The 55,583-nt window shown below is 57.5% G+C and carries 57 protein-coding genes, 1 tRNA gene, 2 pseudogenes and 1 riboswitch (1 of these 61 running past the window's edge); of the genes and pseudogenes, 40 read left to right on the top strand and 20 right to left on the bottom strand.

The features are described 5' to 3' along the window. From lnt to DWA01_RS14330, 8 genes are all read left to right on the top strand, one after another. A protein-coding gene (lnt, locus tag DWA01_RS14370) for an apolipoprotein N-acyltransferase (RefSeq protein ID WP_114286501.1) crosses the window boundary here: on the top strand, positions 1–1,414 show its 3' portion. Its footprint begins 164 nt before the window's first position; 1,414 of the gene's 1,578 nt are visible here — the last part of the coding sequence; its start codon lies off the left edge, out of view; the stop codon is at positions 1,412–1,414. Between the two features lie 26 nt (positions 1,415–1,440). Further along, positions 1,441–1,488, top strand: a riboswitch (SAM-SAH riboswitch). Positions 1,489–1,495: 7 nt separating this feature from the next. Further along, on the top strand, positions 1,496–2,677 hold the full coding sequence (gene metK, locus DWA01_RS14365) for a methionine adenosyltransferase (protein ID WP_114286500.1): 1,182 nt from the start codon (positions 1,496–1,498) through the stop codon (positions 2,675–2,677). Between the two features lie 320 nt (positions 2,678–2,997). Beyond that, entirely contained in the window at positions 2,998–3,729 is a 732-nt protein-coding gene (gene trmB / locus DWA01_RS14355; protein WP_114286498.1) for a tRNA (guanosine(46)-N7)-methyltransferase TrmB, read from the top strand. A gap of 143 nt (positions 3,730–3,872) precedes the next feature. Next, complete coding sequence (gene aroA / locus DWA01_RS14350) at positions 3,873–5,222, top strand: 3-phosphoshikimate 1-carboxyvinyltransferase (protein WP_114286497.1); 1,350 nt, start codon at positions 3,873–3,875, stop codon at positions 5,220–5,222. Positions 5,223–5,287: 65 nt separating this feature from the next. After that, positions 5,288–5,803: a hypothetical protein gene (locus DWA01_RS14345; RefSeq protein WP_114286496.1), complete on the top strand. Its 516-nt coding sequence runs from the start codon at positions 5,288–5,290 to the stop codon at positions 5,801–5,803. Positions 5,804–5,957: 154 nt separating this feature from the next. Continuing rightward, a complete protein-coding gene (locus DWA01_RS14340; protein ID WP_114286495.1) occupies positions 5,958–6,473 on the top strand; it encodes a hypothetical protein in 516 nt (171 codons plus the stop codon). Continuing rightward, entirely contained in the window at positions 6,470–7,078 is a 609-nt protein-coding gene (locus DWA01_RS14335; RefSeq protein WP_114286494.1) for a (d)CMP kinase, read from the top strand. The genes DWA01_RS14340 and DWA01_RS14335 overlap by 4 nt, the downstream gene beginning before the upstream one ends. Before the next feature lie 310 nt (positions 7,079–7,388). Further along, positions 7,389–7,619: a hypothetical protein gene (locus tag DWA01_RS14330; protein ID WP_114286493.1), complete on the top strand. Its 231-nt coding sequence runs from the start codon at positions 7,389–7,391 to the stop codon at positions 7,617–7,619. A gap of 131 nt (positions 7,620–7,750) precedes the next feature. On the opposite strand, the gene DWA01_RS14325 is transcribed toward DWA01_RS14330, so the two are convergent. The 5 genes from DWA01_RS14325 to DWA01_RS14305 are packed head-to-tail and all read right to left on the bottom strand — an operon-like array spanning position 7,751 to position 9,608. Beyond that, entirely contained in the window at positions 7,751–8,155 is a 405-nt protein-coding gene (locus tag DWA01_RS14325) for a GNAT family N-acetyltransferase (protein WP_114286492.1), read from the bottom strand. A 23-nt stretch (positions 8,156–8,178) separates the two neighbouring features. Next, complete coding sequence (locus tag DWA01_RS14320) at positions 8,179–8,571, bottom strand: hypothetical protein (RefSeq protein WP_114286491.1); 393 nt, start codon at positions 8,569–8,571, stop codon at positions 8,179–8,181. 32 nt (positions 8,572–8,603) lie between these two features. Next, on the bottom strand, positions 8,604–8,858 hold the full coding sequence (locus DWA01_RS14315; RefSeq protein ID WP_114286490.1) for a hypothetical protein: 255 nt from the start codon (positions 8,856–8,858) through the stop codon (positions 8,604–8,606). Beyond that, on the bottom strand, positions 8,855–9,304 hold the full coding sequence (locus DWA01_RS14310) for an SRPBCC domain-containing protein (protein ID WP_114286489.1): 450 nt from the start codon (positions 9,302–9,304) through the stop codon (positions 8,855–8,857). The genes DWA01_RS14315 and DWA01_RS14310 overlap by 4 nt, the downstream gene beginning before the upstream one ends. Continuing rightward, positions 9,297–9,608: an ArsR/SmtB family transcription factor gene (locus DWA01_RS14305; protein ID WP_114286488.1), complete on the bottom strand. Its 312-nt coding sequence runs from the start codon at positions 9,606–9,608 to the stop codon at positions 9,297–9,299. Before DWA01_RS14305 ends, DWA01_RS14310 begins: the two co-directional genes overlap by 8 nt. Positions 9,609–10,021: 413 nt before the next feature. Between DWA01_RS14305 and rpsA the strand changes: the two genes are divergently transcribed. The 8 genes from rpsA to DWA01_RS14265 all read left to right on the top strand — a co-directional run bounded on the left by rpsA (position 10,022) and on the right by DWA01_RS14265 (position 17,110). Continuing rightward, positions 10,022–11,698, top strand: a complete 1,677-nt coding sequence (rpsA, locus tag DWA01_RS14300) for a 30S ribosomal protein S1 (RefSeq protein WP_114286487.1) — start codon at positions 10,022–10,024, stop codon at positions 11,696–11,698. 290 nt (positions 11,699–11,988) lie between these two features. Then, complete coding sequence (gene ihfB / locus DWA01_RS14295) at positions 11,989–12,270, top strand: integration host factor subunit beta (protein WP_114286486.1); 282 nt, start codon at positions 11,989–11,991, stop codon at positions 12,268–12,270. Positions 12,271–12,286: 16 nt separating this feature from the next. Then, positions 12,287–12,649 (top strand): LapA family protein, encoded by a 363-nt coding sequence (locus DWA01_RS14290; RefSeq protein ID WP_114286485.1) that lies wholly within the window; start codon positions 12,287–12,289, stop codon positions 12,647–12,649. A 9-nt stretch (positions 12,650–12,658) separates the two neighbouring features. Further along, positions 12,659–13,303 carry a phosphoribosylanthranilate isomerase gene (locus DWA01_RS14285; protein ID WP_114286484.1) on the top strand — a complete coding sequence of 215 codons (645 nt, stop codon included), beginning with the start codon at positions 12,659–12,661 and terminating at the stop codon, positions 13,301–13,303. A gap of 383 nt (positions 13,304–13,686) precedes the next feature. Next, a complete protein-coding gene (gene trpB / locus DWA01_RS14280) occupies positions 13,687–14,922 on the top strand; it encodes a tryptophan synthase subunit beta (RefSeq protein WP_114286483.1) in 1,236 nt (411 codons plus the stop codon). A 401-nt stretch (positions 14,923–15,323) separates the two neighbouring features. Further along, complete coding sequence (locus tag DWA01_RS23330) at positions 15,324–15,869, top strand: hypothetical protein (protein WP_200832587.1); 546 nt, start codon at positions 15,324–15,326, stop codon at positions 15,867–15,869. 98 nt (positions 15,870–15,967) lie between these two features. Continuing rightward, positions 15,968–16,549: a hypothetical protein gene (locus tag DWA01_RS14270; RefSeq protein WP_114286482.1), complete on the top strand. Its 582-nt coding sequence runs from the start codon at positions 15,968–15,970 to the stop codon at positions 16,547–16,549. A 27-nt stretch (positions 16,550–16,576) separates the two neighbouring features. Further along, the gene (locus DWA01_RS14265) at positions 16,577–17,110 is read left to right on the top strand and encodes a helix-turn-helix transcriptional regulator (RefSeq protein WP_114286481.1); all 534 of its coding nucleotides are present in this window, start codon (positions 16,577–16,579) and stop codon (positions 17,108–17,110) included. 101 nt (positions 17,111–17,211) lie between these two features. Here DWA01_RS14265 and DWA01_RS14260 read toward each other — a convergent pair whose 3' ends face one another. The 4 genes from DWA01_RS14260 to DWA01_RS14245 all read right to left on the bottom strand — a co-directional run bounded on the left by DWA01_RS14260 (position 17,212) and on the right by DWA01_RS14245 (position 20,200). Further along, on the bottom strand, positions 17,212–17,589 hold the full coding sequence (locus tag DWA01_RS14260) for a DUF2237 family protein (RefSeq protein ID WP_114286480.1): 378 nt from the start codon (positions 17,587–17,589) through the stop codon (positions 17,212–17,214). Next, positions 17,586–18,635: a DUF2332 domain-containing protein gene (locus DWA01_RS14255; protein WP_114286479.1), complete on the bottom strand. Its 1,050-nt coding sequence runs from the start codon at positions 18,633–18,635 to the stop codon at positions 17,586–17,588. The genes DWA01_RS14260 and DWA01_RS14255 overlap by 4 nt, the downstream gene beginning before the upstream one ends. Continuing rightward, complete coding sequence (pth, locus tag DWA01_RS14250) at positions 18,632–19,375, bottom strand: aminoacyl-tRNA hydrolase (RefSeq protein ID WP_114286478.1); 744 nt, start codon at positions 19,373–19,375, stop codon at positions 18,632–18,634. Before pth ends, DWA01_RS14255 begins: the two co-directional genes overlap by 4 nt. Positions 19,376–19,564: 189 nt before the next feature. Continuing rightward, on the bottom strand, positions 19,565–20,200 hold the full coding sequence (locus DWA01_RS14245) for a 50S ribosomal protein L25/general stress protein Ctc (protein WP_114286477.1): 636 nt from the start codon (positions 20,198–20,200) through the stop codon (positions 19,565–19,567). 164 nt (positions 20,201–20,364) lie between these two features. Here DWA01_RS14245 and DWA01_RS14240 point away from each other — a divergent pair, with 164 nt between their 5' ends. Then, on the top strand, positions 20,365–21,510 hold the full coding sequence (locus DWA01_RS14240) for an MFS transporter (protein ID WP_160116056.1): 1,146 nt from the start codon (positions 20,365–20,367) through the stop codon (positions 21,508–21,510). Here DWA01_RS14240 and DWA01_RS14235 read toward each other — a convergent pair. Then, positions 21,507–22,670: an alpha-hydroxy acid oxidase gene (locus DWA01_RS14235; RefSeq protein ID WP_114286565.1), complete on the bottom strand. Its 1,164-nt coding sequence runs from the start codon at positions 22,668–22,670 to the stop codon at positions 21,507–21,509. The genes DWA01_RS14240 and DWA01_RS14235 overlap by 4 nt on opposite strands. 93 nt (positions 22,671–22,763) lie before the next feature. After that, the gene (locus DWA01_RS14230) at positions 22,764–23,246 is read right to left on the bottom strand and encodes an Lrp/AsnC family transcriptional regulator (RefSeq protein ID WP_114286475.1); all 483 of its coding nucleotides are present in this window, start codon (positions 23,244–23,246) and stop codon (positions 22,764–22,766) included. A 128-nt stretch (positions 23,247–23,374) separates the two neighbouring features. Here DWA01_RS14230 and phhA point away from each other — a divergent pair, with 128 nt between their 5' ends. Both phhA and DWA01_RS14220 read left to right on the top strand, forming a co-directional pair. Then, positions 23,375–24,175, top strand: coding sequence for a phenylalanine 4-monooxygenase (gene phhA, locus DWA01_RS14225; protein ID WP_114286474.1), 801 nt, complete (start codon positions 23,375–23,377; stop codon positions 24,173–24,175). A 12-nt stretch (positions 24,176–24,187) separates the two neighbouring features. Continuing rightward, a complete protein-coding gene (locus tag DWA01_RS14220; protein WP_114286564.1) occupies positions 24,188–24,535 on the top strand; it encodes a 4a-hydroxytetrahydrobiopterin dehydratase in 348 nt (115 codons plus the stop codon). A 36-nt stretch (positions 24,536–24,571) separates the two neighbouring features. Here the strand turns inward: DWA01_RS14220 and trpA are convergent, their stop codons facing one another. After that, positions 24,572–25,363: a tryptophan synthase subunit alpha gene (gene trpA, locus DWA01_RS14215; protein ID WP_114286473.1), complete on the bottom strand. Its 792-nt coding sequence runs from the start codon at positions 25,361–25,363 to the stop codon at positions 24,572–24,574. 313 nt (positions 25,364–25,676) lie between these two features. Here trpA and DWA01_RS14210 point away from each other — a divergent pair, with 313 nt between their 5' ends. The 4 genes from DWA01_RS14210 to DWA01_RS14195 all read left to right on the top strand — a co-directional run bounded on the left by DWA01_RS14210 (position 25,677) and on the right by DWA01_RS14195 (position 29,207). Next, the gene (locus DWA01_RS14210) at positions 25,677–26,285 is read left to right on the top strand and encodes a glutathione S-transferase (protein ID WP_114286563.1); all 609 of its coding nucleotides are present in this window, start codon (positions 25,677–25,679) and stop codon (positions 26,283–26,285) included. A gap of 80 nt (positions 26,286–26,365) precedes the next feature. Further along, entirely contained in the window at positions 26,366–27,463 is a 1,098-nt protein-coding gene (gene ychF, locus DWA01_RS14205; protein WP_114286472.1) for a redox-regulated ATPase YchF, read from the top strand. A 125-nt stretch (positions 27,464–27,588) separates the two neighbouring features. After that, entirely contained in the window at positions 27,589–28,509 is a 921-nt protein-coding gene (locus DWA01_RS14200) for a nucleoside hydrolase (protein ID WP_114286562.1), read from the top strand. A gap of 245 nt (positions 28,510–28,754) precedes the next feature. Further along, positions 28,755–29,207: a MarR family winged helix-turn-helix transcriptional regulator gene (locus DWA01_RS14195; RefSeq protein WP_160116055.1), complete on the top strand. Its 453-nt coding sequence runs from the start codon at positions 28,755–28,757 to the stop codon at positions 29,205–29,207. A gap of 246 nt (positions 29,208–29,453) precedes the next feature. Here the strand turns inward: DWA01_RS14195 and DWA01_RS14190 are convergent, their stop codons facing one another. The 4 genes from DWA01_RS14190 to DWA01_RS22980 all read right to left on the bottom strand — a co-directional run bounded on the left by DWA01_RS14190 (position 29,454) and on the right by DWA01_RS22980 (position 32,045). After that, positions 29,454–29,759 (bottom strand): DUF4387 family protein, encoded by a 306-nt coding sequence (locus DWA01_RS14190; RefSeq protein ID WP_114286470.1) that lies wholly within the window; start codon positions 29,757–29,759, stop codon positions 29,454–29,456. Next, complete coding sequence (locus DWA01_RS14185; protein ID WP_114286469.1) at positions 29,752–31,110, bottom strand: acyclic terpene utilization AtuA family protein; 1,359 nt, start codon at positions 31,108–31,110, stop codon at positions 29,752–29,754. The genes DWA01_RS14190 and DWA01_RS14185 overlap by 8 nt, the downstream gene beginning before the upstream one ends. Before the next feature lie 220 nt (positions 31,111–31,330). Then, the gene (locus DWA01_RS14180; RefSeq protein WP_114286468.1) at positions 31,331–31,642 is read right to left on the bottom strand and encodes a hypothetical protein; all 312 of its coding nucleotides are present in this window, start codon (positions 31,640–31,642) and stop codon (positions 31,331–31,333) included. After that, complete coding sequence (locus DWA01_RS22980; protein WP_136057758.1) at positions 31,611–32,045, bottom strand: hypothetical protein; 435 nt, start codon at positions 32,043–32,045, stop codon at positions 31,611–31,613. The genes DWA01_RS14180 and DWA01_RS22980 overlap by 32 nt, the downstream gene beginning before the upstream one ends. A 418-nt stretch (positions 32,046–32,463) precedes the next feature. Here DWA01_RS22980 and DWA01_RS14170 point away from each other — a divergent pair. From DWA01_RS14170 to DWA01_RS14135, 7 genes are all read left to right on the top strand, one after another. Continuing rightward, positions 32,464–32,553, top strand: a tRNA-Ser gene (locus DWA01_RS14170). Positions 32,554–32,688: 135 nt separating this feature from the next. After that, the gene (locus tag DWA01_RS14165; RefSeq protein ID WP_235008558.1) at positions 32,689–33,891 is read left to right on the top strand and encodes a tyrosine-type recombinase/integrase; all 1,203 of its coding nucleotides are present in this window, start codon (positions 32,689–32,691) and stop codon (positions 33,889–33,891) included. Continuing rightward, the gene (locus DWA01_RS14160) at positions 33,891–34,553 is read left to right on the top strand and encodes a hypothetical protein (protein WP_114286465.1); all 663 of its coding nucleotides are present in this window, start codon (positions 33,891–33,893) and stop codon (positions 34,551–34,553) included. The genes DWA01_RS14165 and DWA01_RS14160 overlap by 1 nt, the downstream gene beginning before the upstream one ends. Positions 34,554–34,645: 92 nt before the next feature. Then, positions 34,646–34,858 (top strand): MerR family transcriptional regulator, encoded by a 213-nt coding sequence (locus tag DWA01_RS14155; protein ID WP_114286464.1) that lies wholly within the window; start codon positions 34,646–34,648, stop codon positions 34,856–34,858. A 147-nt stretch (positions 34,859–35,005) separates the two neighbouring features. Then, complete coding sequence (locus DWA01_RS14150; RefSeq protein ID WP_114286463.1) at positions 35,006–35,392, top strand: helix-turn-helix transcriptional regulator; 387 nt, start codon at positions 35,006–35,008, stop codon at positions 35,390–35,392. Next, positions 35,389–37,002 (top strand): tyrosine-type recombinase/integrase, encoded by a 1,614-nt coding sequence (locus tag DWA01_RS14145; protein ID WP_114286462.1) that lies wholly within the window; start codon positions 35,389–35,391, stop codon positions 37,000–37,002. The genes DWA01_RS14150 and DWA01_RS14145 overlap by 4 nt, the downstream gene beginning before the upstream one ends. A gap of 1,051 nt (positions 37,003–38,053) precedes the next feature. Further along, complete coding sequence (locus DWA01_RS14135) at positions 38,054–38,395, top strand: arsenate reductase family protein (RefSeq protein ID WP_114286460.1); 342 nt, start codon at positions 38,054–38,056, stop codon at positions 38,393–38,395. A gap of 160 nt (positions 38,396–38,555) precedes the next feature. On the opposite strand, the gene istB is transcribed toward DWA01_RS14135, so the two are convergent. The 3 genes from istB to DWA01_RS14115 all read right to left on the bottom strand — a co-directional run bounded on the left by istB (position 38,556) and on the right by DWA01_RS14115 (position 41,331). After that, positions 38,556–39,320, bottom strand: a complete 765-nt coding sequence (gene istB, locus DWA01_RS14130) for an IS21-like element helper ATPase IstB (RefSeq protein ID WP_114286459.1) — start codon at positions 39,318–39,320, stop codon at positions 38,556–38,558. A 424-nt stretch (positions 39,321–39,744) separates the two neighbouring features. Then, positions 39,745–40,410: a HEPN domain-containing protein gene (locus DWA01_RS14120; protein ID WP_200832586.1), complete on the bottom strand. Its 666-nt coding sequence runs from the start codon at positions 40,408–40,410 to the stop codon at positions 39,745–39,747. 60 nt (positions 40,411–40,470) lie between these two features. Next, the gene (locus DWA01_RS14115; RefSeq protein ID WP_235008557.1) at positions 40,471–41,331 is read right to left on the bottom strand and encodes a helix-turn-helix transcriptional regulator; all 861 of its coding nucleotides are present in this window, start codon (positions 41,329–41,331) and stop codon (positions 40,471–40,473) included. A gap of 242 nt (positions 41,332–41,573) precedes the next feature. On the opposite strand from DWA01_RS14115, the gene DWA01_RS14110 reads away from it, so the two are divergent. From DWA01_RS14110 to DWA01_RS14075, 8 genes are all read left to right on the top strand, one after another. Continuing rightward, positions 41,574–44,906 (top strand): TM0106 family RecB-like putative nuclease, encoded by a 3,333-nt coding sequence (locus DWA01_RS14110; protein ID WP_114286457.1) that lies wholly within the window; start codon positions 41,574–41,576, stop codon positions 44,904–44,906. Next, a complete protein-coding gene (locus DWA01_RS14105) occupies positions 44,893–45,309 on the top strand; it encodes a hypothetical protein (RefSeq protein ID WP_136057757.1) in 417 nt (138 codons plus the stop codon). The genes DWA01_RS14110 and DWA01_RS14105 overlap by 14 nt, the downstream gene beginning before the upstream one ends. Beyond that, positions 45,306–46,436: a metallophosphoesterase family protein gene (locus tag DWA01_RS14100; protein WP_114286455.1), complete on the top strand. Its 1,131-nt coding sequence runs from the start codon at positions 45,306–45,308 to the stop codon at positions 46,434–46,436. Before DWA01_RS14105 ends, DWA01_RS14100 begins: the two co-directional genes overlap by 4 nt. Next, positions 46,433–49,048: an AAA family ATPase gene (locus DWA01_RS14095; protein ID WP_114286454.1), complete on the top strand. Its 2,616-nt coding sequence runs from the start codon at positions 46,433–46,435 to the stop codon at positions 49,046–49,048. The genes DWA01_RS14100 and DWA01_RS14095 overlap by 4 nt, the downstream gene beginning before the upstream one ends. A gap of 628 nt (positions 49,049–49,676) precedes the next feature. Beyond that, positions 49,677–49,904: a hypothetical protein gene (locus tag DWA01_RS14090; protein ID WP_136057756.1), complete on the top strand. Its 228-nt coding sequence runs from the start codon at positions 49,677–49,679 to the stop codon at positions 49,902–49,904. A gap of 13 nt (positions 49,905–49,917) precedes the next feature. Continuing rightward, complete coding sequence (locus DWA01_RS14085; RefSeq protein WP_114286452.1) at positions 49,918–51,567, top strand: hypothetical protein; 1,650 nt, start codon at positions 49,918–49,920, stop codon at positions 51,565–51,567. Positions 51,568–51,570: 3 nt separating this feature from the next. Next, a complete protein-coding gene (locus DWA01_RS14080) occupies positions 51,571–52,536 on the top strand; it encodes a hypothetical protein (RefSeq protein WP_114286451.1) in 966 nt (321 codons plus the stop codon). A 237-nt stretch (positions 52,537–52,773) separates the two neighbouring features. Next, a complete protein-coding gene (locus tag DWA01_RS14075; protein ID WP_114286450.1) occupies positions 52,774–53,154 on the top strand; it encodes a hypothetical protein in 381 nt (126 codons plus the stop codon). Between the two features lie 1,585 nt (positions 53,155–54,739). Here DWA01_RS14075 and DWA01_RS14065 read toward each other — a convergent pair. Next, a pseudogene (locus tag DWA01_RS14065) lies at positions 54,740–55,054 on the bottom strand (YaeQ family protein); the annotation flags it as partial. A gap of 216 nt (positions 55,055–55,270) precedes the next feature. Here DWA01_RS14065 and DWA01_RS23895 point away from each other — a divergent pair. Both DWA01_RS23895 and DWA01_RS23650 read left to right on the top strand, forming a co-directional pair. Further along, the gene (locus DWA01_RS23895) at positions 55,271–55,396 is read left to right on the top strand and encodes a hypothetical protein (protein WP_268807742.1); all 126 of its coding nucleotides are present in this window, start codon (positions 55,271–55,273) and stop codon (positions 55,394–55,396) included. Next, positions 55,393–55,583, top strand: a pseudogene (locus DWA01_RS23650) (IS3 family transposase); the annotation flags it as partial. The gene DWA01_RS23895 and the pseudogene DWA01_RS23650, both read left to right, overlap by 4 nt.

Genomic DNA, 55,583 nt, shown 5'->3' with positions numbered 1-55,583 from the left:
TGGCGGTCTCGGCTATTTTGTGGTCTCGCTCAACTGGATTATTGAGCCCTTTCTCGTGGATGCGGCCAGCACCGGCTGGATGGCACCCTTTGCGCTCGTCGGGCTGGCAGGTGGCCTGGCGCTGTTCTGGGCGCTGGCGGCGTATCTGGCGCGGCGCAGCGGCGCCGGGCTCTGGCGCTGGGCGCTGCTGATGGGGCTTGCCGGTCTGGCGCGTTCTTATCTGTTTACCGGTTTTCCCTGGGCACTGCCCGGCTATGCCTGGACTGAAACCCCGGTGGCGCAAAGCGTGGCCTGGATCGGGCCGCACGGGCTGAACACGCTGACCATGGTGTTTGCGGCCGCTCTTGCCACGGCTGCACTGCTGTTTCAGACCTCTGCCAGCGCGCGCCGGCGCGCAGCGCTTATGCTGGCCGCACCGCTGGCCGGTATAGCGCTGCTCTGGGGCTTTGGCCTGCAACGCCTCGCGCAGCCCCTGCCCGAAGCAACCGGGGTGACTGTACGTCTGCTGCAGCCCAACGCCGCCCAGGAGCAAAAATGGGATCCGGACTATATGCCGGTGTTTTTTAACCGGCTGCTCGACTTCACCGCCGCACCGGCGCTGGACGGCGCGCCGCGCCCCGATCTGATCATCTGGCCGGAAACTTCGGTGCCGGCCTATCTGGAGTTCCCCGGTGAGACGCTGAACCGGGTCGAGGCGGCCGCCGCCGGAGTGCCGGTGGTGCTGGGCATTCAGCGCTATGACGAAGGGCGTGCCTATAATTCGATGGCGGTGCTCGGTGGCAATCAGGATGGCAGTGCGGACGGCAGTAACGGTTCCATTGCTGACACCGGCAGCATTGGCATCAATGCCAGCCCGGTCACGGATGTCTATGACAAAGCCCACCTGGTGCCTTTTGGCGAATATCTGCCCTTCCCGGAACTGCTGGCGCGCATTGGTCTCAGCGCTTTTACCGCGCAGAAAGGCTATGGGTTCACCCCGGGTCCCGGGCCGCGCCTGCTGGATCTCGGCGCGGCTGGCAAGGTGATGCCGCTGATCTGTTATGAGGCGATCTTCCCGCAGGACCTGCGCGGCACAGAGCGGCCGGACTGGATCCTGCAAATCACCAATGACGCCTGGTTTGGCAATGGCGCCGGTCCGCTGCAGCATGTGGCCCAGGCTAAAATGCGCGCGATAGAGCAGGGGCTGCCCTTCCTGCGCGCTGCCAATACCGGGGTCTCGACGGTGATTGATGCGCGTGGGCAGAGCCTGGTCGCGCTGCCGCTCAATACGCAGGGCTGGGTGGATGCGACGCTGCCCGGCGCGCTGCCGGTCACGCTTTATTCACGCACAGGTGATATGCCGCTCACAGCCCTGCTTTTGCTGCTGGCGCTGATCTCGCTGCGCTGGCGCCGGCAAAAGACCGTTGACGCCTGAACCCATGACCGCTATCGCATGAAACATACCCGTCACAACGGCTTCCTGGCGTGACGGTGTCATTAAATGGAGCACTACCCCATGAATCGTCAAAACTACATTTTCACCTCGGAGTCGGTTTCTGAAGGCCATCCGGACAAGCTGTGCGACCGCATTTCTGATGCGGTGCTGGATGCGTTTCTCACCGAGGAACCCGAAGCGCGGGTCGCCTGCGAAACCTTTGCCACCAGCAACCGGGTGGTGATCGGCGGCGAAGTCGGCCTGTCCAACAAGGCCCGTCTGGAAGAATACCTGGAAAAAGTCGACGGTATTGCGCGCGAATGCGTGCGGGACATCGGCTATGAGCAAGATGAGTTCCACTGGAATACGCTGAAGGTGCAGAACTATCTGCACCCGCAGTCGGCCCATATCGCCCAGGGTGTTGATGCCGCTGAAGGCAAAGAAGAAGGTGCTGGCGATCAGGGCATCATGTTTGGTTATGCGGTGGATGAAACGCCCGAGCTGATGCCAGCGCCGATCCATTATGCCCACGCCATTCTGCGCCGTCTTGCAGAAGTGCGCAAAGACGGCACCGAGCCGTCGCTGCGCCCGGATGCCAAATCTCAGCTGTCGCTGCGCTATGTCGATGGCAAGCCAGTGGGGGTGAGCTCGATCGTGCTCTCCACCCAACACGCGTCCGAAAGCCAGACCAGCGGCGACATCCGCGCCATCGTGGAGCCTTATATCCGCGAAGTTCTGCCAGAGGGCTGGATTGACGAGAGCACCGAATGGTGGGTCAACCCGACCGGCACATTTGTCATTGGCGGCCCCGACGGCGACGCAGGTCTGACCGGGCGCAAGATCATCGTCGATACCTATGGCGGCGCTGCGCCCCATGGTGGTGGTGCGTTTTCCGGCAAAGATCCGACCAAAGTGGACCGTTCGGCAGCCTATGCGGCGCGCTATCTGGCCAAAAACGTGGTGGCGGCAGGTCTGGCGAAAAAATGCCTGATCCAGTTGTCCTATGCCATCGGTGTCGCCAAACCTTTGTCGATCTATGCCGATACGTTTGACACCGGCGACGTTGCGCCCGAGGCGATTGAGCGCGCCATCAATGCGGCGATGGATCTGAGCCCGCGCGGCATCCGCGAACATCTCGGGCTGAACCGGCCGATCTATGCGCGCACGTCTGCCTATGGTCATTTTGGCCGCGCGCCCGAGGCCGATGGCGGCTTCAGCTGGGAGCGCACCGATCTGATTGAGGCGCTGCAAAAGGCGGTCTGATCCGTTTCAGCACTGAGTTTCAACTATAAGATCAAAAGGGGCAGGCCGCCGGGCCGGCCCCTTTTTGTATTTGGTGCGCTGACCGCCGATGGTCCCTGACCACAACAAGCGGGCCAGAATACGTGACCAGGCGGAGCGCGGGCCGGGCCCGCGCGCTGGTTTGTTGAAACAGAGCTGTGGCCCGCTGACGCGCAATTCCCAGCGGTATTTCAGGCGGAAGCGGCGAAAAACCCCGTTATTGCGGCCCTTGCTCTTGACCTGCGCCGTCAAATTGGCGACGAGACCGGCTGTTACCAGCCAGCAAGCAGACGGGGCAGACCATGTCAGACGAAGTTCAGGATCCACACGGCAAACACCCGTCAGGCGCGCCCTGGCGCAATTTTTATGGTCGTTTCCGCGGCAAGACCCTGCGCGACAGTCAAAAGACCTTTCTGGAGGAAGATCTGACGGCATTGTCACCCGGTGCGGTGAGTTGGGAAGAGAACCCCGACCGCGTGGATCTGGACCTGGCCGCCCGTTTTGACAGCAAGCCGGTCTGGCTTGAGATCGGCTTTGGCGGGGGTGAACATCTGGTGCATCAGGCGGTGCAAAATCCGGATGTGGCGATCATCGGCGCCGAGCCCTTTATCAACGGCGTGGCGATGCTTTTGGGCAAGATCCGTCAGGCCAAAGCGGATAATATCGCGATCTACCCCGGCGATGCGCGCCACCTGTTTGATGTGCTGCCCGAGGCCAGCATTGATCGTGCCTTTCTGCTGTACCCGGACCCATGGCCGAAAAAACGCCATCACCGGCGCCGTTTTGTCACCCAGGAGCATCTGCAGCCCTTGAACCGGGTGTTGAAACCCGGGGCGATATTCCGCGTTGCCACCGATATTGAAGATTATGTGCGCCAGACGCTGGAAGAGGTGCCGCGCGCCGGGTTTGAATGGCTGGCCGAAGGGCCTGGCGACTGGCAGCAGCCCTGGGGCGACTGGATATCCACCCGCTATGAGCAAAAAGCGCTGCGCGAAGAGCGCACACCGCATTATCTGACCTTTCGCAAGCTGTAGCGGCAGGCGCCAAAGCGCAGGCCGCTGAAAAAGTAAGAGCCTCCGGCGGGGATATTGTTGCCAAAAAGAAGCCGGGATATGCATTTACCGGGCCGCGTGGCTGCGCTATCACCACGGGATAAAGTTACAAAAAGGAAGCGCCCATGTCTGGTCACGGTGACCCAATCCCGATGAGCTCCCGCGCCTGCGGTCCCCTGAGCGGAGTGGCCGAGGTGCCGGGCGACAAGTCGATCTCCCACCGGGCGTTGATTTTTGGCGCGATGGCGGTGGGCGAGACCCGTATCACCGGATTGCTTGAGGGCGACGATGTGCTGGACACCGCCAAGGCGATGCGGGCGCTCGGCGCCACCTGCACCCGCACCGGCGAGGGCGAATGGTCGGTGCACGGGGTTGGTGTTGGTGGCTTTTCCGAACCGGACCAGGTGATCGACTGCGGCAATTCCGGCACCGGCGTGCGCCTGATCATGGGGCTGGTGGCGACGTCGCCGTTTGCGGTGACCTTCACCGGCGACGGCTCGCTGCGCAAACGTCCGATGGGACGCATTACCGATCCGGTGGCGCTGTTTGGCGCGACATCTTATGGCCGCTCCGGCGGCCGTCTGCCGCTGACGCTGGTTGGCGCGGAAGATCCGGTGCCGGTGGAATATACCACGCCGATGCCCTCGGCCCAGGTGAAATCTGCAGTGCTGCTGGCGGGGCTGAACGCGCCGGGCAAAACCGTGGTGGTCGAGAAAGAAAAGACCCGTGACCATACTGAACGTATGCTGGCGGGCTTTGGCGCTGAAATCACCACCGAGGACACGCCGGAAGGCCACAAGATTACCCTGACCGGTCAGCCCGAGCTGACACCTCAGGACGTGGCAGTGCCGCGCGATCCAAGTTCGGCTGCGTTTCCGACCTGTGCGGCGCTGATCGTGCCGGGCTCTGATATTCTGGTGCCTGGTGTCAGCCAGAACACCACCCGCAATGGCATCTACACCACGCTGGTGGAAATGGGCGCCGATATCACTTTTGAAAATGCGCGCATTGAGGGCGGTGAACCTGTGGCTGATTTGCGGGTGCGCTTTAGCGAACTTAAAGGCGTTGAAGTGCCCCCGGAACGCGCCAGTTCGATGATTGACGAATTCCCGGTGCTCTCTGTGGTGGCCGCCAATGCCACCGGCAAAACCGTGATGCGCGGCGTCAAAGAACTGAGGGTGAAAGAAAGCGACCGGATTGACGCGATGGCGCGCGGTCTTGAGGCCTGTGGTGTCACCATTGAGGAAGATGAAGACACGCTGATCGTGCATGGTATGGGCGCCGGCAATGTGCCGGGCGGCGGCACCTGTGCCACCCATCTGGACCACCGCATCGCGATGTCTTTCATGGTGCTGGGCATGTCGGCGCAAAAGCCGGTGCGGATCGATGACGGCACCCCGATCGCCACGTCTTTCCCGGTGTTTGAACCCCTGATGGGTGGTTTGGGTGCAAAGCTGACACGCGACAACAGCTGATATGGTGCGGGGCGTCGGGCGCGCCCCTTTACCGTTTGTTGATATTTTGCCGCCAGACCTGATCTATGGCCGGTAAAATCCTCCTCTATGTGCTGCTGGCATCGCTCACAGCCACCGCGCTGGCGGTGGTGGTGTTCCTCTATGTGCCGGGTTTTGCGGCAATGAGCGGTGGTCTGACGCTGCCTGAAGCGCGGCCAATGGGGTACGACGCGGCCGATATCACAGCCTGGCGCGCCGCTCTGGGGCCGGAGGGGCTGGCAAAATACGCCACATTTCAACGCAGCGTCGATGCGGTGACAGCGCTGCTGCTGGCGGCAACCCTGGCCTTGCCGCTGTATCAACTGGCGCGGCGGCGCGCGGAAACCCTGCTCTGGTCTCTGGCGCCCGCCTACCTGGTCACGGACTGGTGGGAAAACGCAATGTTGCTGCGGCTCACGGACCCGCAACTGGGCCAGGTGCCCGCAACACTCGCCACCCGTGCCGGCACCGCAACCAGCGTCAAATTTCTGCTGCTCGCCCTGTGTTTTGCGGTGCTGCTTGCTTTGTGGCGCGGGCGCAAACGCCGCCTGACACGTCACTGACCCTCTCTTGCCCGGCGCTGATACCGCCCGGCCTGAGGCGACGATCCGGGGGCCGGAATGCGAATTATATTTGGACGGGACGCTGGCTGATGCTAAGAAAACGCACCCCTTAGAGGGAGCCACCATTTGCCCGAACCCGCCACCCGGAGGCCCCATGCGCAGCCTGTTCTGGACCCTGCTGACCCTGTCCTTCACGCTCTATCTGGTGATGGTGCTGTGGTCGCTGCCCAAAATCGCGGCGGGGGCAGGCGGGCTGATGCCTTTTGACATGCGCCCGGGTGGGTATGACCTGCCGCAGGCGCAGGCGTTTCTCGCCGCGCTTACCAATCCGGCACGGGGTTTTTACCTGACAGTGCAGCACCGGCTGGACACAGTTTATCCGGCGCTGATGGGGCTGACGCTGGCACTGGGCTTGTGGCTGCTGTTCACCGGCTGGCTGCGCCTTGGCCTGATCGCCGTAGTGGTGACCGGCAAGTCTGCCGACTACCTGGAAAACGCCGCTGTTGCCCGGTTGCTGCTGGCAGATGCTGTGGACGCGGAACTGGTCGCGGCCGCAAGCCGCTGGACAATCCTCAAATCTGTCTGCGATATGGGGGCAATGAGCGCCCTTATTCTGGGCGCGCTTTGGGTGCTGTGGCGCCGGTACAGGATCAAAAAGGCAGGCGCATGAAGTTTACCATCGCAATCGACGGCCCCGCAGCGGCGGGCAAGGGCACAATTTCCAAAGCGGTGGCGGCGCATTTTACCTTTGCCCATCTGGACACCGGCCTGCTGTACCGCGCCACCGGGCGCAAAGTGATGGCTGGCATGGAGCCACTTCAGGCCGCCCGGGCGCTGCAGCCTGAAGACCTGGAACGCGAAGATCTGCGCAGCGCCGAAGTGGCCGAGGCTGCCTCCAAAGTGGCGGTGATCCCGGAAGTGCGCGCAGCACTGGTGGCGTTTCAGCACGCATTTGCCCGCCGCGACGGTGGCGCGGTGCTGGACGGGCGTGACATCGGCACTGTCATCTGCCCGGATGCGGAGGTGAAACTCTTTGTCACCGCCTCCGCCGAAGTCCGCGCCAGACGCCGCTTTCTGGAACTCACGGCCAGCGGCGATGCGACCCGTTTTGAAACCGTGCTCGCCGATGTTATGGCGCGGGACAAGCGCGACGCGGAGCGCGACACCGCACCGATGAAAGCCGCCGATGACGCGGTGCTGATCGATACATCGGAGTTGAGCATTGAGGCCGCAGTGGCCAAAGCCATCGAAGTGATTGGGGCGCGTCTGGCCTGATCCGGCACAGCGTGTGCTTCGGGGCGCAACGGATGCACTGAGGGTTGAGCGCCCGGCATTGAGCACCCGGCACTGAGCGCCGGGCTCGGACGCCAGACTGGGCAGCTGGCAGCGCGCCGCTGCGCCAGGTAAGCCGACGGGGCAGGATGCTGGAACGCGACGATGTGCCGGGCGAATAATGGGTGCCGGGAACGACACTCCGCAGCGGCGTGAGCAATGACCTGCCACCTTCTGCCCCTGGCCGGGCTTGTATGTGACAAATCCGCCACCAGCCGCTATGTTGGCCCATGTCCCCAGCCCGGGAGCGGTCATGAACACGGTTTTTATCATTCAGACGACAGTGGAGTTCTGGAAGTCGCAATACGCGGCGGACATTCAGGACTGGAGCCAGGATCAGCTTAAATCCCGGGCCACAGCGGTGGCGGAAGAGGCGCAGCAGGAAATGGAAGCGCTGGCGAAAGTCGGGTTGGATCATGAGGCCGCCTGGCATGAGGTCAGATGCTCCATGGTGTGCAAAGCGCCGCCGGTGATGGCGGATTAATACCAAAGCCGCGCAATTCCAGACCCGGGTTAAGCCGGGCCAGCGTTAACAATAGTCCCGCACAAAATCCCGCCGCACAAAACCCGGCCGGGCGAACTTTCGCCTGACGAACACGCGGCCTGGGCCTGCGCTCAACACAGCTGCAGCTGCATCCGGTGATAGGGGCGGCCACGTTTTTCAAATGCGCTGCCAGTTGAGGTGAACCCCAGCCGTGCATAGAATCCCATCGCGTCCAGCCGTGAATCACACCACAGCAGACCGGCGCCGGACCCGCGACACTCCGCCACCATATGTGTCAGCAAAGCGGTGCCAATGCCCTGGCCCTGAACCTCGGGCAGAGCGGCGAATTTGCGCAGCTGCACAGAGGGGCCGTCCTGAAAAAGAGACCCCACCGCAATCAGGTCAGCAGCGTCAAACCAGCCGAAATGGCGGGCCGCTTCATCCCCCGGCACCCGGGCATGATCGAGCGGATGACCGGGCCAGAGTACCGACTGGCGCACGGGCAGAGCCTCAGCAATGGAAATGGGGCGGATCATGGCGGACTTCCTGTGGGGGCGGTTCAGAACGGCGCGCGGTTGCCCGCGAGGTACCGCAGCAGATCGACATAATCAAATGCCAGCGAAATGGCGACAACGGAGATTACCAACCGGGTGATCCACAGTGGCAGCACCGGGAAATCGCCCACGCCTGTGCGCCGCCAGAGCCAGATCAGCAGCGGCGTCCAGAACACAATATGACCCAGCCCCAGCAGCCGCACATAGCCAAACAAATCGTAAAGCCAGAAGGTGGCAAGACCGGCCAGGATGCTGGACAGCAGGGTAATCACGCCGCTGATCCGGCTCACCCGCCAGATCAACAGGCTCAGCGGCAGTACAAAAGCGCCGGCAAACAGAATGTTCAGCCAGATCTGAACCCATTGAGGCTGCAGGGCGATGGCTTCGTTGAATGTCATGTCACTCTTTCCCTCAATCCGCGCTGATATTGTTATCCTGCCATAATATTAGCATATATTGCCTTTTTTCGGATTCTGGCCTTGCGGCGCTGCGGAACTCCGTCACCCACATCCTCGACATCCTCGACATCCTCGACATCCTCGACATCCTCGACATCCTCGACATCCTCGACATCCTCGACATCCTCGACATCCTCGACAACCTCCGCATCCTCCACAGCCAGCCAGTTAACAACCGGAATGTGATCATCAGGCCGCCACGGCCGCAGCGGCTCTGCGTGGATCACACCGCCGCGCCGGCGAAACACTCGATCAGCACAACGTCCCAGCCAGACTGATATTGTTCGCGTGCCGCGGCCGCTTCCGCCCCCATATTGTCCCAGTCTGAGTGGACCAGCCGCAGAAGGGTGCCGGACCCGGAGGCTGAAAACTCGACACTGACATGGGTCTGTTGAGCCTCCGGGCGGCGCAAATGCCAGCTGAAGGCCAGCTTCCGGCCCGGTTGCCACTCGGTGATCACGCCCCAGCTGGCCCGGCTGCCGTCATACAGCTCCTCTTCAATGCAACCGCCGACGCCGGGGGTCATGGTGATGTTTCTGGGCAATTTGCCGTCGCTTGCCGACAGCGAATGACTGGCACCCGGCCACCACTGCGCGATCTGGCGGGTGAAAATGTCAAAGGCACGCTCCGGGGCAACCGGCACCGTCAGTTCTTTCACAATGGGATCAATCATCTTTCACCTCCTGTTCAACATACTCCTGAAACCCCTGCAGCGCATCTCCCCACAGCTGATCCAGCCAGGCCCGCAATTCGTCGCTGCCCTCTGGTTTGAGCCGGTAAATCCGGCTGGCCCCCCTGGGCGTGACCTCCAGCAGACCGGCATCACAGAGGATTTTCAGATGTTGGGACACCGCCGGCCGGCTGACGGGCAACCGGGCGGCAATATCGGCAACCCGCTGCGGCCTGGCGCGCAGGAGTTCAAGGATCTGACGGCGGGTGGGGTCGGCGAGCGCAGAAATTGCTAATTGGTAAGTCATTTCTTACCGTAAGCTTATGCTTACCATCCGGTCAACTATTTTCCCCATATTGCGCGGTCGTTCTTGCCCTGTGGGGGCGGGGAGAGGCGGGGCTTTGGCACCGGGAGAGGCGGAGGTTGTGCCGCCAAATAATGACTGACAAAGACCAGACTCAAACGGGCAGTCCCGGGCCGGAAATCCGCGTGTCGGTCCCGGCTCAAATCCTGGCCCATGCCCTTGCTTTGCAGCACCATTCGCACTATAAGCCGCCCTGTCGAAGAGGCCGCCAGAGTCGCAGACATGAATGAGCAGGGTCGGGATATTTGCCGGCCATTATTGTTTATGAGCGCAGAAGGCGGGAGCAGACCAACCCCAAAGACCGGCGGAGACAACCGCACGGCCAGAAAAATCGTTGTAAAGGAAACTGAGACCACATGGCTCAAAACATCTCTATGGAGGACTTCGAAGCCCTTCTGAACGAAAGCTTCGAAATTGATACACCGGCTGAAGGCTCGGTTGTCAAAGGGACTGTCATTGCTATTGAAGCAGGTCAGGCCATCATCGACGTTGGCTATAAAATGGAAGGCCGCGTTGACGTTAAAGAATTCGCAAATCCTGGCGAAGAACCCGATATCGCTGTTGGCGACGAAGTTGAGGTTTACCTCGACCGCGTAGAAAACGCCCGTGGCGAAGCTGTTATTTCGCGCGACAAAGCCCGCCGCGAAGAAGCCTGGGATCGTCTGGAAAAAGCATATGCAGACGAAGAGCGTGTCGAAGGCGCGATCTTTGGTCGTGTCAAAGGCGGCTTCACGGTTGACCTCGGCGGCGCCGTGGCCTTCCTGCCCGGCTCCCAGGTTGACGTGCGCCCCGTGCGCGATGCCGGCCCTCTGATGGGTCTGAAGCAGCCGTTCCAGATTCTGAAAATGGACCGTCGTCGTGGCAACATCGTTGTTTCGCGTCGCGCTATCCTCGAAGAATCACGTGCGGAACAGCGCGCTGAAATCATCGGCAAACTGACCGAAGGTGACGCAGTTGACGGTGTTGTTAAAAACATCACCGAATATGGTGCGTTTGTTGACCTCGGCGGCGTTGACGGCCTGCTGCACGTCACCGACATGGCATGGCGTCGTGTAAACGACCCACGTGAGATCCTGAGCATCGGCGAAACCATCAAGGTTCAGGTGATCAAGATCAACAAAGAGACCCACCGTATCTCCCTCGGCCTGAAACAGCTGCAGGACGATCCGTGGACTCTGGTCGAAGGCAAATACCCGCTGGAAACCACCCACACCGGTCGTGTGACCAACATCACCGATTACGGTGCATTTGTTGAGCTCGAGCCCGGCGTCGAAGGTCTGGTTCACGTCTCTGAAATGTCCTGGACTAAAAAGAACGTGCACCCTGGCAAAATCGTTTCCACCTCGCAGCAGGTAGAAGTGATGGTTCTGGAAATCGATCCGGCCAAACGTCGTGTGTCTCTTGGTCTGAAACAGACCATGCGCAACCCATGGGAAGTGTTCGCTGAAACACATCCTGAGAACACCGAAGTTGAAGGTGAAGTTAAAAACATCACCGAATTCGGTCTGTTCATCGGTCTGCCCGGCGAAATCGACGGCATGGTTCACCTCTCCGACCTGTCATGGGACGAGCGCGGCGAAGATGCGATCCAGAACTACCGCAAAGGCGATCTGGTCAAAGCCCAGGTTACCGAAGTGGACATCGACAAAGAGCGTATCTCGCTCTCGATCAAAGCCATGGATGACAGCTTCTCCGGTGCAACCGACGGCGTGAAACGCGGTTCGATCATCACCGTTCAGGTGACTGCAATCGAAGAAGGCGGCGTTGAAGTTGACTATGAAGGCGCAAAATCCTTCATCCGTCGCTCCGACCTGTCGCGTGACCGTGCTGACCAGCGCCCTGAGCGTTTCCAGGTTGGTGACAAGGTCGACGTGCGCGTCACCAATGTTGATCAGAAAACCCGTCGTCTGGGCCTGTCGGTCAAAGCCCGCGAGATTGCAGAAGAAAAAGAAGCAGTCGCTCAGTACGGCTCTTCCGCTTCCGGCGCTTCGCTCGGCGATATCCTCGGCGCGGCTCTGAGCTCCGACGACTGATCGTCGCAGAAATCGCCTCAGGCGGTAACTTGAAATTGAACGGCCCCATTCCGGTGGGGCCGTTTTTTTGTCGCGAATCACAGGGTTACAGCGGGTGCAAAACCGGTGCTGTACCGCCGGCACCGGTGTCTGGCGGTGAAATTTGCGCCCGAAACCGCCGGAGAGCGAGAAAATCAGGCGAAATTAGCTCCAAAGAGATGCTTGTTGTTTGCGAGGGTGCCTTCTACGGTATAGTTGAACCTGTTGAGAATACGAAGATTTACGCTAGCCAGAACCCAGGGGGGAACAGAATGATCCGATCAGAACTGATCCAGAAAATCGCAGATGAAAACCCGCATCTCTACCAGCGTGACGTGGAACGTATCGTCAATACTATTTTTGAAGAAGTCATCGAGACCATGGCGCGTGGCGACCGGGTCGAGCTGCGCGGCTTTGGTGCTTTTTCCGTGAAAAAACGTGACTCGCGTGTGGGTCGGAATCCGCGTACAGGTGAGGCGGTTGATGTCGAAGAGAAACACGTGCCGTTTTTCAAAACCGGCAAGCTTCTGCGCGACCGGCTGAACGAGGACTGAGAACGAAGGCCCCTTTATGCGCTATATCCGCTATGCTGTCCTGGCCGCGATTGCGGTCACCCTGATCACCGTGGCGCTGGCCAACCGCGCCACAGTGACCCTGAACCTGCTGCCACGGGAACTTGCCGATCTGAGCGGTTATAGTTTTTCGGTCACGCTGCCACTGTTCCTGGTCATCTTTGCCGGCATCGTTGCCGGCCTGCTGATCGGTTTTGTCTGGGAATGGATGCGCGAGCACAAACACCGGGCGGCGGCCTCGTCCGGGCGGCGCGAAACCAAAAAACTTCAGCGCGAAGTCAGCCGGCTGAAAGACAATGCCAGTAAGTCGCCTGCCGATGAGGTGCTGGCCTTGCTTGAAGATACCAGCCACACACGCTAGGCGGTTGTTATGAACAAAGATATCAAAGTCAAAATCTGCGGCTTGCGCACAGTCGCCGACGTTGCAGCCGCTGCGGCTGCCGGGGCGAATTACGTGGGTTTTGTGTTTTTCGCCAGGTCGCCGCGCAATGTGTCCATTACAGAAGCGCGCGCGCTGGCGCTTGAAGTGCCGGTGGGCATCGCCAAGGTGGCGCTGGTGGTCAATGCCAGTGACGCCGAGCTGGACGCCATCACCGATGCGGTGCCGCTGGATATGCTGCAGCTTCACGGGCAGGAGACACCGGAACGCGTGGCCGAGGTCAAAGCCCGCTATGGCTTGCCGGTGATGAAGGCGATCGGCATTCGTGACGAGGCGGATCTGGCGCAGATCGCGCTTTATAGTGACGTGGCGGATCAGATCTTGATTGACGCCAAAGTCTCCAAAGATGGGGCGCTGCCCGGAGGCAACGGGCTGGCGTTTGACTGGAAACTTATCAGCCGCAAGTACTGGACCGTACCCTGGATGCTGGCCGGCGGACTTACCCCTGAAAATGCAGCGCTGGCGGTGCAGATGACTGGTGCGCGCCAGCTCGATCTCAGCTCCGGGGTGGAAAGCGCCCCCGGCGTGAAAGATGCCGCCAAAATCGCCGCTTTTACTGTGGCCGCCCGCAGCTGACACCCGCACCGCTGTCCGCAGTTGACGCCGCACGGCTTCCCGCAGTTGACCCCAGCGCTTCGGCCCGCAGCTGACACCCGCACCGCTGCCCGCGTCGGGCGCCCCATTGCCGCCCACAGCTGACATCCGCACGCCCGCGTGCGCCTTTACCGCCGCCGCCCGCAGCTGACACCCGCGTCTGAGACCCACACAAATGCCCGCTCTCTACCTTGTGCGCCCCTGCGGCAGCACTTTGGCCGATGATCATCGCTGAGGCCCTTTTGGACGCGCAGAGCGCCGCGGGGCAGGGCGTCGCCGGGTCTTTTGCACCCGGAGATAACAGCCGGGCTTTACCGTGCCGCCCCGGTTCTGTAAACGCGATGTAACCCAACAGGAGCGGCGCGATGAACGATCTTTTTAACAGCTTCATGAACGGCCCCGATGAAAATGGCCGTTTTGGCAAATTCGGTGGCCGCTTTGTTTCAGAAACCCTGATGCCGCTGATCCTGTCGCTGGAAGAAGAATACGAGCGCGCCAAGACCGACGACAGTTTCTGGGCCGAAATGGACGACCTGTGGAAACATTATGTCGGCCGTCCCAGCCCGCTGTATTTTGCCGAACGCATGACCGAAGAACTGGGCGGCGCCAAAATCTATCTGAAGCGCGACGAGCTCAACCACACCGGCGCCCATAAAATTAACAACGTGCTGGGCCAGATCTTGCTGGCGCGCCGCATGGGCAAAACCCGCATCATCGCCGAAACCGGCGCCGGGCAGCACGGGGTGGCCACCGCCACTGTCTGTGCCCGCTTTGGCCTGGAATGTGTGGTGTTTATGGGGGCCCATGACGTGGAGCGCCAGGCGCCCAACGTGTTCCGCATGCGCCTGCTGGGCGCAAAAGTGATCTCGGTCACTTCGGGCCGTGGCACGCTGAAAGACGCGATGAATGATGCGCTGCGCGACTGGGTGACCAATGTCGAGAACACCTTCTACTGTATCGGCACCGTCGCCGGGCCGCACCCTTATCCTGCGATGGTGCGCGACTTTCAGTCGATCATCGGCAAAGAGGTGCGCGAGCAGTTTCAGGAACACGAAGGCGAAGGCAAGCTGCCCGACACGCTGATCGCTGCGATCGGTGGTGGCTCCAACGCCATGGGGCTGTTCTTTCCGTTCCTTGACGATGAAAGTGTCAATCTGATCGGCGTGGAAGCCGGCGGCAAAGGTGTGAACGACAAGATGGAGCACTGCGCCTCGCTCACCGGCGGCCGTCCGGGTGTTTTGCACGGCAACCGCACCTATCTGCTGCAGGATGACGACGGTCAGATCCTGGAGGGCTTTTCGATCTCCGCCGGGCTGGACTATCCTGGTATCGGCCCGGAACATTCCTGGCTGCACGACACCGGCCGGGCGCAATATGTCGCGATCACCGACAAAGAGGCGCTGGAGGCGTTCCAGTTCTGCTGTTTGCAGGAAGGCATCATCCCGGCGCTCGAGCCCTCCCATGCGCTGGCCCATGTGATGAAAATCGCGCCTGATCTGCCCAAAGACCACATCATCGTGATGAACATGTGCGGTCGCGGTGACAAAGACATTTTTGCCGTCGCCAAACATCTTGGTTTTGACATGGAACAGGGCGACTGAAGCCGGGCGCCATCCTGCAACGGGCGCGGCCCCCCACCGGGCCGCGCAATACAGCCGCGTCCTGCGCGGCTGCGATCCTGCCAGGTGATCCCTTCTTTTCCTCTATGGTCTTGCCCTGGCGACAGCTGCGCCTGTGATCTGGCGCCACGTGCAGCGCCCTGACGCTGGCATCGCCCGACGCCTGCGCATCCGCAGATGCCGTGGACAGAACCCCGGTTTCCAGGTGGGGTGTCCGCACTGTGTTTATGCTGTGTCAAAGATGTGGCGCCGGACGCAACAGCGCATAAACCTGAGTTTATGCGCCAGAATCTAAACCTTCAGCATATAGATTTTTCGTTCATTCCCGGTCCGAATGAGGCTGCGCCACCCTCTGGCGTGAGCAGCACGTATAGGAAAGCACAATGAAAACCAATATGATCGCCACACTCAGTGTCGTCGCCACTTTGATGGGCAGTACAGCCCGGGCGCAAGAGAGCACGGATCCGTTTGTCACCGATCTGGTCAACGAACTTTCGACAGCAGGTTACAGCAAGCTTGAAATCAAACGGGGCCTGTTCCGCATCCGCATCGAAGCCAGCGGCGACGCTGGTGAGCTTGAGCGCGTCTATGATCTCGACGGCAACCTTCTGCGGGAAGAAAGCGACGATGGCGAGCGTGAGATTGAGCGGGTCTATGATAAAGACGGCACGCTGATTTCCGAGGAGATCGAAGAGTCTGACGACGATGACGACGATGACGATGATGATGACGACGATGACGACGATGATGACGATGATGATGACGATGATGATGATGACGACGACGATGATGACGATGACGACGACGACGACGATGGTGATGACGACGACGACGACGACGATGATGATGACGACGATGACGACGATGATGACGATGACGATGACGACGATGATGGTGATGATGACGGTGGTGATGACGGCGAGGATTAAGACGCGTAAGCTTCAACAAACCTGATACGCCCGGTATCATCAAAAAAAGTGAGCTCTCCGTATCCGGCGGGGAGGCTCTGAAACTGAAGGTGTGAGCTATGATCTGTCGAAAATTCCTGATGGTCCTGGTGCTGGCCGGAATGACACCATTGCTGGCCCATGCCGGGAGCATCGTGGACAAGATCCTTCCTCAGCTGGAAAGCCAGGGTTTCGACAGAGTCGAGATCAGCAAAACATGGCTGGGCAGAACCAGAATCATTGCCACCGCGCCGGGGTCACGACGCGAGATCATCCTGAATCCGAGGACCGGAGAAATTCTGCGCGATCTCTGGTCTCTGGAGGACGACAGCAGCGTCGATGCCGCGCTGCTCAATCTGTTTGTCGGGGAAAACGACAATGAGGCTGGCGGCGCTGACAGTCAGGACGAAGACGGTGATGATGAGGACCGAAGCAGCGATGACGGCTCCGGCGACGACGGCTCTGACGATGGGGATGACGATGGGGATGACGATGACGATGACGACAGCGGTTCCTCGGGCGACAGTGACGATGACGACGACGATGACGACGACGACGACGATGATGACGATGGTGGCGACGGCGATGACAGTGACGACGGCGATGACGAAGACGATGGTGATGACGGCGATGACAGTGACGACGGAGATGATGACGAATGATTCTCCCTCTGATCGGCGGGTGCTAATTTGACCGTCCGTATTCTTCTGTTTCTGGCCGTTTTCATCCAGGTCGCCTGCGCGGTGTTTTTCGTGTCGGACATTTTGCTCACCATCTCCGGTTCCCGGTCAAACCCAATTTCCTGGCAGACCCGCGAGTTGTTGCAGATTGGCGCCGCAGTGGGCCTGGTGCTGGGCGTTATTCCGGCCGCTCTGGTGCTGCGCCATTCGCTGCGCGCCTCGGCCCGGGCCAGCACACAGTTGCGTGCGGTCTCGGGGGCATTTGCCGATCTTCTGAGCCAGCGCTTTACCGAATGGGGGCTGACGCGGGCGGAACGGGATGTGGCGCTGTTCGCGATCAAGGGCATGGGCATCGCTGAGATTGCCGCATTGCGCGACCGGTCTCAGGGCACGGTCAAAGCGCAGACCAATGCCATCTACCGCAAGGCCGGCGTCAGCAGCCACGCGCAGTTACTGTCGCTGTTCATTGATGAGCTGATGGCGGACGGGCTTGAGGTAGCAGCGTTGACACCAGCCCCCGCCCGGGCAAACGCCGGACGTTGAAAAAACGCTGCGGCTCCGCCGATGTTCGCGTCTGTTGCCGGTTTTGCACAACCCGGGCCGTATTTTGTGCAATTTTCACATACGTGCGCAGCGTTTCGATTTCATTCGTCCGACGGCGCGCTTTGTCTCAGCGCCGCGAGGCTGACCACGTCCAGCGCCCGCTCGTGGGTGGCGGACAGGTCGACCGAAGGCGCGCAGCCCTCATCCCAGGCCTGTAAAAACCGCACCGCACAAAGGCACCATTTGTCGCCCGGTTTTAAGCCGTAAAACCCGAACTCCGGCTTTGCGGTGCTCAGGTCGTTGCCGACGTATTTTGACCAGGCCAGAAATTCCGCCGTCATCACCACGCAGACGGTGTGTGAACCCTGGTCCTCTTTGCAGGTGTTGCAATGGCCGTCGCGGAAAAAACCTGTCATCGGGTCACGGGAGCAGGGCGACAGTCTGCCGCCGAGAACATTGCGGGAAGTCACTGGTTTCATGGGGATATCTCCGGTGGAGCCCAGTCGGTCCAGCGGCCGTGAAAATCGGTGCGGCCAAGGGGGACAGGGTGAGGGTCGGGGGAAATCTGTGCGGTGATCGCGGCGCCGCCTGTGCCGCGCACGTCGCCGTCCGCCTCCACCGAAAGGCGCACAACCGGGGCATCGGGGGTGGCATTTTTCAGTGCCTGCGCGATAATTTCTTCGCCGCGCTGCTGGCGTTCCGCGGAAAAATACTGCCAGGCAATGGTGTGGTAGATCAAATGGATATGGCCGGGGTGCGGCGTGTTCAGTCGTTGCTCCAGCCAGTCCACCGCGTCGCCCTGGTCCACCGGTGCCGGCGGCAATTGCAACGCTTTTCTGGTGTTGTTGATGCGCTCATCCTGGTCGGCCCAGAGATAGGACAGCAACCGCAATTGGTCAGATTCATCCTGTGGGTTCAGGGGGTTAAGATCAATCCCCCGGCGTTCTTTGATCTGTACCTGCGCCTGCGGTGGTGTGGGGCCACGCCAGTCCGGGCGCAGGGTAAGATGGGCGCGGTTCTGACCCCAACGCGCACCGTTAATCTCCAGATCATATTGATCCCAAAGAAGATTTAGCCCGGCGCTGGCCCCGAGTTCAGACAGCACAAGCGGCATTTGAAAGTGATCCGTCAGCCAATGCGCCGCCGCGATCAGCACGGCCGAGCGGCGCAGCTCATTGGTTTGCGGTGGCGAGTCTATCCAGCGGTTGAGGAAATCGTGATGCGCGTCCATCGCCGCTTCCACAGCCGGCCACAGCGTGGCATCGGTCACGTCATTGGGCGGGTAAGCGGCTGAAAGGTCAACGGATTGTCCAGATCTCACCAGCGCATGAAGCCCACCGGCCAGCCGCAAGGGGAGTGAGGCACCCGCTCCGGAAATGTCTCCGGGCCAGGCAAACAGTCGATCTGTGAGGGGCGTTCCGGCGCGCAACCTGTCGCCGCAAAGCCGCAACAGGCACGCGGTAAAGGGGGAACCCAATTCGCTACAGGCCTCCGCCTGGCGGTGAAAGGCCTGCTTCAGTGTCATCGGAACTTATCTGCTAACCTTTGCAGTGCGTTACGACTGTCTGCCGGCTCGACAACCACCGCTGGTTTTGCCGTGCTGGTTTGCGTCGCTGCCGCCGCTGGAGCCGCGTTCTTGCTTGATTTGCCGTCCGGCTTTTTGGATCCGGCCCCGGGCCGGCTGGTCGAGGACCTTGGCGGGCTGACCCGCAGCGCCACCGCATTGAGGAAGCGGGAGGTATCATCTGCCGCCAGCGACACCGCGCCATCACAAATGCCGCGCATCACATCATCAAGCCAGTTTTCATCAGCCTTTGCAAAGTCATGCAGCACATAACCGGCGACACGGTCTTTGTGCCCGGGGTGGCCGATGCCCATGCGCACCCGGTCATATTGCGGCCCAAGATGCTGATGGATCGAACGCAAACCGTTGTGCCCTGCATGGCCACCACCGCTTTTGACCCGCACTTTGCCCGGCGCCAGATCAAGTTCATCGTGGAACACCGTCACGTCATGGGATTCCAGCTTGTAAAACCGCATCGCTTCCCCCACCGATTGTCCGGACAAGTTCATAAATGTCTCTGGTTTCAACAAGATAACTTTTTCTGATCCCAGTTTTCCCTCGCTGACCTGACCCTGAAACTTGCTGCGCCAGGGCGAGAACCCATGGTCGTCCGCAAGCCGGTCCACTGCCATAAACCCGATGTTATGGCGGTGGCGGAGATATTTTGTACCAGGATTTCCCAGCCCAACAAAGAGACGCATAATACGGCTGCCTTACCTGTGTCCAGTTGGCTCCAGACTATTGCTCCGGGCGCAGAATTTCAATCACCTGCGGGCGGATCTTTCTGTTCGCATTGGTCTGGATGCCGCGTGTTGCGCGGGGCAAATCCGCGCACCCAATAAAAAAGGCGACCCGCAGGCCGCCTTTTAAAATATTGAAAAGAGGGAAGATTACTCTTCGACAACCTCTGCAGCTGCTTCTTCTTCGTCACCAGCTTCGTTGTCGGACGATTTCAGACCCGACGGGGCGGAAATGTTAGCGATGACGAAATCACGGTCGATGGTCGCTGTCGCGCCTTCAGGCAGTGTCACATCAGAAATGTGCAGCACTTCACCGATATCGATTTTGGACACATCCACAGTGATCTTTTCGGGGATATCGCCAGCTGTGACCAGCAGTTCAACTTCCGAACGCACAGCAGTCAGAACGCCGCCACGTTTCAGGCCGGGGGACTCTTCTTCACCGATGAATTCAACGGGAATGAACAGTTTCACCTGCGAGGTGCGACGCAGACGCATGAAGTCAACATGGGTCGGCAGATCTTTGACAACGTGACGCTGAACGCCGCGGCAGATGACGCGCACGTCGTCCTGGCCTTCAACTTTCAAGTTGAACAGTGTCGACAGAAAACGTCCTTGTTTCAGACGTTTGAGCAGTACATTGAACGGGATGTTGATCGCAACAGGATCAGAACCACCGCCATATACGATGCCAGGTACATTGCCCTCACGTCGAGCTTGACGAGCGGCCCCCTTGCCTGTCCCCGTACGTACCACAGCGTGAAAATCAGGAATCTCACCAGCCATAATAGGTCTCCTTTGGTGTGAAGGGCCCTCCTCCAAGGGTGTAGGGCCCGTGAATGCGCGCGTATAGACGGTTTCACCCTGGTTGGAAAGAGGATTCGAACCAGGATACTGCGCGGCCACTTTGGGGCTTGCTTTGGGAGCAAACATTCGCATTTGTCTGTGAAATGAGCATATTCAATTCCATCCGCGAGTCGCGTCGAATCCTGCCGGCGTTTGCTGCCCAGGGCGTGTTCTGGGGGGCTTTTGCCGCCTATGTGCCGTATTTGAAAGAGGCCATCGCTGCCAGTGACGCGGACTATGGTCTGGTGTTGCTGTTTCCGGCGGTTGGCGCGCTCACAGCGATGTGGTTGGCACCCAGGGTCGAACAGATTTTGGGCCGCTATACGTTGCTGGTCTCGATGGTGTTTTTCGCTCTGGCGATGCAGCTGCCGGTCCAGGTGAGCGGCCTGTGGGCCTTTGCCGGGCTGATGGTGTTTGTCGGGGCAGGGGCAGGTGTCCTGGACGTGGTCTCAAACAGCTGGTTGAGTGGCGTTGAAGCGCGGTCTGGCCGCTCGCTGATGAACCTGAATCACGGCGTGTTTTCACTTGCTTACGGATTTTCGGCGATTTCAGCCGGCATGACCCGGGATGCCGGGTTGGGTCCGCAGTGGCTCTTTCTGCTGTTGTTGCTGCTGGTGCTGCTGTCCTCTGGCAACATGCTGGGGGATGCGCCGGCTGCTTCTGCCGGGGCTGAAACGAGCGGAAACAGGCGTTTTCCGCGTGTTGTTTTGTGGGGCGGGCTGATAATTCTGGCCGGGTTTCTCGCGGAAAACGCAACCGAAGGCTGGGCGGCACTTCATATCGAACGTACCCTTGGCGGTGGTGCGGCTGAGGGGGCGCTGGGGCCGGCAATGCTTGGTTTCACTATGGCGTTCGGGCGGTTTGCCGGCCAGTTGCTGACCTCGCGTTTTGCCGAGGCGCAGGTGGTCTTGTGTGCCGCCGTGCTGACGGTCACCGGAGCGCTGGTAGCGGCGGCGGCAATAAACCCTGCTATGGCCTATGCCGGCTTTGCGTTGCTGGGGCTGGGTGTGTCCGTTGTTGCTCCGATGGTATTTGCCCTGATTGGTCGCCGGGTGGCGGAAGCGGACAGGGCCCGGGCCATTTCACGGGCGGCCGTGATCGGTTACTTCGGCTTTTTCATAGGGCCGCCGGTGATGGGGTTTGTGGCGCAAACCGGTGGTTTGCGCCTGTCATTTGTCTTTGTGGCGGCGGTGATGGCCCTGGTGCCAGGCCTGTTGGTCCTGCTGCGCCGGTCAGAGGCCGCAGCCTAGACCCAGTCGCCTTCAAACCCTTTTGGCACCAGCAGAATATCACGGTCGACCTGGTTAAGATCCCGGTGTCCGCACAGCGCCATCGAAACATCCAACTCTTTGTGCATTAACTCCAGCGCCCGGGTCACGCCCGCTTCACCCTTCGCGCCCAGGCCATAGATGTAGGCGCGGCCGATCATCGTGCCTTTGGCACCCATGGCGATGGCTTTGAGCACGTCCTGGCCCGAGCGGATACCGCTGTCGAGATAGACGTCGACCTGGTCGCCAACCGCGTCAAGGATCGCGGGCAGCGCGCGAATTGATGAAATCGCCCCGTCCAGCTGGCGGCCGCCGTGGTTGGACACAATGATTGCATCAGCGCCGACTTTGACAGCCATGCGGGCGTCGTCAGCGTCGAGGATCCCTTTCAGGATCACCTTGCCGCCCCACATCTCTTTGATTTTTGCGATCTTGTCCCAGTCGAGCGTCAGATCAAACTGGCTCGCGGTCCAGTGGATCAGCGATGACGGGTCGGAGATATTATCTATGTGTCCGATAATGTTGCCAAATCCGCGACGTTTGGTGCCCAGCATGCCAAGGCCCCAGCGCCATTTGGTTGCGAGGTTGATCATGGTGGGGATCGTCAGCTTGGGCGGGGCGGAGAGGCCGTTTTTCAGATCCTTATGCCGCTGGCCCAGAATTTGCAGATCCAGCGTGATCACCAGCGCCGAACATTTCGCAGCCCTGGCGCGTTCAATCAACCGGCGAAGATAGTCCTGGTCTTTCATGGTGTAAAGCTGAAACCAAAACGGCTGCGTGGTGTTTTCCGCCACATCTTCGATGGAACAAATCGACATGGTTGACAGGGTGAACGGTACGCCGAATTTCTCGGCCGCTTTTGCCGCTTTAATCTCGCCGTCCGCGCATTGCATGCCCAACATCCCGACTGGCGCCAACGCCACCGGCATCGCTACGTCCTGGCCGACCATTTTTGTAGCGGTAGTTCGATCAGACATATCGACCGCAACCCGCTGACGCAGGCGCAACTGATCAAAATCGCTGGTATTCTCGCGAAAGGTCTGCTCAGTCCAGCTTCCGGATTCCGCATAGTCGTAGAACATTTTCGGAACGCGCCGCCGATAGATGCGTTTCAGGTCGTCATTATTGGTGATCACAGCCATTTCAGCGTCCATTTTTCCGGAATTGGTTAAGTCCTGTTACCAATTTGCCAGTTTTGATGCAATGAAAAGATGGCGGGCAGGATCTGCGCAGCTTTAACGGTCAGGAAGCTGCAGCCGGACGGGCAGGGCTGTGGTCTCTTTGGTGCGGCGCAGCACAAAATTAGTCATGGAAGAACGCACGATGCCCAGGCGCAGAATGCTTTTCATAATAAAGCTTTCCAGGGCCTCCGGGTCTTCGGCCACCACTTTCAGCACATAATCATTGTCACCGGTGATCGAACTGCATTCAACAATCTGGTCCTGGGTCTGAACAAAATTATCGAATGTCGCAATGGTCTGCTCCGTGTGATCCATCAGCGACACATGCACATGAGCCAGTGCCTGCAGGCCAAGGTTTCTTGGATTCAGCACCGCGACATAGCGGTCAATCGTGCCCTCGGTTTCCATCCGCCGCACCCGTCGCCAACAGGGCGAGGCCGACATATTGGTTTTTGTTGCCAGGTCCTGAACGCTGATTTTGCCGTCCAGTTGCAACTGCCGCAGGATCGCCTGATCGAATTCATCTATTTTTATCATGGATCAATTATTTCACAAATTGCTGCATTTCAGAAATAGAATTTCCAAATGGCGCCAGAATTCAGGCTATGAGGTGAATAATTTCCCTCAAATTGCGGTAAAATACCCTTAGATGAATGGAGGGTCTTATGGTCAAAACAAGCGCCTATGCAGCCCGCATGCCCGATAAAGACGGCAATATCGCTTATACCGCTGATGATGACAGAGTCTGGACCGACCTGTTTGCCGCCCAGATGCCGAATGTTAAACGTTGCTCGGCGCCGCCGGTCTTAGCCGGATACAGCAAGCTGAACCTGCCCGCCGACCGGGTGCCGCAATGCAATGATGTCTCTGAAACGCTGCGCGCGTTGACCGGCTGGCAGGTTACGCCGGTGCCGGCGCTGATCGGATTTGCGCAGTTTTTCGACCTGCTGGCGCAGCGCATTTTTCCGGCGGCGTCCTTTATCCGCAGCCGCAAAGATTTCGACTATATTGAGGAGCCTGATATCTTTCACGAAATCTTCGGGCACACGCCGCTGCTTGCTGATCCGCGTTTTGCCGAGTTTTCCCAGGCGATCGGGCGTGCCGGGCAGGCGGCGGACAAATCGGATTACGCCTGGCTGATCCGGCTCTACTGGTTTTCTATTGAATTTGGCCTGACCCGGGTGAAGGGCAAGATCAAAGCGCTGGGATCCGGCCTGTCGTCATCCCGCACCGAATTGATGTATAGTGTCGGCAGTGATGTGCCCCAGCGGCGCCCGTTTGATGTGCAGGATATTCTGCGCACGCCCTACCGGATCGACATCCATCAGCCGGTCTATTTTGTGATCGAGGATCTGGATGATCTGTTCGCGGTGGCGGAGCGTGACCTTTTGGCTGATGTCGCGCGTGCAAAAACATTGGGGTTATTTGCCCCGTTATACCCCGTCATTGATAAACAAGCGGGTTAAAGGATGACTGATATGACAAACACAAGCGATCTGGCGAACAAAGACTGCGTAGCCTGTGCCGGTGGCGTTGATGCGCTCGGCACTGAGGCGGTAAAAGAGATGATGGCGCAACTGCATGAAGACTGGGCCCTGTCCGCGGACGGCACAGAAATCTCGCGGCGTTTCAAATTCAAAGCCTTTGCCAAAGCGGTCTATACGGCCAATCTGGCGGCCTGGTTGTCGGACCAGACCGGCCATCACAGCGATACCGCTTTTGGCTGGGGCTATTGCACCGTCACCTATACCACCCACGAAAGCGGCGGGCTCAGCGACAACGACTTTATCTGTGCGGCAAAGCTGGACCGGGCAGTCTCACCCTGAGCGGCCTCCTAGCCCTGAACAACCGGCCCTCTGAAATCAGGCGCGGTGGGCGCCGTCTGCCAGTGATTTGACAAAAGCCGCCACTTCGCTGGCCGATTTTCCGGCACCGATTTCCTTGACGATGGCCGACCCAACCACACACCCATCCGCGATGCCTGCAATGGCTTCGGATTTTTCCGGCGTGTTGATGCCAAAACCCACGATCACCGGCAGATCGGTCTGCGCTTTGATCCGGGCCACTTCGGGGGCAACATTCACCGCTTCTGCCTCGGCGGCGCCAGTGATGCCGGTGATCGAGACGTAATAGACAAAACCCGAGGTGTTCTGCATCACTTTGGGCAGACGCTTGTTATCGGTGGTTGGGGTTGCCAGCCGAATAAAGTTCATCCCCGCTGCCTGGGCCGGGATGCACAACTCGCTGTCTTCTTCCGGCGGCAGGTCGACCACGATCAGCCCGTCAATGCCAGCAGCTTTGGCGTCAACCAGGAACCTGTCGACACCGTGTGAATAGATCGGGTTGTAATAGCCCATCAGCACGATCGGCGTGGTGTTGTCGCCTTTGCGGAATTCCGTCGCCAGTTCCAGTGTTCTATTCAGCGTCATGCCGGCAGCAAGGGCGCGCTGCCCGGCCAGCTGAATGATTACACCGTCCGCCATCGGGTCGGTAAAGGGCAGGCCCAGTTCAATAATGTCGACGCCAGCGCCGGGCAGTGCCTTGACGATTTCAAGCGAGGTGTCGAAATCAGGATCGCCGGCCATGACATAAGACACAAAGGCCTTTTTCCCGGCAGCGTTCAATTCGGCGAATTTATCGTTGATTCTGGTCATGTCAGCCCCCTGGAAGTTCGCATTGTTGTGCTGCAAGCAGGGGGCGAAATCAATGCGATAGTGGCGAGGATTGTGGAAGTTCCTGGCCGGGAGGCGGGATTCGCGCTGTGCCCGGGGTGAATTCCTGAGCATTTCAACGGTCAGCGAAGGGTTTGTGCGCTCCGGCGGCGAAGCGGCACCATTGGTTTGCTGCGCAGGCAAGAGCGGTGAGGATAATTCAAACGGTGAAAAAGGTTGCGCCGGGTGGAAAATCAGGCACAGCTGTGGCCAAAGGCCCGGGCCGTTGGCCAGGCGAATTCAGAGGATCATGATGATGAAACTATATACGTCTGCGGCGTCGCCGTTTGCCCGCAAGGTGCGGGTCTGCCTGTTGGAACTGGGCCTGGCTGACCGGGTTGAACAAGTCGAAGTTGGCAGCACACCGCTGAAACAAAGCCCGGTGCTGACCGCACAGAACCCACTTGGGAAAATACCCTGCCTGCTGCTTGCGGATGGCACGGCGCTCTATGACAGCCGGGTGATCACCCGCTACCTGGATGATCTGGCCGGGGGCAGTCTTTATCCTGTGGCGCCCGAACTGTGGGATATCTTGACGCTTGAGGCCACGGCGGACGGGATCATGGATGCGGCGGTGATGATGGTTTATGAGACACGGGTCCGCCCGGAAGAGCTGGTCTTTGCGACCTGGGTCGAAAGCCAGTGGGTTCGCGTCACCCGCGCTCTGGATGCCATTGAGCAAAACAACATTGGCCAGTTGTCCGGCCCTCTGAACATCGCGCAGATCGCAGTGGGTTCCGCGCTGGAATATCTTGATTTTCGCCATGCTGACCGTGACTGGCGTGCAGGGCGTCCGGCGCTGGCCGACTGGCAGGCCGGATTTGCGCTCCGCGAGGCGATGCAGGCCACGCGACCGGGCGCCTAACAAGGCGGTGCAGGCCAACAAAGCTTGCTCTTGCGGCCTCCAGACCCTAGAAGCGGGGAAAATCAGATCAGGAGGCCGTGATGGGCTTTAAGACCGGAATTGTGGGCCTGCCGAACGTCGGCAAATCGACCCTGTTCAACGCATTGACAAAAACCGCGGCCGCACAGGCCGCCAACTTTCCTTTCTGCACCATTGAACCCAATGTGGGGGACGTGGGCGTGCCGGATGCGCGTCTGGACAAACTGGCCACAATCGCCGGGTCCAAAAACATCATCCCCACCCGGATGACCTTTGTGGATATCGCCGGTCTGGTCAAAGGCGCCTCTCAGGGCGAAGGCCTTGGCAACCAGTTTCTGGCCAATATCCGCGAATGTGATGCCATCGCCCATGTGGTGCGCTGTTTTGAAGACGGCGATGTCACCCATGTTGAAGGCCGGGTGAACCCGGTTGAGGACGCACAGGTTGTCGAAACCGAACTGATGCTGGCCGATATGGAATCGATCGAAAAACGGTTGCAGAACATCACCCGCAAAGTGCGTGGCGGTGACAAAGAAGCGGTGCAGCAGGAACGCCTGATGCGCGCTGCGATCGCGATGCTGGAAGAGGGTCGTCCGGCGCGCTACGTGGAGGTCGATGAAGACGACGCCAAAGCCTGGAAAATGCTGCAGCTTCTGACCACCAAGCCGATCCTCTATGTCTGTAACGTTGGCGAAGATGAAGCCTCGGAAGGCAACGCGTTGTCGGATGCGGTGCATAAAATGGCGCTGGAACAGGGCGCGGCCTCGGTGGTGATTTCAGCGAAGATCGAAGAAGAGATCAGCCAGCTGGATGCCGATGAGGCAGAGATGTTCCTGACTGAAATGGGACTGGAAGAGGCCGGGCTCGATCGGCTGATCCGCGCCGGTTACCAGCTGCTGCATCTGGAAACCTATTTCACTGTCGGCCCCAAAGAGGCGCGGGCCTGGACCATCCGTCAGGGCACGCTGGCGCCTCAGGCCGCCGGTGTGATTCACGGTGACTTTGAAAAAGGTTTCATCCGCGCCGAAACCATCGCCTATGACGACTTTGTCACTCTGGGTGGTGAAACAAAGGCCAAAGAAGCCGGCAAAATGCGCGCAGAGGGTAAAGCCTATGGCGTCAAAGACGGCGACGTTCTGCACTTCCTGTTCAACAAATAATCGTCACTGAAATGATGTCACGGCCTCCCGGCAAATCCGGGGGGCTTTTTTATGGGTAAAACCCGCTTGTGTTTGCGGGAACGTGAGTGTTATTTCTCACCGCTTCAACAGGAATGGTGCACGACATGGTAAAGCTGATTATTGATACAGATCCCGGTGTGGATGACGCGATGGCGATCTTTTATGCGGCAGCAGCCCCAGAGATTGAACTGCTGGGTCTGACGTCGATTTTTGGCAATGTACGCACCGAGCAGGCCACCCGCAATGCGCTGCGCCTGCTGGAAGCTGCTGGTGTTGATGCGCCGGTGGCAGAAGGGGCGACAGGGCCGCTGCAAATGCCGCCGTTTACCCCTTCAGCACATGTGCACGGCGCTGAAGGATTTGGCGATATTCCCGCCGTAACACCGGTCGCGAAGGCGATTGAAGAAAGTGCCGCCGCATTTCTCTGCCACATGGCACGTGAACACAAAGGCGAGCTGGTGGTTTGTCCGATCGGCCCGCTGACCAATATCGCGCTGGCCATTCAGCTTGACCCGGAGTTTGTCACCAACGTGGCGCGCATCGTCATAATGGGCGGCTCGCTGGAAGAGGGTGGCAACATCACCCCGCATGCCGAAGCCAATATCTATCATGACCCCCATGCGGCTGAGGTCGTTTTTGCCTCTGGCGCGCCGGTGGTCCTGGTCGGTCTTGATGTGACCCACCGCATTCTCTGCACTAGCGACGATTTCAGCGCCATCGCCAAAGCGGCGCCGGAACTGGGTGGCATGCTGCAGGAAATGAGCGTGTTCTATCTGCATTTCTATGAAACCGTTGGCAAGTTTGACGGCTGTTCGCTGCATGACCCCGCCGCAGTGATTGCCTGCACCCATCCCGAACTTTTTGAAATGCGCGACGTGCCCGTCCGGGTGGTCTGTGAGGGCGAGGAAATCGGGCTGACCATTGCTGATCGCGCCGTGGGCCGTCCTGCGATCCAGGTCTGCATGGGGGTGCAGTCTGAGGCGGTCAAGGGCTTGTTTATGGGCCACCTCGCGACGCTCAGCTGAGTGTTCCGGCGGGCAGCTGCAAGCTGATGCATTGCTGCCCGTCTGGTTATGTCGCTGAAATCTGATGGCGTGCAGGTGCGAATTTCCGGCACCGGCCTGGACAAACATGCGCCGCGTTTTAAATGGTCAATGGCTCACAACGAAATCCATCACCGCAGCGGCATCAGTCGGTTTCACTCACCGGTCTGACAGGCGCCCGGGCGTCGCACGGCTCCAGCAGCCAGTGCGCCAGGAGGAATGTTTACATGACCGAATTTGCCGCCAAGGAGCAGGCCTGGACCGCTCTGAACCGGGTTCAGCGCCGGATCTACCGGGCATCAGAACGGGCGCTTGCAGAGCAAGGCCTGCCCAATCTGAAATGGTATGATGTTTTGCAGGAGCTTGACCGCGCCGAGGAGGGGCTGCGTCCCTTCGCGCTGGAAGGCAAGCTCTTGTTTGAGCAGTCGAGTTTTTCACGCCAGGCCCATAAAATGATGGATGCCGGGCTGATCGAGCAAACGACCTCGCCGCAGGACCGGCGTGGCAGGGTGTTGAAGTTATCCGCTGCAGGCAAGGCTATGCGCACCCGCATGTGGGACGTGTACCGCAGCGAGATCGACAGCCAGTTTTCCGGTCTCAGCGCTGAAATGGCGCAACATCTCAGTGCACTTCTGGCCCATCTGCTGCCCGACCCGGAGAACGCCGCCTCCCATTCATAGATCCGTTGAGGCCAGCACAGCAGCGCCACACCTGTCGCCGGCAGGCTGCAGGGGAGGGCGTGCGCCCCGCTCCGGGCCGACCCTGCCTTGGGCAGGGATCAGGGGCAGGCCACAGGAGCGGAGTACGGAACCGGGGTGCAGGAGCGGGGTACGGACCCGGGGCCGCCTTTGTCAAAGCTGCCAACGGCTGCAGGGCCAGCGTCCACTCAGCCAGTCGCCACGCAGCCGGCGCCCGTTCAGCCGGCCCTATTCAGCCAGCGTCAGCTCCGCCAGCAAATTGGCCCATTGCGCGCCATGCATATCGCGGTCCTGGCGGGTGCCCTGTACCACCGGGCGTGGCAAAGAAAACTTCACCACATTCAACGAGTCGATATCAAACCGCTTCATGGTCTCTGCGGGCACGGAAAACAGCCGGGCAACGTCGGCGGTCTTCAACGTCGCGGACACACGTCGGAACATTTCCGGGCTGCCACAAAACACGTCAATGGTAAGCCAGAACGGCCCGGCATTTTTGGAGCGGACTTTTTCGACCAGTTCACCCAGTTCAGCCATGATCTGTCTCTCTTACTTCGAGGCGGAACGCGTCCATCGGAGCGTCCAGCGCCATAATGTGATTCAGGCAGAATTCATACAGCGCGCCCCGTTGCATTTCCGCCGGAGAAAACGGGAAAGCGAAGGTCGGCATCGGCTCATCCTCAATCAGCGGGTGGTGCAGCAGATAGGGGTTTAGCATTTTGCCGATCTCCCGCGCCAGCTCTGCAGACTGCGCCGTAATAATGCCCATCACGCCAACCTCATGGGGGGTGCTGGTTTTGCTTTCCAGCGCGCCCAGGGTGGCATCCACGCCAATCAGACGGATCTCAATGTCAAACGCTTCCGCGGGCAGGGACAACCGGTCTTCCACTTTGGCGCAACATTGCGCGACGATGTCATCGGCCCATTGGCGGGCGTTTTCCACATAACGCCGTTCGCGCAGGATCGCCATACAGACGGACTGATAGCCGGCAATGCGGGCGCCCTCGAGTTTTACAGTGTACGCACCCGGGATCCATTCAGAGCCCTCAACCCGCACCGTGCGGGAATCCAGCGCAGTATAACAGGCCCGGGTCGCGTCCAGGTGCCCGCCCGGCTCATACAGAATATAAGGGTCGGTGTTTTCATACAGCATATGAGCCGACACCGTATAGGGCGTCGCCCGGGCGGTTTCCGCCAGCGGGAAGATGGTGAAGCCGGTCGCATCAAAGTCCAGCTGGATAACGCCTGTGCCGGGCTGTGTCGTTGCTATTGCGCCGCATTCGCCCACTTTGGCCCCGTGCCAGACCGCCCCGGCATGATCGCCGCGCATCAGCGGCAGGGCGGCAATGATTGCGGTGTCGGTGGTGCGGCCGGCGATGATGATATCAGCGCCAGTGTTCAGTGCCGCCTGTATTTGCTCAGCACCGGCCAACGCGACGATATTGCTGCAGCTTTTGATAATGTCTTCATTGATCGCGGGCGCCGCTGGCAGGGCGGTGACCCGTCCGTTTTCAAGCGCGGTAAGCACAGTCGCAGCACTCTGTCCCGAATAGAGCAGGGCGACCTTCAACTCCTGGCCAAGTTCTTCAGCGATCTCTTTGGTGATCTCAAACAGCCAGTCGACCGTCTGGTCCGCACCGCATGTGCCGGCGGTGCCAATGATCAGAGGCACCCCGGCCTGCGCGCGCGCCTGCATCAGCCCGCGCCATTCTGCTTTGGTGGAGGCGGCGGAATATTTTGACATTCCGTGGCCAAGATAGGACGGGCCGCTGTCGGTTGAACCGCCGTCGATCGCGATGACATCGGGCTTGTTGGCAATGCCCGCCATCAACGCGTCCCGGTCGTAACCCAGCCCCAGAGCGCCAGAAGGGATCAATACGCGGGTCATTGAGTAGTTCCAGTTTTAATGAGCATATTCAGACAAATGGCCTTCCGCTTAGAATTGGGCAGTGTCGCTGTGTGCCTGGGCAGATGCCGCTGTGCAGAGTGGTTTCCCTGGTGGCACGGGCACAGTCTCGCCCGGAAATTAGGCCTGTCTGGTGCAATTGTCCACCGTTGGAACCGCGCGCAACCAAGCAGGTCGCGCGCCGCGCAGCTTCAGAGACAAATCACAGGTCAATCTCGGGGCGATCTGGCGTCGCAGGTCCGGTTTCCAGGTTTGTGCAGCCGTTTATCCCGGCTTGCGCAAGCATTGCGCGCCGAAATTTCGACAGCGGCAACGGGTCGTTGAAATTCAATCTGAACTTAAATGGAAAACTCGTGACCGGGCCAAATCTTGCGAAACGTGTCCAGGTATTCATTTTGGAGATATCCGGAAGTAGTTCTTTAAGCTTCGTTTCAATAATCAGTGAAAAGGCATCATGGTCCGCAAGGCGCTCATATGGCCAGTCAAGGCCAGGGTAATACTCGCGCACCCACATTCTGAATAATGTCACGGCACGGCACGGCACGGTATGCGTTTTCGTATTTGGTGTTGAATGGCGCCGAAATTTCGTAAAAAGAAGTCCGGCCCGCTCGCTTTTTTTTCACATATGTGAGCTCATCCAGACGTAAGTTCCGCAAGTCAATTGATCTGACATATTTGAAGAAACCATTGTTCTCTTCGTTTGGTGCAAACTCACGTGCGAATGAAATGCGGCATGGCTTAATGTCGACGCTTATATAACCCATGTCTGTCAAAGAACGCCTGAGCAGCATTTCACTGTCATCCGTATTGGAACGCACGGGCTGCGCTATGCCGGAAAGTGAAATGGTGCTTGCAACAATTGCACCAAAAGAGAATAGCGTGCAGCGTTTTCTCAAAGCCTTGTTTTTTAACTTCATATATCTTTGTGCAACACTGATGATTTACGCTGCTTTGCCGGGCCGGCGCGCCAGTGTGTTCGCCAAATCAACACACGGGTGATCAGCGAAAATACTATGTGGGACAGGATTTAAGTTGGCCACTGGAAAAGCGGCTTCCCATAGCATTCACAACAGTCGCCAAAGCGGCAACAAGTCTGCGGAGGACGGCAGACCTGGGTTATCCGTCGCACCGTCGACAAATGCGATCCTGTGCTGCTGAGGGTGAACGGCGGGGTAAGGGCGGAAAATGGCAGTAATTCGGGCTCTGTATTGAATGAAAACGACAAAATTTGGCGAAAATCGTTTAAAATCAACACGTCTCGCCGTTTTGTAAAAATGATAGGTTGCAGAAGAAAAGCCTTGTGTCTCCAGTGGCATCTAATTATTACCCGTCCTTGGAGACGTGGCCGAGTGGTCGAAGGCGCTCCCCTGCTAAGGGAGTAGGCCCGGAAGGGTCTCGAGGGTTCGAATCCCTTCGTCTCCGCCACCACACAATTTTGTTAGTTTGAATTGGGTCGCCTTGGGCGGCCTTTTTCATTTGTTTACTTGAGCTTAGCTGGATTTTTCGTTTGTCTTGAGTTTCTTTCGGTTGTGCCTATATTCATTCCTTGAGTGGTATGAAATGTGGTATTTTGAAATGGCCCTATCTGGCAAGCTGACGAAGAAGCTGGTTGAGAATCTAAGCGCTGGGCGTCACGGAGATGGCAACGGCTTGTATCTGGTGGTTGATCCATCCGGCGCTCGGCGTTGGATCGTGCGGGTGGTGGTCAAAGGCCAGAAGAACAAAAAAGGCGCACCGCTGCGCACTGACTTTGGCTTGGGTGGGGCGGACATCGTGACGCTCAACCAGGCGCGTGAACGGGCGCTGGAATATCGCCGCATGGCCAAGCAAGGGTTGAACCCACGTTTTAATGCGCGGCAGGAGGTGCCGAGCTTTGAAGAGGTGGCGCGTCAGGTTCATATTGACCGGATGCCAACGTGGAAGAATGCCAAGCATGGTCAGCAGTGGATCAACACATTGCGGGACTACGCCTTCCCCAAGATTGGCCGGATGCCGATCAACAGTATTGATCAGCCGGAAGTGATGATGCGCCTTGCGCCTGTCTGGACGGAGAAGCATGAGACCGCGAAGCGGCTTGCTCAACGGATCAAGACGGTGCTGGATGTGGCGCGTTCCAAGGGGTTCCGATCGGGTGAGAACCCGGTCACCGCGATCAAGGACGCGCAGGCGTTGCCGAAAGTCAAAGCCAGGGTGAAGCACCACAAGGCGATGCACTGGAAAGATGTGCCGGATTTCTACGCTGACCTGAAATCCCGCAAAGCGATGGCAGCAAAAGCTCTGATGTTTACGTGTCTGACGGGATCAAGAACGGGCGAGGCCCTGGGGCTTCGCTGGGAAGAGATCGATTTTGAAGATCGCCTGTGGACCTGCCCGCCGGAACGTATGAAGACGGGCGAAGAGCACCGTGTTCCGCTGACGGATGAAATGCTGGCGATCATCGAGCCGTTGAAGGCAATGAAGTCTGACTACGTTTTTGAGGGGCAGAAACGGCACAAGCCACTGTCCAATATGTCGATGCTGATGCTGTTACGCCGAATGAGCGTTGAAGGCGTCACTGTGCATGGGTTCCGGTCGACATTCCGGGACTGGGCTTCTGAGGTGGCGAACGCCCCACGGGAGGTCGCTGAGAAGAGCTTAGCCCACTCCGTCGGGTCGGATGTGGAGAGAGCTTACGCACGTTCAGACCTGCTGGAAAAACGACGCGCATTGATGCGCGATTGGTCTCAATTCGTCGTAAGCGCCTGCAATCCGGTGGCGTCCTGATGGAAACAGTATTTATCGACGGCGCTGTGTTTCAATATATCGATCTTATCCGGGTTGCCTTGAGCGAGGAGGATAATACGCAGCGCTTGCAAGCGATCAAAAATGTGAAACATGACGTGGTGGCGTCGCGGCTTGAGTTGCTGCTGGACGAAGGCGACGGCGATTGGATGTCGGCTCCAAAGAATACCGAATTTGTCGCAGGGATGGCGAAGTCGGCCCCCGCGCGGCACGAGGCTATCTATGAATTCATGCAGACTGCCCGGCGGTATGAAGGTGAAAACGGACACGGGAATGAGCGGAAACTCAATATTGCCGAGCATATTGGAAAGTCGGTCTGGCTCTCAATTCGGGAAGGAAAGCTCCAGGGTGTTCAGGTTGTCGGTGGGATACTGCAACAAGTCAGTGATGCCGCGAGAGAATTCGGCATAAGTGGTGCCAGAGATAAGGATGCCCTCAGGAATATCTGGAAGAGGTATCGCGGCGTCGTCCACCTGGGCATGGCCATGGACCTCTGCGGAGACGATCCAAAAGCTGGAACTGGCGTTCTGGATCTGGCCGAAAGGATTCGGCGAGATTTGAGTGAAAATTGCCCGAGAGGCAAATCAAAACCGTATGTTGATGCAAGCGAGCAAATTTGTTTTGTCGGTAAATCAAGGGTTTAGGGTCCCCGGTTTCGAGACCGGGGACTGCCGGTCGATGTAGATCAGGGCGCATCCATTCGTTGCCACTCAAGGCAACGAAAGGAACACTTACATTGCCCAATCTCTTTGAAAATGATCGCTGCTACGTCTTGGGCGATCCAGAACTCGACATTATCGGTGATCGCGACAAACTGGCCCAATGGCGGCATAAGATGAAGGGCCCAGCCTTCTACCGCCTGGGCCGCAAGATCATTTATCGCGGCTCCGACCTGAATGAATGGGTTGATGCGGGCCGCGTTGATCCCGCTATGCGGGGGCCTTCCTGATGGTCGCCTCAATAGCTACGTCGCAGAGCGCGCGCCCGAGCACCTGTCTCCTCGCTGACGATCAATCCGTATTGCCCCTTCTGAAGGGGCGGTGCGGTGTTTTCAGGTTTCTGCTTCCCCCGGCGCTGGGCATGGGGGTGGCATCGAATGTCTGAGACCACACCGCATTCAAACGCTGATCTCGGGGACTTGTTCGGTTTCTGTGGTCAGGCCGATGCCGCGCCTCCGGTCAGGAAACGCCAGCCGAAAAAAGGCGATCCGGTTGCGCGCCCCGCAAAACCCCAAACGGCATCCCGGTTTCTTTCGATTGCCGAAGTTGCGCAGCGCTATGGTGTGTCGCACGCAACCGTTTGGCGTTGGGCAGAAAAAGGCGGCGATTTTCCACAGCCGATCAAGCTGTCCGCAGGCACAAGCCGCTGGTCAGATGAGCAGCTCTTCGAATTCGAAAGCCGCGCTTCATTGCGCCTGTCTCGCAAGAAATCGAGCTCGGCAGAAACGGCGGCAGAGAAGCTGAGCAGGAGTGCGACGTCATGAGCCGCTCCTATAAAAACGTTCGGCCAAAAAAGCATTTTGTGTACGCGGTCGATGACCTCATGACGCTCTACGGAGTTGTTCGAAACACTGTTTCAAATTGGGTCAAGGAAGGTCTGAAGCCATCGGATGGCTTCACTCCCTATGTGTTCCGTGGGGCGGAGGTGAAGCGGTTCAGTGATGCGCGGCGCCCGACAAACAAAGCGCATCTTCGTAAGGGAGAATTCAAATGCTTTGTGTGCGGCTACCGGATGTTCCCAGCGCCTGAATCGTTGAGCTGCGGCGCCACAAAAGGTGGGCTTCGCGGGTTGTGGGGGGCCTGTTCGAACTGTGGAGGCGTGGTCACAAAAAGAGTAAATGAGACCGATTGCGACAAGATTTTGAAGTGCGCCGATACCAATACCAGCCTGGCCTCCCTGGACGAAGGATATGAGGTAATCCCGGCTGGTATTGGGAACGATCGCCAGCCCAAGGCTGAGATCTGGTATGTGGTGAATGATCGCATTCTGTATGAGTGGCTGCATTTCGCGGGCCGTTGGGATGATAAAACGATCTCGGCAAAGCTTGCGGCAATCCGTCAGTTTGAGGATTTCTGCGATGGCAAGGCGTTTGCAAAGGTCACCATAGCTGACGTCGTGGCATTCCGTGAGCACCTCAAATCAAGTGTTGATGCCTCCGCAAAAGAACAGTTCAGCATATCGACAGTTCGGCATCGCGCATCGCACCTCAAGTCGTTCTTCGAGTGGTTGGTCGAGCAAAAAGGCTACCGTGGCCTGAACAAAACGCTTCCGCGCTATTTTGAGCTGCCGAAGAAGTTTGATGCTGTTGCCCTGGCCCCGAACAAACGCCCTGCGCCAACGCTGGAAGAAGCTGTTGAAATGGTGGGTGGCATGCCGTGCCGGACCAGCAAAGAACGGCGCGACCAGGCCATGATGGCCATTGCATTCGTGGCAGCTCTTCGGGCTGACACGATCACCTCCTTGAAGATCGGGCACCTTGAGGTGTCGGCGAAGATCGTTGTTCAGGATGCGAAAAGCTCGCGTACGAAGAATGGCAAAAGCTTACGGATCAACTTCTTCCCACTCCCCGCGATCTTTGCCAGGGTCGTCTGTGACTGGAAAACTGAACTGCTCGCACTGGGGTTTGAGGCAGAAGATGCTCTGTTCCCCGATGAAAAGCACCTTGTGAAACGCCAATTTGCCTCGTCCGCAGATAACATTCCGGTAATGTCTTCTACACATGCTGTTTCGGCGGCATTCAAAACGGCTTCGGAGCCTCTGAGGAAACGTTTTCCACCCCACTCAGCCAAGCGATGCATTGGGAACTTGAGCATGAAAATTTGCAAATCCCAGGAGGAAATGAAGGCCTGGTCCATGAATATGGGGCATGAAGATGAGGACGTGACGCTTAAGTACTACAAACAGATTCCAGACGAGCGCGTGTTCGAGATCTTCGATCAGTTTGATGCAGAGAATGTGGATACCGTAGATGATAAGGACCTTATGCTCCTTTATCACGAGCACAGGCTGGACAGGGGCACGCCTGAATTTGAACGCGCCAGAAGGCTGGTGCTTGAACGGCAAGCCAAGGGGAACGGAGCGGATGAAACATAGCACTGTCCATCTTTTTCGCGCCAGGTAGTTCAAGATTGTGCACGATTGAAATCTTGTCATTCCGAGAGCGCGGTTGTGATGCGGCCTTGGCCGTCGGAACAATTTGCGCAAGTAAACCAAAGGTCAGGTTCCGGATTCTCTTGCAGACAGACGAAACGCAGTAGGATGCTGTATTTCGTCGAATTAATGTATTTCACAATTCTTGAAGTTTTTTGGAAATCTCCGTCCGCTTGCTGTGATGCATTCGATTGCATCTGCTCAACGACTGCCCATTTGAACATTTCCTAACCGTCGTCTCCCTTTCGCGTAAGTTCTTATTGTTGATAAAGGGCACTACGCTGCACGCTATGTCGGAGAATATTGTTTGCTCCGAGTACGCGAATTCGGTCAACCTCTCAAAAGGGGTGCAGCCAGACGGGGTCGGATCTGCTCTATCGGGTTGAGTTCGCCTCTGAGACACTGGCGCGCCTGCCGAAAAACTGCGTGTCGCGTGGCCAGCGCTATCAAGTTCGCGGATATGCTTGAATTTACGACCCGATTTGACGGGATCACCACAGGGGCACGCCCAGGGCACGCGCGATTGTCAGCGAAACGGGCCACCCAGCAGGCCATTGCCAATCTGCGGTATATGGCGCGCCCGTCAGCAGTTTTGCCAGGGAACACGGTTATTATGAACTTACCCGTGTTACCATCCGCGCGATGTGCGTGGAGGATCACAAAGACAATCTGTTGCAGAACTTTACCAGGACAGAAGGTCCGCGGGTGGCAGGCGTCAGCAGCCCGCGGACGAGCTAGCCAACGGGTGCGAATTAGTCAAGTAACTACGAAAAGTAGACTTTGGCTGCGCCGCAGTCGTCACAAGCGGTCACAATGGGCCGTGAACTGGGACCACGGCAATCAAAGATCGCAACATATACTTGAGCGCAGACGCTGGGATCAACTAGCAGTTTCGGTTTTCAGGAAACATCTGAGGAGCCAAGCAGGATCGAATGGTTGCGTTGGAGGTGTTAATACATGAGATTGCAGGATCATCGCCGAAGGAGATTGCGACATGATGATCTATGGATTAAACACCTGCGCGATTTGCCAGAAGGCACGCAAGGCGCTGGAGGCCGCGGGCAAGAAGGTCGGTTTTCGCGATGTCCGGGCAGAACCTCTGAGCGAAGTTGAATTGGCTGAACTGATTGCAGAGTTTGGGGATCGGCTGGTGGATCGAAAGTCGAATGACTACCGAGCGCTTAACGATTGGCTGAAAAATTCGGAAGCAGAGGCGCAGGTCTCCGCCCGGCCTAAGGTGATGGCCCGCCCGGTAATACGCGATCGGGGTATTTTTTATCTGGGCTGGGATGAGGCAGTCCAAAAAGCTTTGCTCCCGGTGTCAACGGCGGAGTAAAAACCTGCCAGCTTGGCGGAGCAAAAGCAGGCCACTTGGCGTGACGGCAGCTTTGGCATTTTGTTGATGGACTGAGGGTTTTGTTTGTGTGTGCGCACTGGAACGTGTGGCGCCCATACAGCAAGCGGGTTCCAGGGTGCATTGGCCGTCAGGCCAATTGTTATTCGTTGGCTTTGGCGAGCCGTGACCGGCTTTGATTGAGACGATAGCTTTCGCCGTTCATCTCCAGAATGTTCACGTGGTGTGTCAGTCGGTCCAGCAGCGCGCCAGTCAGGCGCTCGGTGCCGAATGTTTCGGTCCATTCCTCGAATGGCAGATTGCTCGTGATCAGTGTGGATCCGCGTTCATAGCGTTGCGATATCAGCTCGAACAATAGCTCTGCGCCTGTTTTGCTGAGCGGCACAAACCCCAGTTCGTCGATGATCAGCAGTTTGACCTTCGCCAGTTGTCGCTGCAATCGTAGCAGACGCTTCTCATTGCGGGCTTCCATCAGCCCGTGAGCCAGTGAGGAGGCGGTGACGAAGCTGACCGGCAACCCCTTTTGGCAGGCCGCCAGCCCCAGCCCGAGCGCGACATGGGTTTTGCCGCTGCCTGATGGCCCAAGGGCGATGACATTCTCCTGCCGCTCGATCCATTCACAGCGCGCCAGCTCCAAGACCATCATCTTGTTTAGGGATGGAATTGCCTTGAAGTCGAAGCTGTCCAAACTTTTGACGGCCGGGAATTTTGCCGACTTGATCCTGCGCTCAACCATGAGCCGTTCGCGGTCGATCACCTCTAACTCTGTCAGGCGCGCCAGATAGCGAACGTGATCCACGCCTTCGGCGGCACAGATGCGGGCCTGCTTGTCGTGCTCGCGCAGGAAGGTTGGCAATCTGAGTGTTTTGAGGTGATGGGCCAGCAGCAGTTCGGGTGCAGTTGTCATGGCGCTTCTCCGCCCAGCAGGCGCATGTAGGAGGCTGCGGATGTTGTGGCGATGCTGGTTCTGGGCAAGTACGGATATTGTCTTCGGTCAACCACTGATCAATCTGCCCCGTATACATATCTAACTTCGGACGCTTGATCTCCGCCGTTCGGCGATAGCCAGGCGGCTCTGAATACGCCAACATCTTCGATACACTTTCGCGGCTGATGCCAAAATTCCGGACAATCTTGCGCCCGCTCAGCCCATCATGAAAATGGGCGCAACGCACCTTCAAATACAATTCCACGGTAAATATCCCCAAGCCCTCCCGAACACCGAAAGGACAAAGGTGGCCGACTATTAGGCCGCCCGCGACAGGCCAACACTACCGATACCGTGGCCGAGTATTGCTCCGCCGCTTACAGGTTTTCATGTCGATGCCACCTCACTCCACCACGGGATAGAAGGGTTTTCCCCAATCCTCGTCTGGGTGATCCATCATGATGTCAATGAACACCGGCATCAGAAACCCTAAAATCGCTGCGCCATCCCGCACCTGTTCGCGGTTTACTGCACTGTTCCAGGTAGAGCCGCCATGCACCAGTTGGTTGCGCAATACATACAGCCTGTCAAAGACGAAACTCAGGGTTCGGGCTGTATTTTGTGACTGGAGCGCCTGCGCAAAGCTGTGGGCTGAAGTCCTAAAGCGCTCCTCCCAGTCGTCGTATCCGTCGATACCGTTGTGATGCTGCCAAAACGGATTGAAAACATATCGGTTTTGCATGAGCATTCGGATCGGTCCTGAAAAGCTCTGCCAGATCGACTTGTAGATTCGTTGCTCGCCATCCAGAGCCACAATATTGTTGAAAAAATCAGCGAATGTCGAGCGTTCCCCGCGCGCAATGCTCCGGAATTCGCTTTCGCCGGCATAAGCTGCGTTGAACGCAATCCACAGGAATACAAACCGGACATCATGATCTTCGTGAGAGGCTTCTGACCGCCCAATCCAGCTGATCGCGCGATGCACTCGCAGGCCCATCGTTTCGGGAAACCCGTCGCGTATTTCGCGCTGTTTTGCTTTCAGTTCGGTATGGGGAATGGTTTCAGGCATGGGAAATACTCACTTGTGAAATGGCCGTGGAAAAATTTGATGAATTGGGCAAAGTGATACTCATGGCAAGGCATCGAAGTCGGATCGCCTGTAGTCTTCAGTCAGCTTTCGCAACCCAGAAGGCGCCAGAACCTCGACAGCATCGCCCCACTGATAGAGAAACCATGCCATTTCTAGCCAGCCAGCGGCATTGAAGCTCACGATCAGACTGCCATCCGGCTGCCGTTCAGACTTTTGGTGGGGATGAAACTGAAACCCGGCGGCACGTTCCGCTGCGGCAGGCGCGAATTTCCAGACAACCTCGCCGTATTGCGCGGGGTCCTGATAGGCGCCAAATGCTTTTGCCGCATGATCGTCGATTGAAAACTCCGGTTCAAAAATAAACGTTTCATCCAAGCTGGCGGCGTCAAGGATCCGGTCCATACGGAAGTTCAACAATTCCGGCCCCCGCGAAGGCTGACGCGCTACCAGATAACTGCGCAGGCCTAGCAGAACACCGTGCGGCTCCAGAATCCTTTCTGCACTATTCTTCTGACCGTAAGAAACGCGCAGTTTGAATGGGCCACGCAGTGCTTCGATTACCGCGTCCATTACCGCTGGGCGTTGCCCAGTCTGCGGGCCGGGGCGGGCGACATGGCCGAGGGATGACAACACGGCCTCGGCGTCAGCCTCGGCCCGAAGCGCATCCCGCACCGGCAGCTTGATCAAGTGCTGGTCACGCAAGTCTTCCAGTGCACGGGCATGGCGCAAGCGGTTGTTATCCTTAGCTTCGCGAACGGCAATTTCGAGGGCCTCAATCGTTGTTTCCTGACGTGGCTCCAAACGTTCAAGCGCGGGGTCTTGCAAACGCCAGCGCCGCCGCCGGTCTGACCCGTCCGTGATCTCCACATTCGCAAATGTGGCTTCCAGCGCGTCGGTCATGCGCTGAGCTGTGCGGTGGGAAATATCAAACTCGGTGCGAATTTCTGCAAGGCTGATACCGGCGTGACGCGAGGACGCGATCAGCGCGAGACGAAGCAGATCCTGAGCTTTTGCAAACGACATCTTCAACCACGACAGGAATTGACACCCTCATACGCTAAAGTTCAAAGTGAAATCTGTCGAGATGATTCTCTCGACGATGGTATTTTGAATATATCGATGCAATTTATGAGGGCATTCACATGAGGGAGATCGACGGCCGAATTCTACTTTCTGCGTCGGACCTCATGCGTTTCATGGGCTGCGCGCATTCGTCAACGCTAGATCTCATGAAGTTGCAAGGCAGAGGGCCGGACCCAAGGGCTGACAGCGAGGATGCCGCCCTGTTGCAAAAACAGGGCGATGCCCATGAGGCGGCGCATCTGGAAAAGCTCAAGGCAGACGGAGGCCGGGTGGTCGAGATCGGCAGTAACGATCTGGCTGCGAACGCCACGCGAACTCGCGGAGTTTTGGCCGAAGGTCCTGATGTGGTGTTTCAGGGAGCCTTCCTGTCCGGCAATTGGGGCGGCTGGTCGGATTTTCTGGAGCGTGTCGAGACGCCCTCGAAGCTGGGAGCATTCAGCTATGAGGTGACCGATACCAAGCTCAAACGCAAACCACATCCCAGCCATGTTCTGCAACTTGTGCTTTATTCCGATCTTCTCGCTGAAATGCAGGGGATCAGCCCTGAGTTTGCGCATATCGAACTGGGAAACGGCGAACGCGCGACACTTCGGCTGTCCGATTATTCAGCCTACGCCCGACAGGCCCGCGCCCGGCTGGAAGCCTTTGTGGCCGATCCGACAGAAACGCGACCCACGCCTTGCGCATCTTGCGGTCTTTGTCGTTGGGAGGATCATTGCAAATTGGTTTGGCAGGAAGAGGACAGCCTGTTCAATGTGGCAAATATCAGCCGCACTCAGGTGAAAAAGCTAGAGGCGGCGGACGCGCATACGCTGGAAGCCTTATCCACTCTGGATCATCCGGTACGCGGCATGGCCGGGCCCACTCTTCAACGGTTGGTGACACAGGCCCGCCTGCAACACGCTCGCAAAACCGGAGAGCCGGATTTTGTTCTGCGCACCCCAGAGCCCGGTAAAGGCTTTGATCTGTTGCCCGAACCGCAACCGGGTGATCTGTTTTACGACATCGAAGGTGATCCGCATTACGAGGACGGCCTTGAATATCTACATGGCGTCTGGGCAAAGGATTCCGGTTTTGTCACGTTTTGGGCGCATGACCACGCCGCCGAAAAACAGGCCGTTATCGATCTGTTCGATTTCTTCCGCGCCCGCCTCGCGCAATTCCCGCAGGCCCGGATCTACCATTATGCGCCTTACGAGATCACGGCCTTGCGCCGCCTGACGGCAAAATACGGTATCGGCGAGGCCTTCCTTGATCGCCTGCTGCGCGAGCGGCGTTTCGTCGATCTTTTCGCCGTAGTGCGCGGCGGGTTGATTGGCTCGGAACCCAACTACTCTATCAAATCCATGGAAGCTTTTTATGATCTCGTACGCGACGGCGAGGTCAAAACGGCGGGTGGCTCAGTCGTGGCCTATGAAAAGTGGCTGGAGACGGGCGAGCAGAAGATTCTCGACGAAATCGAGGATTATAACCGCATCGATTGTGTCTCGACCGAGGATCTGCGCAACTGGTTGGCGAGTATTCGGCCCGTAGGCATGTGGCCAGTTTTTGGCCTGGATGCCGCTGAACAGGAAATAGAGGAAGATGCGGAAGCGGACGCCCAGCGATCCATACTGTCTGCCTCGGACCTGACTGAAGAACGGCAGACTATGCTGTTCGATCTGGGGATGTTCCACGGACGGGAGGCAAAACCGGCCTGGTGGGCAATTTTTGACAGCCTCGCCAAGGACGAGGATGACCTGATTGATGATCTGGACGCGCTTGCCGCGCTTGAAGCTATCGGGCCTGCCGAGCCGATCAAGCGTTCCATGCAGCGCACATATCGTTTTCCAGAACAGGAAACCAAGCTGCGCGCGGGCCGTTCCGCAACAATCCCGACACCGGATGGGTTCGCAACGATTTCAGTGGTGGAACTGGACCGAACGACGCGCCGCATTACACTCAAGACCGGAAATGCGCGGGTGGCGCTATTAATGGATCACCTGACATTGCACCCAGACAAACCGATCTCCACCAAAGTCATTGCCGACGCGTTTCGCAACGTGATTGCCGATCAATGCGGACCGCGCCGCTATCGTGCATTGGATGATCTTCTGTCGCGCTGCCCACCACGGCTGGGAAACGGCAGTGCGGACATTCTGAATGGTGTAGAACCTGTTGCCGCAACCATAAGTGCCGTCTCGCGCATGCAGGAAACTGTTCTGCCCATTCAGGGTCCGCCAGGCACCGGCAAAACATTTGTCTCGGCGCGCGCGATCCTGTCGCTCGTGCGGGCCGGGTACAGGGTTGGCGTCTCATCAAACAGTCACGAGGCGATCCGAAATGTGTTATTGGGCTGCCTGGCTGCAGTTGAAGACGAAGACCTGCCAATCGCGCTGGAAATGGCACACAAGGTTTCCGTCGGCAATGATGGATATCCTGACGGTATCGAGGCGATCTCGCGCTCAACTTCAAATGATGATCCTGCGCTGGCGGAGTCACACGTGGTGGGCGGCACCGCCTTTTTCTTTGCCCGCGACGAGAACATTCAAGTCTTTGACTGGCTGTTTGTCGATGAGGCAGGGCAAGTGGGCCTTGCTAACATGCTCGCAATGGGGCGCGCCGCGCGCAACATCGTGCTTGTTGGAGATCCGCAACAACTGCCGCAAGTCATCCAGGGAGCGCATCCTCACCCGGCAAACCTGTCTTGCCTTGAATGGGTGTTGGGTGATCATGCCACCATCCCGTCCGATCGGGGTATTTTTCTGCCCGTTACACGACGGATGCACCCCGAAGTCTGCCGGTTCATTTCGGATCAAGTCTATGAAGGGCGGCTGGAAAGCCACCCAGACACAGCATGTCAGAGCATAACAGGCACATCTTTCCCTGAAGCGGGGGCATTCTGGGTGCCTGTTACCCACGAAGGCAATGCACAGACCGCCTCCGAGGAAGTGGCGGCGATCGGAAGCGCCATTGACGACCTTCTGAAGGGTAATTGGACCGACAATGAAGGCACTACACGCCCCATTCACGCGAGCGACATCATCGTCGTCGCCCCCTATAACGCCCAGGTCAACGCCCTGTCTGAGGCCGTGCCTGCAGGTATTCGTGTCGGTACCGTAGACAAATTTCAGGGGCAGGAAGCGCCAATCTGCCTTGTATCTATGACCGCATCTTCCGCCGAAGAAACTTCGCGCGGCATGGAATTCCTGTTTTCGCTCAACCGGATCAATGTGGCGGTGTCCCGTGCAAAAGGGTTGGCACTTGTGTTCGGCGCCCCAAGGTTGCGCGAAGCAAAATGCACGACGGTCGAACAGATGCGGCTGGTGAATACACTTTGTGCGTTGCCCGAAGGAAATATTTCAACAAACGGTGGATTTAATTCGCGAGGGATTTCTGATGACGAACGATAGCATTCCGGCGGCATTTTTAGCAAAACTGCCGGACGCCCGAAAAACGATGTGGTTCAATGCCATGAGAATAGTGAAAACCGGCAAGGCAGAGTATGCGCAAAAGGCAGCGCAGATTCTTGACGAATATGAAGCAATCGAATTGGCTGGTGATCGGCCAGAGGCGACAGAGCCTGCGGGCACCCTGATGTTTGAACCCCATGTCCACGGTTATGTCTCGTTTGGCTACGCCGATGGCCAATGCACTGTTTCCATCCGAAAGACTGAACAGCACCGACACGAGGGTAACCGAGTCTATCAGGTAATCGTGCTGGGACAGACAATGCCAGAAACCTGTCGCTCGATCGAAGAAGCTCGTGAGCTTGGCGCATTCGAGTATGGCAAACGATCTGGGGATGCTGCGTGATCCGCTTCATTCATACGTCTGATCTTCATTTGGGCAGCCGTTTCGGGAATATGCCCGAAGACGTTCGCGGACGCCTTGTCGATGCCAGACATCAAATTCTCGACCGTCTTGTCCAGGCAGCATGCGATCATGACACGGCTCATATTCTTGTGGCAGGCGATGTCTTTGATACCGAAACACCAACTGATCCCATTTGGCGTCAAGCTTTGTCGGCTATGGGACGCAATCCAGACATTCAATGGTGGTTGATTCCCGGCAATCACGACAGCCTTGCCGCCGAAAGCCTGTGGGATCGGTTTCGCCACCATGCTCCCGCCAATGTGCATCTGATCGACACCGCCGAGCCGGTCGAGATTGAGAAGGACGTGTGCCTTCTACCGTGCCCCATGCCGCGCCGGTATCCAGGTCGGGATCTGACGGACTGGATGGCGAACCACAAAACCGATCCGCAAGTGCTGCGTATCGGGCTGGCCCATGGCGCAATCCGAGATTTCAGCGAGGGAGGCGTGGAAGGTGATGATATCATTCCGCCTGATCGCGCCGAAGGGGCCGGGCTGGACTATTTGGCGCTGGGCGACTGGCACGGTGCCATTCCGGTTGGAAAACGGACTTGGTATTCGGGAACGCCCGAGCGTGACAGCTTTCGCCATGGTGGACGAGGAACCTGCCTTGCCGTGACGCTCGATGGCCCCAGCATTGCACCAAAGACAGAAACTGTAGAGACCGGAAAATTCTACTGGGCCGATGAGGGCCTGTCGCTCGTGCCCGGACAGGCGGCCGCAGAAGCATTCGAGGCGTTGTTGCCAGCAGATCGCAGCCTATTGCGCGATTACATATTCAGGGTTCGCGCATCCGGGCGTGCAACGTTGGCCGAGCAAGCCGCACTGCAGGTCGCTGCCGAAATGGCTGCACCTGAATTTTGCCACTTCGTTCTGGACACAAGTGCGCTTGAAACTGAATTTGAAGACGCTGACCTTGATGCGATTGATCATGCAGGTGCCCTGCGGGTGGCGGCCGAAGAACTCAGCAAAAAGGCGCAGGACAGTGAGCGCAGTGCCGAGGCGCGCAAAATATCCGCGGCTGCCCTGAACCGGCTATACGGATATCTTCAGGAGGGGCAAAAATGAAACTTATTTCTGTCACGCTTAGCGATATTCGCCGTTTTGATAAACCTGTCCGCATTGACGGAATAGGAGACGGATTAAATGTTCTGACCGCCCCCAATGAGTACGGAAAATCCACATTGTTTGATGCTCTGCAGGCGGTGTTTTTCCAGGTGAATCGTGCCAAAAGCAAGGAGATCATGGCTCTGAAACCGCATGCGGGCGGGGCTCCGCAGGTTGAAGTCGAGGTTGAAACCCCGGATGGTCGGTTCCACATCATCAAGCGTTGGCTGAAACAGCCGATGGCGGAGGTGTATAAGGGTGATCGACTGATCGCCAAGGCGGATGATGCCGAGGCCTGGATTGCTAAATTAGTGCATTCTGGAGATGCGGGAGGGCCTGCCGGATTATTATGGGTGCGCCAAGGGATTACGGCGCTCGACCAAGGTTCTAAAAAGGAAAAGGAAAGTGCGCAGCACGCCCGACAGGATCTGATGTCTTCGGTTGCAGGCGAAGTTGAAGCCCTCACCGGCGGGCGACGCATGGATATCGCAATTGACCGGTGCCAAGATGATCTGAGCAAGTATGTCACGGCAACAGGGCGGGTGTTGAAAAGTGGCCCGCTGGATACGGCCGAAAAGGAAGTGGCCAGCAATGCGCAGCGTAAGAGCGAATTGGAAGACACCGTGCGGGAACTTTCCGGCGCGATTGACCTGCGGCGCGGCATAAAAAAGACGCTTGCTGAGCTTCAGGATGCAGATGTGATCTCCGGCCGAGAACAGCGTCTTTTAGATGCCACCAAAGTTCATGACGATGCGCGGCGCCATGCAGATAGCGTGTCACGCGCGCAAAATGCGGTGAAAACGGCAACTCTGGAACGTGATGCTGTGAAAACCAAGCTGGAAGAACTTATAAAAGCCACAAAATCGTTTGCGAAAGCGCAGAAGGATCAATCGGACACATCTGAATTTGCAGCAGAATGCGTCAAGACGCTGAAGGATTTCGAGGCGGAATTTGTGTCCTGTAAGGCTGATGTAAAAACGGCCCGCGAGGGTGAAGAAGTTGCCGTAAAGACCCTTAACGCCGTTCTGAAAGCCGAGAGCGGGCGCAGCGCCGAAACGCGTCGAAAGGATCTGAAAAAGCGCATCAACGACGTCGAAGCATTGGCTAAGTCAATCACCGGCGACAGTAAAGCAGCGGTGACAGGCCCGGACCACAAAACGATCAAAAAGCTGGATGTGCTGTCACAGGAAGTCTCTGTTCAACAGGAACTACGCACGCGCAGCGCTCCACAAGTCAGCTTGAGTTATGTCAGTGCTGAAATCCCGCGAGCCACGATTGCAGGGGGTATTCTGAAAGATCAGGAGGTTGTCCCTCTCCCGGATGGTGCCACGATTGACCTTCCGGGATTTGGCATTCTTACCCTGCGCCCTGGGCAGGGCGCCAACGATGATGACGAATTAAACAAGGCTGAGACAAATTTTGCGAAGTCGCTGGATGACGCTGATTTTTCGACACTTGATGCGGCACGCAAGGCAGCAAACCAGCGAGATGAAGCTGCCAAGCGGGTTCAGGATGCCAAAGATAAAGTTTCACTTCTTGCCCCGGATGGTCTGGACGAGTTGCGCATAGAACTTGCGTCTTTGCCAGAAGCGGTTGAGCCGGATGCAGACTTACCAAATCACAAGTCCGCACAAGAGGCTGTGGACGCAGTAAAAACGAGCCTGAGGAAAAGTGAAGATGACCTGGAGGCTGCGCGAGATCAGCGCGATCAAGACCGAGACGCCGCAGCCCGCGCCAGTGTTTCAGCGGACGCAGCCCAGGCAGCTCTGGAGGAGGCCGAGATCGCGATGAAGGCGTTCGAGAATGCGGATACTCTGGAGCGGAAAACCATTATCGAATTGGATGACGCCAGCTCGCTACTCGGGAAACTAGAAAAAGAATATACAAATCTGGCCGCAGAAGCCCCTGACCTCTCCGTGAGCCAAGCGGCATTGGATCGAGCCAAATCCGTGTGCCAACAGGCCGAAACCGAAATCATTGACTTGGGGCGGGAGCTTGCAGCCCTTGATACGAAAATTGAGCTTCGCTCGGGGGAAGGTGTTGAAGAAGATCTTGCCGACATGACAATTCGTTTGGGAGCTACTGAGAAAACGCTGGCGGCCCTGCATTTCGAAGTTGAGGTTTTGAACGAACTTGCCGGAACGCTTGATACCGCCCGCGCCACCGCAAGGGACAGGTATTTCGAACCGGTGATCGCTGAGCTAAAACCGTTACTCAAGTTGCTCTGGCCCGATGCCGATCTAATATTTGACGGGGACAGTATTTTGCCCACGGCTCTGGTCCGTGACGGGCAGGAAGAGAGCATTGGTGTCCTGTCGGGAGGCACACAGGAACAAATTGCGCTGCTGGTCCGTCTGGCATTTGCGCGATTACTTGCCTCTGGCGGGCGTCATGCGCCCATTATTCTGGATGATGCGCTGGTTTATACGGATGATGATAGAATAGAACGCATGTTTGATGCTCTGCACAGACAAGCAGGTGATCTGCAAATTATTGTGCTTAGCTGTCGCCAGCGTGCTTTCCGGGAGCTTGGTGGGCAAAAATTGGCTTTCAAGGTCGTTTCAGATGATTAACGCATCGAGTCGGGAAAACCATAGGTGAAGTGGCAATATTAAGTACATGGATGATACCAGAGACCGAAAAGGTACTGCGCCCGGGATTCTGAGCGGCGATGGTTGGCAACATTTTGTTGCTGAAAAAGCAAACGAGCTATTAAGCACCTATCGGCTATTTCCGAACCGACTTCTTTAAGATTCCGTGCGGGAAGCGAGTACACAAGGAGACTAAAGCCCGTAATCACTGGCTTCAGAGACGAATTAGGGCGTTTGAAGTAGGCAAGAATATCTCGTGGAACAGGTTTTTGCGCGTATGCATCGCTTTAACGATGGGATCTCCCATTTCTCCGGCGTGTTGCCCCGTCGACGCGCCAATTACTTGTTCCCAGATAGTACTGCTCACGCCAAATTAGATTGCAGTCAAGGCTGTTTCCACACCGAAGGGAGTGCCCAATTTTTACGGACGGTTCCACATACGCTGAAAACTCCGAAAAATAGACTCCGAAAATAAGTCGGATATGACTCTGGTATCGGAGTTCCCGAACGGCCTAATGTCTGAATAATGGACCTAGCAACAAGCTCGGAGGGTCCGATGATTCATCTACAATTATCACGCCATGCACAGTCGCGATGCCAAGCACGGGGCGTGACGCGACACTTTCTCGATGTGCTGGTCGAACATGCGAATGTGGACCATCCGATCGGAGGGAATTGCAACCTTCTGCGCGTGAGTTCGCGCCAGGCGCGCCGGCTGAACAGCGACGACCGGCTCGGGAAATACGCGCTGATCTGGAGCGAAGACACCGGCACGATCGTAACGGTCATGCCACTGCACCGGGGAAAGGGCGGCGCGCGATACCGCCGCCAAAACTGAGGAGGGGCCGAGAATGACGATATACGATCGCGATGAAGCCCGCGAGCGTCTCACCAAGGAATCGCTGGAGTTCCTTGAGGAATGGAGCATGGCGGCTGAGGTGGGTTTTAAGCTCCGTGGGGATGATAATCTCCGCGCTGGTCTCTTTCTCCGGAATGCCTGGCGGAGGGCCAGTGCGGCTGGCCTGCGCAAAATTGACTTCCAGGACCAGGTCTTCGAGAAGTTGAAGTGGGGCCACAGACGCCGACAAAGTTTTAAGTACGATAACTACAGAATTCTCAACATGTTTGATCTCGTTGACGATTGCACAATGGCCTACTACAGAGAGCACCCACGGAAGGCCCCGATGAGGGGGCTTGAGCCGTATCTTGTGGCGGTCGGGGTCGCGGCGGAGGCCTGCGGCGAAAACCCGGACAACTGTAAGATCGAGCTGCTGCGATCACTCTCGATCAGCCGCAAAAAGTCGCCCACTGCTGAAACGGAGAAGGATGCGACGCGGGAGTGGGAAAACCTTTCACTTCTGCTCAACAGTCTCTGCCGGGAAATTGCCTGTGGGGCTTCGCTCGGCAGTGTGTTGGATGCGATCCAGAGGATGAGTTGCCGCTGGGAGATGTTCGATGCACAGCTCGTGCCGAGCGACGGCAATTGCATGATTGACCTGGAAAGCCCCATCCACCCGATCTACGAGCCCGGAGTCTATTTCGAGGAGATGTTCCCGTTTCCGTCGGTGGAGCTCCTCTTGGTGCCTTATATGTTGGGCGAGATGGAGTTTTTACTTGCACCGGAAGACGATCTTCGGCGGTACGATCTCGACCACCTTGGAACTGGGGAATTTCTTCGACCCGGGATGGGGGTTCACTCCGGCGGATCCATCGGCCCGCGCGAGCATTACAGTATCCCCGAGACGACAGGACAGGTGAATCTGCCGGGGATTGTAATCCTTTATCGGGAGCTGCGGCTCGCGGTCGTCCCAGACGGCCAGGGTGGTTTCGCTGGCGCTATTGAGACGCGCCCCCGGGTCGTCGTGTCGTTTTCCGAAGAGACCGACTTTGCGGGAGAACACGTTGTCCATGCGGGTTATGAGCCGGATGTCTTGCGTGGCCTCTTCTATGCGCGGACCGACGAAGGCGGACCCGTCTTGCCAACGATTTCGCGCGCAGACGGCGAGCGCTGGCGGATTCATTATGGCGAGGACATGCCCATCGTAGGCGGGTTTCTCCTTCAGAACCCAAAGCTCGAAACCTGGTACTTCGAGCCGGATCCTGTTGGCCGACAAGGCTTTGTGGAGACAGAAACGGGTTATCTTTCGTATACGCCTGTGACGCCAGACTACCTGCGGTATTGGCTGGGAAAGAACTGGTCCATCGGACCCTGTCATGCACAAATCGCCTGGGGCGAACTTGATGCGACCAGTTCGGGCGGGGACGGCGCCGAGAGCGACTGGGTACCTCCGCTTCACGAGCGGAGCTTTCCAAGGCTACCGATAGCAAAAGCTGTAGAGCATGCACTCTACAGCGGCACCCTGGAGCGCCGTCTCACAGAGGTGGTATCCGACCTTAAGCGCCAAACCGCGCGCCTCGAGCGGGCATGGCATGCTGCCCAGGACCGGAATATCGAAAATTGGATAGCGCGCTTGAAAGCCCGCAGTGAAGGGGAGTTCTGAGATATGGCCCGGAAAATCTACGAACGTGACACCGATGAGCTCTTCGCAAGGGCCCTGATGCAGGCAAGTGTAGCCGAGACCTTCCTGGACGCGATCTTCGACTTTGACCGGAGTATCTGCAAAATCCGCCGCCAGACAGCACATGTGGGGCACACCGGAACCATTGATCTCGAAATCGAGCTTGCTTGCGGCAGCCGTCTCCTTATCGAGAATAAGATCGACGCGGCCTACAGCATTTCTGGGGAGGGCATTCCACAGCCCGAGCGCTACGCCGCGAGCGTGACGGCGCTGCGAGAAACGGGGGTCGAGGCGTACTCCGTCCTCCTGGCGCCTGAGGTCTACCTTGGATCAAGCCGGTCGGGCGCGCTCTTCGATCGGCAGGTGTCCTACGAAACACTGCTACCAGCTCTCACTGGCGCTGAACGAGCCATGCTCGAGGAAGCGATCCGCCAGGCGGAAGAACCCTACGAAGCTGAGCCGAACCTAGCCTCGGGCGAGTTCTTCGAGGACTATGTCGCGCATGCGAGCGGGAACTGGCCAGACCTTGTGATCAAGCGAAATCCGAACGGGAACAGGGTGCGTCCAACGGAGTCGCGAACGATATACTTCGACGTTCCGCACACGCTACTGTCCCTGGCAGGGCTGCCGCGCCCGCGAATGTCGCTTCAGTGCCGCGACAGCGCTGCACCATCCGCCTCTGTCAAGATCATGCTAACCGGCATGGCGGGCGCCTGCGGCGTGGTCGGGGTTGCCGACGGACTGCGCGCGATCGGGGGCTACATTCGACCGGCTGGCCGCTCGCTCGGCTTTGTAATTGATACGCCGCAATTAGATACCCAACGTATCCTTAGTGAGCAGATCGAGGCTGTGGATACTGGCCTAGTGGCCGCCGCGCGTCTCAGAGAGTGGTGGAATGGCGCGGAAGCGGAGCTCGCGCCGCTCGCAGCCTGGAGAGCGGCTGGAGGCTGATCTGCTTGAAAAGTTCTGCGACCGGATTGGGGCTCCTATGCATGTCACAAGGGAACATAGTCGAACGGTTTGAGGAGCCTAACGTCCAGTTGCACAAAATCAGGGAGGTGCTTCCAACCCCGCATGCGTTTCTAGAAGGGTTCCTTACTCACATGGCTGACATTTGCAGATGGGCAGGGATCGCAACCAAATCGCAAGAATGAAACGGGCGCCAAAAACACTATTGGAGGATTTAAGTTGAATAATGAAAAACTCATCGCGACGGTTCCCGATAAAAGCACCAAATCTTTGACGCAGATGCGTACTAATGCGCGAAAGGAAATTGATGAGAACCAAGAGATCCTTGAAACAAAATCCTTTATTCAAGTTCTCGACCAAGAGCTCCTCCATCGTGTCTCGCCGGTTCATGGTGGATGGAAGTGTGGCACGCAGGAAGAACCCAGATTCTTTTTCCGTAGTGGACCAAAAATTGGATTAGTATGGCGAAAAGTTACGCACACACATACAAACAGCGACATCTATCACGCCGAACTATTTGGCGAACCAGTCAGGGGCGAGTTCCAGAGCGTTGACGAAGCACGTATGGCGGTTCAGCAAGCATTCGAAATGCGATGCTAGCATTCATTCTGATTGCGATAGTCGTTTCGGCTGTTCTTGTGTTTCTTTCCTGGGAACCTGTGCGTCAGTTTCTCCATGCTTTGTTCGGCTTAACAGTTCTCGTAAGCCTTGTATGTGTGATTTCCCTGGTGATTTGGCTAGCGCTGAAGGCATAGCGTGGACAAGTAAACTAAGCCATATTGGACGACTTTCACCAAGTTGGTGTTTCCAGAAGTCTGCGCTTGTTTCACAACAACTCTCAATCCTGGTGCAGGTAGCCGTCAATCTACACTGATTGTAAACCGCCAAAACCTCTCGAGTATCCAAACGTCGAAAGGGCCCGCTTTTGCGCTGCTCGCGACCGCACAACTCCGCAGTTACCGTGGCGGAGTATTGCTCCGTCATTTCACGGGACACAACTTCTGGCAGAAACACCTGGGAACGAAGCCGTGAAGTGTCAGAATGAGTATCGCGCAAAGTGAGCATAGATCAAAGCCGATGTCTTCCGGAGCCCCGAGATGGCGTATCAATAGCGTGCAAACGGAACTCTACCCGTGGAAACGCAAATAGGGTCTCCTGCGCTGCGGTTATTACGAATCGAAACGAGAACGATTTACAGAATTATATTTCCTCTTTGCCGCCCTCGCAGCAGATTTGAACCGATTCTCAGCGATCTACCCAGACATTTCCATGAAAGAATTGAGAAATGCTACTTCTCGTGTAGCCGCATGAAGTCCTGCGAAGGCATTGCTCAACTTGTCTTTTTCAAGCATGAAAATTGCGATCAAGAAAAGATCGCAGCATTCGATTTGAAACGCGGGCCTCGTGCGCCCGATCCTTTTCAGGAATCGAATGAACCTTAGCCCTTCACGCCGAGCCTCGGTCAAGTGACCGGGAGTGTCAAGCTAAGGGGAACGGAGTGGATGAAGTATAGCACCATCCATCTTTTTCGCGGCAGTTAGTTCAAGATTGCGAACGATTGAAAACTGATCATTCCGAGATGGCGGTTATGATGCGGTCTTGGCCGTCGGAACAATTTGCGCAAGTAAACCAAAAGCCAGCTGCCGGTTCCTCTAGCAGGCAGACGAAACGCAGTAGGATGCTGTATTTCGTCGAATTAATGTATTTCACAATTCTTGGAATTTTTCGAAAACCTCCGTCCGCTTGCTGTGATGCATTCGATTGCATCTGCTCAACGACTGCCGATTTGAACATTTCCTAACCGTTGTCTCCCTTTCGCGTAGGTTCTTATTGTTGATAAAGTGCACTACACTGCACGCTATGCCGGAGAATATTTTTTGCTCCGAGGACGCGAATTCGGCCAACTTCTCAAAAGGGGTGCAGCCTAGTCGGGGTTGGATCTGATCCATCGGGTTGAATTTGCCCCTGAGACCCTGACGCGCCTGCCGAAAAGGGGCCGTTATTGACAGTTATGGCAAAGGGAAGCGGTCCGATTGCTGCGCCAAGCACATATCGACGAGAAGGGCGGGTTCCTAGCTTTCGCTGCGAATTGCATTGACGTCTGCTCAGCGGGGCGGTTTCAACGGGTCAACGACGCAGCATTCTACAGTCTGGGCTCTTATGTGCATTGTGAGCAGATCGACGATCAATGATCAGCATTTTTCCATTTGGCCGGGGTCACGTAAACGATGCTATCATCAACACTGACCATCACATCGCCGTCCTGAATATTAACCTGCAGCTTCATCGAGCGACTTGCTAGTTATCCCAGTTCGCGGGTGTCCGTCTCTGAAAAATTTATAACCTGAAGGTTATCAAACCGAGTGGTACTGTTTTTGATCTTCTCCCACCACATCTCAGCCGTCCTGCCGCCGTAACAATAGACAATCACCTCGTTGGCTCTGCCACAGGATTGACGAACAATCTTCTCGCTCGGAAGTCCCAATGCCACCCACAACTTGGTCTTGTCCCGATTTAGTTCCGGTCTCTTTCGAGCGATATTCGCAATGAAGGAGACAAGAAATGGCACCAAGATACGGCGAAGAATTCCAGCGTGACGCGGTTCGCATTGCAACGACCAGCGGGCTGACGCGACCCCAGATTGCGTCGGATTTTTTTGGGGGGGGGCGTTTCGACCCTGAACAAGTGGGTTCAACAACATCAGAACGACGACCTGATGTCTGGCCCACATGAAGATGTAGAGAAAGAGAACGCCCGCCTGCGCAAGGAAAACCGGGTTCTGCGCGAGGAGAGGGAGGTCCTAAAAAAGGCGACGATCTTCTTCGCAGGACAAAAGGCGTGAGGTTTGCCTTTGTCGACACCTGGAAGAAGATCTGGTCTATCGAGTTTCTCTGCAGTGTTTTGCAGGTGACTTCTCGCGGCTTTCGCGCTTGGAAATCCCGTTCCATCAGTCAACGTCAGCGTGATGACATGGTGCTTTTGGCGCATATCAGGGACCAGCACCGGCTTAGCCTGCAAAGCTATGGCCG

The organism is Candidatus Halocynthiibacter alkanivorans, from assembly GCF_003333265.1.
In the GTDB taxonomy this organism is placed as follows: Bacteria; Pseudomonadota; Alphaproteobacteria; order Rhodobacterales; family Rhodobacteraceae; genus Halocyntiibacter_A; species Halocyntiibacter_A alkanivorans.
Note: the sequence above shows the minus strand (reverse complement) of the source record. Positions and strands in the feature narration are given on the sequence as shown.

What these genes read in the sequence shown, in the direction of transcription:
- metK (WP_114286500.1), top strand. Translation starts at nt 1,496, where the DNA reads ATGAATCGTCAAAACTACATTTTCACCTCGGAGTCGGTTTCTGAAGGC.
- trmB (WP_114286498.1), top strand. Translation starts at nt 2,998, where the DNA reads ATGTCAGACGAAGTTCAGGATCCACACGGCAAACACCCGTCAGGCGCG.
- aroA (WP_114286497.1), top strand. Translation starts at nt 3,873, where the DNA reads ATGTCTGGTCACGGTGACCCAATCCCGATGAGCTCCCGCGCCTGCGGT.
- DWA01_RS14345 (WP_114286496.1), top strand. Translation starts at nt 5,288, where the DNA reads ATGGCCGGTAAAATCCTCCTCTATGTGCTGCTGGCATCGCTCACAGCC.
- DWA01_RS14340 (WP_114286495.1), top strand. Translation starts at nt 5,958, where the DNA reads ATGCGCAGCCTGTTCTGGACCCTGCTGACCCTGTCCTTCACGCTCTAT.
- DWA01_RS14335 (WP_114286494.1), top strand. Translation starts at nt 6,470, where the DNA reads ATGAAGTTTACCATCGCAATCGACGGCCCCGCAGCGGCGGGCAAGGGC.
- DWA01_RS14330 (WP_114286493.1), top strand. Translation starts at nt 7,389, where the DNA reads ATGAACACGGTTTTTATCATTCAGACGACAGTGGAGTTCTGGAAGTCG.
- DWA01_RS14325 (WP_114286492.1), bottom strand. Translation starts at nt 8,155, where the DNA reads ATGATCCGCCCCATTTCCATTGCTGAGGCTCTGCCCGTGCGCCAGTCG.
- DWA01_RS14320 (WP_114286491.1), bottom strand. Translation starts at nt 8,571, where the DNA reads ATGACATTCAACGAAGCCATCGCCCTGCAGCCTCAATGGGTTCAGATC.
- DWA01_RS14310 (WP_114286489.1), bottom strand. Translation starts at nt 9,304, where the DNA reads ATGATTGATCCCATTGTGAAAGAACTGACGGTGCCGGTTGCCCCGGAG.
- DWA01_RS14305 (WP_114286488.1), bottom strand. Translation starts at nt 9,608, where the DNA reads ATGACTTACCAATTAGCAATTTCTGCGCTCGCCGACCCCACCCGCCGT.
- rpsA (WP_114286487.1), top strand. Translation starts at nt 10,022, where the DNA reads ATGGCTCAAAACATCTCTATGGAGGACTTCGAAGCCCTTCTGAACGAA.
- ihfB (WP_114286486.1), top strand. Translation starts at nt 11,989, where the DNA reads ATGATCCGATCAGAACTGATCCAGAAAATCGCAGATGAAAACCCGCAT.
- DWA01_RS14290 (WP_114286485.1), top strand. Translation starts at nt 12,287, where the DNA reads ATGCGCTATATCCGCTATGCTGTCCTGGCCGCGATTGCGGTCACCCTG.
- DWA01_RS14285 (WP_114286484.1), top strand. Translation starts at nt 12,659, where the DNA reads ATGAACAAAGATATCAAAGTCAAAATCTGCGGCTTGCGCACAGTCGCC.
- trpB (WP_114286483.1), top strand. Translation starts at nt 13,687, where the DNA reads ATGAACGATCTTTTTAACAGCTTCATGAACGGCCCCGATGAAAATGGC.
- DWA01_RS23330 (WP_200832587.1), top strand. Translation starts at nt 15,324, where the DNA reads ATGAAAACCAATATGATCGCCACACTCAGTGTCGTCGCCACTTTGATG.
- DWA01_RS14270 (WP_114286482.1), top strand. Translation starts at nt 15,968, where the DNA reads ATGATCTGTCGAAAATTCCTGATGGTCCTGGTGCTGGCCGGAATGACA.
- DWA01_RS14260 (WP_114286480.1), bottom strand. Translation starts at nt 17,589, where the DNA reads ATGAAACCAGTGACTTCCCGCAATGTTCTCGGCGGCAGACTGTCGCCC.
- DWA01_RS14255 (WP_114286479.1), bottom strand. Translation starts at nt 18,635, where the DNA reads ATGACACTGAAGCAGGCCTTTCACCGCCAGGCGGAGGCCTGTAGCGAA.
- pth (WP_114286478.1), bottom strand. Translation starts at nt 19,375, where the DNA reads ATGCGTCTCTTTGTTGGGCTGGGAAATCCTGGTACAAAATATCTCCGC.
- DWA01_RS14245 (WP_114286477.1), bottom strand. Translation starts at nt 20,200, where the DNA reads ATGGCTGGTGAGATTCCTGATTTTCACGCTGTGGTACGTACGGGGACA.
- DWA01_RS14240 (WP_160116056.1), top strand. Translation starts at nt 20,365, where the DNA reads ATGAGCATATTCAATTCCATCCGCGAGTCGCGTCGAATCCTGCCGGCG.
- DWA01_RS14235 (WP_114286565.1), bottom strand. Translation starts at nt 22,670, where the DNA reads ATGGCTGTGATCACCAATAATGACGACCTGAAACGCATCTATCGGCGG.
- DWA01_RS14230 (WP_114286475.1), bottom strand. Translation starts at nt 23,246, where the DNA reads ATGATAAAAATAGATGAATTCGATCAGGCGATCCTGCGGCAGTTGCAA.
- phhA (WP_114286474.1), top strand. Translation starts at nt 23,375, where the DNA reads ATGGTCAAAACAAGCGCCTATGCAGCCCGCATGCCCGATAAAGACGGC.
- DWA01_RS14220 (WP_114286564.1), top strand. Translation starts at nt 24,188, where the DNA reads ATGACAAACACAAGCGATCTGGCGAACAAAGACTGCGTAGCCTGTGCC.
- trpA (WP_114286473.1), bottom strand. Translation starts at nt 25,363, where the DNA reads ATGACCAGAATCAACGATAAATTCGCCGAATTGAACGCTGCCGGGAAA.
- DWA01_RS14210 (WP_114286563.1), top strand. Translation starts at nt 25,677, where the DNA reads ATGAAACTATATACGTCTGCGGCGTCGCCGTTTGCCCGCAAGGTGCGG.
- ychF (WP_114286472.1), top strand. Translation starts at nt 26,366, where the DNA reads ATGGGCTTTAAGACCGGAATTGTGGGCCTGCCGAACGTCGGCAAATCG.
- DWA01_RS14200 (WP_114286562.1), top strand. Translation starts at nt 27,589, where the DNA reads ATGGTAAAGCTGATTATTGATACAGATCCCGGTGTGGATGACGCGATG.
- DWA01_RS14195 (WP_160116055.1), top strand. Translation starts at nt 28,755, where the DNA reads ATGACCGAATTTGCCGCCAAGGAGCAGGCCTGGACCGCTCTGAACCGG.
- DWA01_RS14190 (WP_114286470.1), bottom strand. Translation starts at nt 29,759, where the DNA reads ATGGCTGAACTGGGTGAACTGGTCGAAAAAGTCCGCTCCAAAAATGCC.
- DWA01_RS14185 (WP_114286469.1), bottom strand. Translation starts at nt 31,110, where the DNA reads ATGACCCGCGTATTGATCCCTTCTGGCGCTCTGGGGCTGGGTTACGAC.
- DWA01_RS14180 (WP_114286468.1), bottom strand. Translation starts at nt 31,642, where the DNA reads ATGTGGGTGCGCGAGTATTACCCTGGCCTTGACTGGCCATATGAGCGC.
- DWA01_RS22980 (WP_136057758.1), bottom strand. Translation starts at nt 32,045, where the DNA reads ATGAAGTTAAAAAACAAGGCTTTGAGAAAACGCTGCACGCTATTCTCT.
- DWA01_RS14165 (WP_235008558.1), top strand. Translation starts at nt 32,689, where the DNA reads ATGTGGTATTTTGAAATGGCCCTATCTGGCAAGCTGACGAAGAAGCTG.
- DWA01_RS14160 (WP_114286465.1), top strand. Translation starts at nt 33,891, where the DNA reads ATGGAAACAGTATTTATCGACGGCGCTGTGTTTCAATATATCGATCTT.
- DWA01_RS14150 (WP_114286463.1), top strand. Translation starts at nt 35,006, where the DNA reads ATGTCTGAGACCACACCGCATTCAAACGCTGATCTCGGGGACTTGTTC.
- DWA01_RS14145 (WP_114286462.1), top strand. Translation starts at nt 35,389, where the DNA reads ATGAGCCGCTCCTATAAAAACGTTCGGCCAAAAAAGCATTTTGTGTAC.
- DWA01_RS14135 (WP_114286460.1), top strand. Translation starts at nt 38,054, where the DNA reads ATGATGATCTATGGATTAAACACCTGCGCGATTTGCCAGAAGGCACGC.
- istB (WP_114286459.1), bottom strand. Translation starts at nt 39,320, where the DNA reads ATGACAACTGCACCCGAACTGCTGCTGGCCCATCACCTCAAAACACTC.
- DWA01_RS14120 (WP_200832586.1), bottom strand. Translation starts at nt 40,410, where the DNA reads ATGCCTGAAACCATTCCCCATACCGAACTGAAAGCAAAACAGCGCGAA.
- DWA01_RS14115 (WP_235008557.1), bottom strand. Translation starts at nt 41,331, where the DNA reads ATGACCGACGCGCTGGAAGCCACATTTGCGAATGTGGAGATCACGGAC.
- DWA01_RS14110 (WP_114286457.1), top strand. Translation starts at nt 41,574, where the DNA reads ATGAGGGAGATCGACGGCCGAATTCTACTTTCTGCGTCGGACCTCATG.
- DWA01_RS14105 (WP_136057757.1), top strand. Translation starts at nt 44,893, where the DNA reads ATGACGAACGATAGCATTCCGGCGGCATTTTTAGCAAAACTGCCGGAC.
- DWA01_RS14095 (WP_114286454.1), top strand. Translation starts at nt 46,433, where the DNA reads ATGAAACTTATTTCTGTCACGCTTAGCGATATTCGCCGTTTTGATAAA.
- DWA01_RS14085 (WP_114286452.1), top strand. Translation starts at nt 49,918, where the DNA reads ATGACGATATACGATCGCGATGAAGCCCGCGAGCGTCTCACCAAGGAA.
- DWA01_RS14080 (WP_114286451.1), top strand. Translation starts at nt 51,571, where the DNA reads ATGGCCCGGAAAATCTACGAACGTGACACCGATGAGCTCTTCGCAAGG.
- DWA01_RS23895 (WP_268807742.1), top strand. Translation starts at nt 55,271, where the DNA reads ATGTCTGGCCCACATGAAGATGTAGAGAAAGAGAACGCCCGCCTGCGC.